Origin of the sequence: Lysobacter ciconiae, assembly GCF_015209725.1 — a bacterium.
Taxonomy (GTDB): Bacteria; Pseudomonadota; Gammaproteobacteria; order Xanthomonadales; family Xanthomonadaceae; genus Novilysobacter; species Novilysobacter ciconiae.
The window spans coordinates 889,465-945,498 of the sequence record NZ_CP063656.1; the positions used below are offsets into that span (position 1 = coordinate 889,465).

Here is a 56,034-nt window from a genome sequence, read left to right on the forward strand (position 1 = left end):
ACGAGTGCGAGCCGGTGTACCTGGAGCTGCCGGGCTGGCAGGAAAGCACCCACGGCGTCACCGAGTGGGACAAGCTGCCGCCGGCCGCACGCGCCTACCTGCGTTCGCTGGAGGAACTGGCCGGCTGCCCGCTGGCGATTGTCTCCACCGGCCCGGACCGCGACCACACGATGATCCTGCAGGATCCGTGGGCGTAGTCGCCGGGTTGTATTGAGTGAAAAAAAGCCCCGCGGATGCGGGGCTTTTTTGTGAGGTTACCGGTTGGCCGGCCTGTCAATCAGTGGGGACGTTACACAGTTGCCACTGTGTCACGCCCTTGAACGCCGGAACCAGAAGAACTTCCTGCGATCCGTCGGAGTTCTCGCGCAGACAGAAGTATTGGCCATACATACGGCCCAGAGTGCGATCGCCCCGGCGCGATGGATTCGGTATTCCGGCATTGATTGATAGGCCATATCGCTCGCCTGGCCGAAGTTGCTCAGAAATTTGCTGCTGTGAGTCATTGGCTGGCCGGTATCCGTATGGGATGCAATCATCCGGATGTAGCCTCGTTTCCGGTTCCAGTGGAGTGATCCAACTCCATATCCGTTCCCATTTAGAATCCACGAACTTGCTAACGGAAATTGCAGCGATCGTTGGAGGTGTTTTCCGTGCTTCCTTGCTATCGGCGACGGAGAAGCACAGGCGGGAGTCTACAATACGGATCGTTGCGTCCTGATACATGCCGGCTGGCTGAGTGCAACCGCCAACGCCGGGAGCAAGCAGTAGCGGTAGGAAGACAGCTCCGATTCTCATTTGGTTACCTGCGGTAGGTTGTTCGAATCATCCGGTGTTATAAGGAAGTCACGCAATGTGCCTTCATAGAGTGCAAGAAGGTTGGCTCTATGGCGATACTTGGACTCATACAGGTCGTCATTGTTTTGCCGAAATCTGAGGAGGTAATAATCCGCAATTATATTTCCCTGTGCTTCCATGTTGTAGTCGTAAAGGCGCTTAGTGCTGTCGAGCGTATACTCATACGTCATGTTGGGACGAGGACCTCGAACGCGCTTGATCGGGTAGCCAAGCTGATACTGCCAAACGTGTGTCATTTCATGTACGAGAAGTCGCTGTTCCCGATCCAATTCGAGCGAAAAGTCTATTGAGAACAGCTTGCCCGGTAGGTAAATATCACCGTTCGGTGCAGTCGCCGTATTATCTGGTTGAAAGCCGAAGAGCAGCCAGTATCCATGGTTGTGAAGCTTGACCGACTTGTAGTCCACGGAATTTCCAAATACTTGCCGCAGCATCGCAACCTCGCCGCTGGTCAGACCACGGTCTTCCGCTTTGGCTGCGGCCTCATGCACGGATGATCCAACGGCGGTCGCGTTGGTGCGCGCGCCGGCCATTGCCACTTCAACGGTTTGCGACGGAAGGCCCAGAGCGCCGCAGCAGCCAGAGGCCTGTGTTGGGGCGACCAGCTCCGCTTTCGTGATGCCGAGCGGGGCCGACGTCGTCACGCGGCGGGTTCGGCCGTCCTCATCGGTGACGCCGTCGACCTTGCTCCCGTCTTCCAGCTGCAGCACATAACCGATATTGGAAAGCGCCGAACCGGTTGGGCCGACGAACCGGATCTGCTCATCGAATGCACTGTCGCTAATCGTGAGGGCTGCAGGAGTCGGTCCGCCATTATGGTTCGCCTTCGCAGAATTCGCGTGGGCTGCTGCGTCCGGCGCGACGGCTGTGGTCGCTGATCCAGCCCCATCGTCCAGGAACACCCGCATCTGCTTCACCGCCAGCACCTTGCAGCCACACGCAATCGAGCTTCCGTGCAGGGCCACCGCCTGGCCGTCGATGATGGTTGTCGGGTCCCCATCGACGATTGGGAACGTGCCCTTGTGGGTGGGGCAAGTCGCCATGTCGTTGATTCGCGCGACAGGCTTGCCGTCGATGTCGGTGAAGGGTGATCCGCTGATCACGGTGCCGCCGCTCGAAGTGGCGTCACCAAGCACAATCCACATCCTTGTCATGTTTTCTCCTTGTCCTTGATGGGACATCGCGGATTCTACGTCCCCTAGTGATTCGGCGCTGCTTCGCTTGCTTCGGCGTGCGCGAGTTTCATGCATCTCGAACCGGCAGGTTGGGATTCCGTTTGCCTGCTGCCGGCGCGTGAGCGGGCTCGGCGGTAACGGCGTTGTTCAGTTACAGCGCCCATCAAGAGCCTGCATTCACGCCCGACGCTTTAGGTTGCTGCACAGCACCCCTAACGAGTCCGGCATTCCATGACCCAGTCCCTGCAATCCAAGACCCTCGCCCGCGCCCTGATGGTCGCGCTGCTGCCCGTCGCGATGTCAGCGGCCTGCAGCCAGACCCCGACGCCCACGGCCGAGTCCACTGCCGCCGCGAGCTCCGATGCCGCGCCCGCCCAGGATCCGGCCAGCACCGGCGTTGCCGGCGATGTCGACATGACCGGCGTCCAGGACGCGGATCGGGCCAACCCCGATCCGGTCGCACCGATCGCACCGGACGATCGGGTGCCACCGCCGGATGACGAGAAATCCTCCGAGAAACTGCCCGCTGAGAAGAACGCCGAGCCCGAGCCGCTTCCCCCGGTGACGGCCGCGCCCGCCGACGCGGAGCTGGCCAAGGACAGCCCGCTGCGCGCCCAGGTGTTGCTGGAGCGCGCGTTCTTCTCCCCCGGCGAGATCGATGGCGCCGTGGGCAGCAACATGGGCCGCGCGGTGGATGCCTTCCAGCGCGCGCATGACATCAAGCCGACCGGCACGATGGATGCCGCCACCTGGGAGGCGCTGGACAAGGACGACGCGCCCGTCCTGATCGAATACACGCTCACCGCCGAGGACGTCGCCGGCCCGTTTGCCCCGACCCCGACCGGCCACGCCGCCATGGCCAAGGTGGACGCACTTCCGTACGAGTCGGTGGAGGAGAAGGTCGCCGAGCAGTTCCACTCCAGCCCGGCCCTGCTGGCCAAGCTCAACCCCGGCGTGAAGCTGGCCTCCGGCAAGACCATTACCGTGCCCAACATCCAGGCCGCGACACGACTGCCGACGCCGGCCAAGGTGGTGATCGACAAGTCCGACTCCGCCCTGCTGCTGATGGACGAGTCGGGCAAGGTGATCGGGCATTACCCGGTGACCACCGGCAGCGCGCAGTTCCCGTTGCCGATCGGCGACTGGAAGATCAATGGCGTCGCCCGCGACCCGGTGTGGTACTTCGACCCGGAGCTGATCGCCGGTACCAAGGCGTCCGACAAGAAAGCCGAGATCCCGCCGGGCCCCAACAACCCGGTCGGCACCACCTGGATTGACCTGAGCAAAGAGCACTACGGCATCCACGGCACGCCCAAGCCGGCCAAGATCGGCAAGACCGAATCCAATGGCTGCATCCGCATGACCAACTGGAGCGTCGCCGCCCTGGCCGATGTGGTGAAGCCCGGCGTGCCGGTGACGATGCGCGAGTAGTCGGCGGGGTCAATGCGACCCGCTTTGATGGGTCTCGACAGGGCCGCCTTCTGGCGGCCTTGTTGTGTGTGGTCGGCGGGGAACAGGGGAAAGCAGGGCGGGACCGACGGCAGGCGGATGAGCGCCAGGCAGCGGGTCGGGAGCGGCAGTTGCGGCGGATGAAGCGGCGCCGTCGCGGGTTTGACCGGCGTGTGCGGCGGAACACGCCGTAGCGCTGCCGCAAAAAGTCGCGTCGTTGCCGTGGGATGCGTGGGCGGTCCCGCGCAAAATGGCGCGATTGCCCCTTCAAGCGTCGCGTCTGCCGCCGAGAGTGGCGTTGATGCCCTTGCCCGGGCCTCGACTGCCGCGCCAACCGGCACGAGCGCCACCGGGAGTGACAACGATGGCGAAATTTTCGGCATCCATGCCGTTTTTTCCGGCGCACAAAAAAGGCCGCCCGCAGGCGGCCTTCCTTCGCAGCGTCGCGTTACGCCATTTCGGGCTTCTCCTCGCTTGAGCGGCTGCTCTTGGCGAAGCGCGCACCGAGCTCCTTGCGCAGCCCTTCCAGCCCCTGATTGCGGCCGGCGACCTTGAGCAGGGCGTAACCGTCCAGCGCGCAGCGCATGATGTCGCTGCCCAGCGCGATCTCGCTGTCGGCACCGCGCTCGGCCAGACGCTGCAGGCGCTGCATGCGCGGACGCAGCCGGTCCAGCGCGGCCAGATCCTCCAACGCCTCCGCCAGCTTCACGCTCGGCGGCACGACCTGCGGGTTCTGGCTGAGCACGTTCAAGGTCTGCCGGCAGAATTTCTCGGACTTGTCGCCCATGCGCGCCAGCTTGCGGCGCTGGCCGGAGTTCATCGCCACTAAGGCGACCAACTGCGTCTCCAGCTCGGTCAAGGCCTGGTCCACGGCGTCCAGCTGGGCGTCGGACAGGGTGAGGTTGATCAGGTTCTGGCTCATTGCAACTCCTTTGCATTCGAGATGAGGCGCCGGGGCCGGCACGCCATGCGCGCCTGCAAGCCCACCAACACCGCCCCGCCGCATTCCCTGTGGCGTGAGTCGTGCGTGCCGGCGAGGCCGGCGGCTGGGGTGTGGGAAGTGTGCCGGATGCGGCGGCGGCTGCGGGTATGCGCGTCTTAGGACTTGTCCGCTTCCAAAGCCCCGGCTTTCTCTACGCGTCGTGTAGGAGATGGATCCCGCTCGGCATCCCGGGCGTCTTAGTGCGTGAGACACCGAAGCGGCATACTCGCGTTTGTATCGTTTATTGGTCTCGGGGGGGATCCATGGTCGACTTTGCGGTGCAAGACCCATTTTGCGTAGAGAGCGTAGAGGGTTTCGGGCCCGGCAGCGCGCCGCGCGATTATGACCACGATCGGGTTACTAACGACGATCTCCTGTTGCTCGGGATCGGCGCGGGCGAATCGGCTTCAGATCATCGTTGGGTGAGTGACTCCGGATTCCCCAACCTGGTGACTGAGCTGGATGCTCCGCCGACGGCGACCGGACGCTTGTCAAGAGAGAGTCACGAACCGGCCGCGGAAGAGCCAAGTGCGGTCCCAGAACCTATCGCGCACCCGACGTTGGATTTTTTTGTTGACGTGCCGAACACCGAACTCGAGCTTCCGCTCGACGAGGATGTAGACGAATTCGCGGGGGGCTGGTCGACCAGGGAAGAGTCGGAGGTTCCGTGGCACCTTGAAGTGCCCGAGCCTGATGACGTACACAGCTCTGGCGGAGCTGTTGAGTTCCCCGGTGGCGTGCTGGGTTCTGAGCGCGCAATCCAGCTCGCGATGGCTTTCTTGCAGACCGAAGATCTCGTGAGCGTTCGGAATCTCGATCTGCTCACCGACATCATCCTTGAGCGCGGCTGGTCGGGTGTCCAGACCCAAGTCAGAGCCCTGGTGCGTGCCGGCTACTCGGTGGAGCAGATCCACCTGATGTTTCAGATCACCGTTGTTTGGCTGCATTGTGTCCAAAGCGACATCCTCGCTCCCGACGGCTGGCATGGCGGTCACCGCCTGACGTGGCTGCAGGCTGCTCGCTTGCTGGACGTCATGGGGTATGACGCGACGATCGAGGAGATCGCAGACTTTCTGAGCGCGGAGCAGGATGTCTGGAGTCAGCTGCGCCGACGCTCCGGTGAGCTGGCAACGTTCCGCGATTACCTTTTCCGGTATCGCCTCTCGACGCACACCGAAGTCGACGATGGCATCTGGCAGTCCAACCTTGATCCTACCGACGAGCGATCCTTCGACGGCACACGCCACTGTCTTTACTCGTCCGACTGGTGGGATGAGCCGACCGGAAATATCGAGCCCGAACTCCCAGCACTTTTGCGCTCCGGCTACGACCTGAGCCACATCACCGAGAAGCTGGGGCTGGATTTCGGAGTCCAAATTTGATGGGCGAGTACCTGATCCCGGCCAACGGGGCGTGGGTTGTTGCCAAAGCAACGTCGGAGAAAACTCCGGGTGTCGTGATGGCGAGTCACAGTTCGGAACGCGGCGTTTCGCTCACTGTGAACTGGTTGGGGAAGAGTCAGCGCGATGTGGTTCCCCTGCGGGACTTGGAGTGCGGTTTTAAACCCGGCTATGAAGTGCTTCACGTGCCCGCGTCATCGTTTGAAACGTCGCTCGGCTACGGGGTAGTGCACTCGATCAGGCAGCTTGGGGGGCGTACCCAGGTGCTCGTCGATTTCCACGAGGATGGCGCGCGGATCTGGGTCCCCTGGGAGCGCCTGCGCTTCATCAAGGGCGCCCGCTTTCGTTTCCGCACCGGCGACCAAGGTGGTCCCGACGCCGCCGAGCGGCTTCGCCTGCGAAATCTTGCGCACGCGCTGGTGCTCTGGAATGAGAACACCGGATCGCTGTCGCACTTCGATATTGATCCGCTACCGCATCAGATCCATCTGGTTCATCACATCCTCAGTTCGGGCAACCTCAACTGGCTGATCGCCGATGATGTGGGATTGGGAAAGACGATCGAAGCCGGGCTGTTGATTGCGGCGCTGCGTCAACGCAACGTGGCACGACGTGTGCTGCTGGTGGTCCCGGCTGGGTTGACTCGCCAGTGGCAGGAGGATCTGAAGTACAAGTTCGGCCTGGATGATTTCCTTATCTACGGCAGCGATTTCAACATCAGCGACACCACCCATTGGAAGCTCTACGACCGGGTAATCGCGTCGTTGGACAAGGTCAAAGTTGACGATCATCTCGCGCGCCTCAAGGAGGCAGAGCCTTGGGACCTGATCATCTTTGACGAAGCGCACCGACTCACTCGCCGCCAGTACGGCATGAAGTACCAGAAGAGCGACCGGTTTGAGTTGGCGGAAGCGCTGCGTCAACGCACGCGCAACGTGCTGATGCTTACCGCGACACCTCACCAAGGCAATCAAAGCCAGTTCCAGGCGTTGTTGGAGCTGTTGCGACCGGAGCTGAAAGCGCAGTTCTCATTGCTGGGAATCGACTCAAGCGTGTTGTCGAAAATGGTGTTCCGCAATCGCAAGTCCGACGTCACCGACATCGACGGAAATTTCGTGTTCCATGGCCAGACCTCCCGTATGGTGCAGGTGGACTCCAGCCCTGAGCTGGTAGAACTAGAAGCCCAGTTACGGTCGTATCTGAAGCTGGGATACAGCGCGGCGGAGCACTTGGGGAAAGGGCGCGGCGGGGCGATCGGTTTTGTCATGACCGTCTACCGGAAGCTCGCTGCCTCATCGATCCGGACATTGCAGCTTGCCTTGATGCGCCGTCTGGTCAGACTGACATCCCAAGCCGCGCTGGCAGCCACCCTTGATGACGGCTTCATGGAGGAGCGCTATTCCGGTGAGTACGAGGAAACCAAAGTGGCAGCGCAGGAGACGCGCGAAGAGTTCTTCGTGGGCGAAACCGAGCGCCTCAAAACCTTGATCGAGGTATGTCGCGCTGCTGGCGAGGACGATCAGAAGATGCAGGCCTTCCTCGAACGCGTGATTGCGCCGATCACCCGCGAGAACCCTGACGAGCGCGTGCTGATCTTCACCGAGTACCGGGGCACCCAGGACTACATCGTCGAGCAGCTCCAGCAGCAATACGGCGCCAGCAAGGTCGATGTCATCAATGGTGGGATGAACGTCGAGGAGCGTCGCGCCGCGATTGCCCGCTTTGAGGGTGATGGGCAGTTCCTCGTGTCCACCGAGGCCGGTGGCGAGGGACTCAACCTGCATCGCCGCTGCCATTTGCTGGTCAACTACGACCTGCCGTGGAACCCCATGCGTCTCGCCCAGCGCATCGGCCGGCTGTACCGCTATGGGCAGGAGCACCACGTGGTGGCGTTCAACCTGCAGGGCGTGAACTCGGCCGATGACCTGGTGGTCAGCAATATGTACGCGCGTCTGGATCAGGTCGCCGCGGACATGGCCGGGGTGGATCAAACCTCGTCGGAAAATCTGGTCAGCGATATCGTCGGTGAGTTGGCGAGCCTGCTGGACGTCGAGGAAATTCTCGAACAGGCGAGCAGGGCCGGTGTGCAACGCACCCAGGAGAACATCGAAGACGCCATGCGCCGCGCACGCGAGACCTCCGAGTTGCAGCGCAAGCTGTTCCAGCACGCGGTGAGCTACGACGCCGATGAGATGCGCTCGGGCTTCCGGGTAGGCGCGTTGCACCTGCAGGCGTTTGTGCTCGGGATGGTCCGCCTGCTGGGCGGCAACGTGGGCGAGAGTCGGCGCTTCCCCGGTGCCGCATGGCTGTTGGACGTACCAGCGGCTGCCGGACTTCCCCGACTGGGCCGGGACGGCCGCATCACCTTTGACCGCGAATTGCGTGCCGAAAGCACGCCGGTCGAGTTGCTCGACCTGGACCATCCCTTCGTCGCTGCACTTATGGAGCGTGCGCGCAGCTATGATTTCCAGGGCTTGACCGCTGCGGCGGAATTGCCCGGCTTCAGCCATGTGGTAACCGCGATGCTGCGCTGGCAGGACGAGCGCGGCCTACGCCTCCGCCAGGAGTTCCATGCCATCGCGGTAGACCGCCAAGGCGCGCTGCACGCCAATCCCCAACAGGTCGCCGATTGGCTTCTGACACCCATACACACTGTCCCGTGCGAGATCGATCGCGCGGTCACCAACGGGATACACACCGGCGTTGAGTCCTTTATCGACGCCCAATTGGCCCGCAGGTCCAACGCCAACCTGCATCCCGAAAACAGAGAGTGGCTCAGCGCCGCCTGGTGCAGCGAACCCACGCTGCCAACCGTCTAAACCCGAGGAACGACATGATTACCGGTAGCATCAAATCCCAGGTCGACAGCATCTGGAACGCCTTCTGGAGCGGCGGCATCTCCAATCCGATGGAGGTCATCGAGCAGATGACCTACCTGCTTTTCATCAAGCGTCTGGATGAGCTGCACACCGTCAAAGAGAAGAAGGCCAACCGCCTCAACCGCCCGATCGAGAACCCGATCTTCGGTGCGGACCAGCAACACCTGCGCTGGTCGGTATTCCGCCAGTTGGGCGACCCCGAGGCGCTGTATCGCACGGTCGCTGAAGAGGTTTTCCCCTTCATCAAGACGCTCGGTGGCGGCGCGGAGGATTCCACCTACGCCACCCACATGAAGGATGCGCGCTTCACCATTCCCACGCCGGCGCTGCTGGCCAAAGTGGTGGACATGCTGGACGCGATCCCCATGGACGACCGCGACACCAAGGGCGACCTGTACGAGTACATGCTTGGCAAGATTGCCAGCGCCGGGCAGAACGGGCAGTTCCGCACCCCGCGCCACATCATCAAGCTGATGGTCGAGATGATGGCGCCCAAGCCGTCCGACACCATCTGCGACCCGGCCTGCGGCACGGCGGGCTTCCTGGTGGCGGCCAGCGAGTATCTCAACGCGCACCATGGGCACGAGATCTACGCCAGTCCCGAGGCCGCACGACGCTTCAACCGCGACACCTTCCACGGCTTCGACTTCGACAGCACCATGCTGCGGGTCGGCTCGATGAACATGCTGCTGCACGGCGTTGAGAACCCAGCCATCGAGAACCGGGACAGTCTCAGCGAGGGGCATTCCGGCGTGGCCGGGCAGTTCAGCCTGATCCTGGCCAACCCACCGTTTGCGGGATCGCTGGACTACGAGAGCACTGCAAAGGACCTGCAGGCGATCGTCAAAACCAAAAAGACCGAGCTGCTGTTCCTCGCCCTGTTCCTGCGCCTGCTCAAGCCCGGCGGCCGCGCGGCGGTGATCGTGCCAGACGGTGTGCTGTTCGGCTCCAGTAAGGCCCACAAGACCCTGCGCCGGATGCTGGTGGAAGAGCAGAAGCTCGACGGCATCGTGTCCATGCCGTCGGGCGTGTTCCGCCCGTATGCCGGTGTGTCCACCGCGATCCTGCTGTTCACCAAGACCGACTCCGGCGGTACGGACGACGTCTGGTTCTACGACATGCAGGCGGACGGCTTCTCGCTGGATGACAAGCGCAACGCACTGGATGCGGAGAAGCACGAGGCCAACAACCTACCGGACATTCTTGAGCGATGGTGCAACCGTGCGGGGGAGTCGGGCAGGGCGCGGACTGAACAGAGCTTTTTGGTGCCGAAGGCGGAGATCGCCGGCAACGACTACGACCTGTCGATCAACCGCTACAAGGAGGTCGTGCACGAGCACGTGGAGTACGACCCGCCGCTGAAGATTCTGGCCGAGCTGAAGGAGCTGGAGGCGGAGATCATGCGGGGGATGGAGGAGCTGGAGGGGATGCTGTCGTGAGTTGGCGGTCAGTAGCTCTTGGCGAGCTTTGTGATCTTGAGATTGGCAAAACTCCATCTCGCGCCGAACCAGAATTTTGGCGTGGTGGAACACTGCCTTGGCTGTCGATTGCCGACATGAATCAAGGTCGCAACCTGCAATTTACCAAAGAATGCGTGACAGATGCAGGCGCGCGGGCCGCTAGAATGAAGATCGTTAAGCCGGGAACCCTCCTTCTTAGTTACAAGCTCAGTATCGGGAAGGTGGGGGTGGCACGGATTCCAATGTACACGAACGAGGCAATTGCAGCCTTGTCAAACCTTAGCAGCGAGGTTGACCCCGACTTTATGTATTGGGCGCTTCAACACGTGGACCTTCTGCAAGGTGCGGATCGTGCCGCGATGGGTGCAACCCTAAATAAGGCAAAGCTGACCGCGATCAAGTTCCCAGTCCCACCGCTCACCGAGCAGCGCCGCATCGCGGCGATCCTGGACAAGGCCGACGCGCTGCGCGCCAAGCGCCGCGAAGCCATCGCCAAGCTCGACCAGCTGCTGCAGTCCGTGTTTATCGACATGTTCGGCGAGCCCACATCGAATCCCAAGCGTTGGCCCATGGTTGCCTTAGCAGACTTGGGGGATATTCACACAGGAAAGACGCCGCCAACAGCAGTGACCGGAGTATTCGATGGAGATGTTCCATTTGTAACGCCTGGCGATCTTTCACGTCCGATGTTTCGTGCTGAGCGAACAATAACCGAACTAGGCGCTACCTACACTAAGGTTGTGCGGGCTGGATCGGCATTGGTAGGGTGTATTGGAAGCATCGGAAAGATTGCCAAAGCCCCGGTTCCATGTAGTTTTAATCAACAAATAAACGCGGTTGATTGGAATTACGATTTGGTCGACGATGACTTCGGAGTGGCCGCGCTAGTCTGTCGCACGCCGCAAATGCTGGCGTTGTCGTCCGCGACCACCGTTCCTATTCTTAACAAGTCCGCATTTAGTAGAGTCACTATTCCCATCCCCCCTATCGCTCTCCAGAAGCGATTCTCCAGAAAAGTTGCTGCGGTTGAGTCTAGCAGCGCATGCCATAGAGAACAGTTGAGGCGCATTGATTATCTCTTCGCCTCTTTGGAGAATGAGCTGTTCGAAAATAGGGTGCAATGATGCGCGGTGAGTTTATCGGGGTATGGTCCGAAATATGGCACGACATCTGGGGGCCGCTCATTAATCGGGAGGGCGTCCCGGAAGACATCTTTTGCGAACTCTATCGTGAGCTGTGTAACGCCCTCCGCGAGCGGCCTAGAATTGAGTTGCTGGCGGACATTATTGATGATCCCGTCCAGGCTAGCGACGCTTTTCGGGCTGTTACAGTTGGCGAGTTGCTTGGCGAACGATCGCTCGTTGGGTTTCTGGAAGAGGCTCACGCGATTATCGATGATCTAGGCGGAGCCGAGCTTTCTTTTGAGTATTTCAGACTGCTGTCCTCATTCGTAGAGAAGTACAGTATTAGGTACGACTTGCGCGCCCCATGTAGGCTCTGCCCGTCCTTGTCAGGAGTGTTTGCAAGTATGATGCGTGATCTCCGAGCGGTGGCAAAACAAGATGATCATTTAGGAGGGCTTTATTCTGATTTCGAAGAGTCCGTATGGGACCTTAGGGGGGCATGTCTGACCGCAAAATAAAAACGGTAATACAGAAGCAAGTAAATGTTCTTGAGGCGCTCGGTGCGCTATGCCCTGGTGTGAAGGCGGGCGAGCTCGGAAGAATGTGCTCTGAAATAGGTTCTTGGCCGCATGGAGCGGTTCAGGCAGCGCTAAGAAATATTTACGGGTTTGCGTCGGACTACCCGGGAATCCGCCATGGGGGTAATCCAGCTGGTGCAATTCGCCAGATTGACATGCGGGATATGATTGCAATGTCCATCGTGTTGGTGGGATTCACACCGTACCTTCGAGACGCGTTTGATCCTGATTCCATCTTTATGGGGTCTTGAGTTTCTTCATTTATGGGTTGATCAATGACCAACTTCCAGTTCCTCCTCCCCGAGTTCAAACCGCTCTACGAGCCGGCAACAGGCGCGGAGCAACTGGTCCATTCCGATCCTCGTGCCTGCTGCATGCGCACTCGCCATGCACTGGAGCAGGCGGTGCATTGGCTGTACGCGCACGATGTCACCTTGCGTATGCCGTACGACAACAGCCTGGGCGTGCTGCTGACCCAGCCCGCGTTCGAGCAACTGTTGCCACCGCATATCCACGACAAGGCGCGGGTGATCCAGAAGCTCGGCAACCAGGCCGTGCATGCCAGCGGTCGCATCGGCAGCGGCGATGCAGTGCGGCTGGTCCGCGAGCTGTTCCACGTGCTGTATTGGCTGGCGCGTACCTACACGCGTGCCAGCGACCCCAAGAGCATCGAGGCCAGCTTCGACGACAAGCGGGTGCCGCATCTGGTGCGCGCCGACGAGGCGGTCAGCTTTACCCGCGACGAGCTGGCGAAGCAGGAAGCGCAGTTCCGCAAGGAGATCGAAGCCCAGCACGCCCAGATCGAGGCGCGCGAGGCGAGCATTGCGGAGACTGCGGCCAGCCTCGCCGAGCGGGAGGCCGCGCTGGCCGAGGTCAATGCCAAACTGGCGCAAACTCGGGCGGAACTCGCCCAAGCCAAGGCCGCCAACCTCGCCGTACCGGATACGCACAACTACCACGAGGCCGACACCCGTCGCTTCTTTATCGACGTGCTGCTGCGCGAGGCCGGCTGGGAGATCGGCAGCAACGCGGCGGTGGAGGTGCCGGTCACCGGCATGCCGAATGCGCACGGCGAGGGCTTCGTCGATTACGTTCTGTGGGGCCGGGACGGCAAGCCACTGGCGGTGGTGGAGGCCAAGCGCACCTTCAGCGACCCGGACGTGGGCCGGCAGCAGGCCAAGCTGTATGCCGATTGTCTGGAGCAGATGAAGGGCCAGCGTCCGCTGATCTTCTACACCAACGGCCACAAGACCTGGCTGTGGGACGACCGGCGCGCGCCGCCGCGTGAAGTGCAGGGTTTTTATACCCGCGAGGAGCTGGAGCTGGCGATTCAGCGCCGCAGCCTGCAGCAGGACCTGCGCGAGCTGAAGGTCAACCGGCAGATCACCGATCGCGGGTACCAGATCCGCGCGATCCGATCGATGACCGAGGCACTGGCGTCCGGCCGCCGCGCGGGACTCCTCACCATGGCCACCGGCACCGGCAAGACCCGCATGTCGATTGCACTGGTTGAACTGCTGATGCGGGGCAACTGGGTCAAGCGGGTGTTGTTCCTGGCCGACCGCGTGGCATTGGTGAACCAGGCGGCCAAGGCGTTCAAGGAGCACCTGCCGCATTCCAGCCCGGTGAATCTGGTCACCGAAAAGGACGGGCAGGGGAGGGTCTACCTGTCCACCTACCCGACCATGATGGGGCTGATCGAGCAGATGCAGGGCGACCGCCGCAAGTACGGCGTCGGCCATTTCGACCTGATCATCATCGACGAGGCCCATCGCAGCGTTTACCAGAAGTACGGCGCGATCTTCCGGTACTTCGACAGCTATCTGGTCGGCCTGACCGCAACCCCACGCGATGAGGTGGATCGCGACACCTATCACCTGTTCGGGCTGGAAACGGGGGTACCAACGGATGCCTACGGGCTGGATGAGGCGGTCGGTGACGGGTATCTGGTCCCACCCAAGGCGCACTCGGTCCCGATCAGGTTCGTGCGCGAGGGCATCCGCTACGACGAGCTGAGCGACGAGGAGAAGGAGCACTGGGAGTCGCTGGACTGGGGCGAGCACGACGAGCTGCCGGATGAGGTGCATGCCTCGCAGGTCAACAAGCAGCTGTTCAACGAAAGCACCGTCGACCTGATGCTCAAGCACCTGATGGAGCACGGGCTGAAGGTCGATGGCGGGGACACCCTGGGCAAGACCATCATCTTTGCGGTCAACCAGCGGCACGCCCAGTTCATTGCGCAGCGCTTTGACCACCATTACCCGCATTACAAGGGTGAGTTCGCGCGCGTGGTGACCCATGCGGTCACCTACGCGCAAAGCCTGATCGACGACTTCAGCATGGTCAACCGGTTGCCGCAGATCGCGATCTCGGTGGACATGCTGGACACCGGCATCGACGTGCCCGAAATCGTCAACCTGGTGTTCTTCAAAGCGGTGCGCTCGAAGGTGAAGTTCCTGCAGATGATCGGCCGCGGGACCCGGTTGCGGCCGGAGCTGTTCGGACCGGGGCAGGACAAGGCCGAGTTCTACATCTTCGACTTCTGCCAGAACTTCGAGTACTTCAACGAGCGCCCGGCTGGCGCAGTAACGAAGATGGCCGAGCCGCTCGGCAAACGGTTGTTCAAGCGCCGGCTGGAGTTGATGACAATGCTGCCGGCCGAAGCAAAGGAGAAATCCAGCGGCGCCGCTGATATTCCCGGCGGCTACGAGAGTGCCTCCGGATTGAGGCAGTCGCTCATTGATCAGCTTCATGGCGAGGTGGCGGCGATGAATCTGACCAACTTCATCGTCCGTACCGAGCTGGAGCACGTCACGCGTTTCACCGAGCGCGCGGCGTGGGACGCGATCGATGAAACGGCGGTGGTGGAGTTGCGCGAACATGTTGCGGGTCTGCCCAGCGAGCAGGAGCCGGAGCACATCACGGCGAAACTGTTCGACCTGGTCTGCGTGAACCTGCAGGTGGCGTTGATCAAGGCCACCGGGGATTTCATCACGTGGCGCGACAAGATCGTTGGCATCGCGAGCGACCTGGAAACCAAGGACACCATTCCGGCAGTGAAGGCGCAGCTTGCGTTGATTCAGGAGTTGCAGACCGAGGCGTTCTGGCAGGACATCACGCTGGCAATGATCGAGACGGTGCGCCGAAAGCTGCGGGATCTGGTGAAGTTCGTGGACCAGAAGAGCAGTACCCCCGTCTACACGGTTCTGACCGATGAGATCGGCGAGGCCAGTGAAGTCGGCTTGGACAGCTTCAGCACCGGCATCAACCTCGCCCAGTACAAGCGCAAGGTCGAGGCCTACATCCGCGCCAACGACAGCCATATCGCCATCGCCAAGCTGCGGCACAACAAGCCGTTGACGCCGACCGACCTGGAGGAGCTGGAGCGATTTGTGTACGGGGCCGAGGTTGTCGGTGGCCGCGAGGCATTCGAAAAGTATTACGGCAGCGAGCGACCGCTTACGGTGTTCATCCGCTCACTAGTGGGACTGGATCGCAACGCCGCCAAGGAGGCGTTCGCCCACTTCCTCGACGAGAACCGCTACACCGTCCAGCAGATCCGCTTCGTGGAAATGGTCATTGACCGCCTCACCCACAGCGGGGTCATGGACCCTGGGCAGCTGTACGAAGCACCGTTCACCGCGATCCACTACGAAGGTGTGGAAGGCGCATTCGGTGATGCAGACGCCAACCGGCTTTTTCAGATCGTGAATTCAATCAATCAGCGGGCAGCAGCCTGACGCGACATCTAAGGGGAGCGCATGCAAAAGCAGAAGTATTCGGTCAACCAGTACCTGGTTGAGTCGCTCCTCAATTGGGTCAAGAGTGGCGAAATCGCGATTCCGGAGATCCAGCGGCCGTTCGTGTGGACCGCGGCCCGGGTGCGGGACTTCATGGATTCGCTCTACAAGGGGTATCCGGTCGGTTACGTCATTGCGTGGCGCAACCCGGATGTCCGCACGAAGGACGGCAAAACCGCGAGCGGCAAGAAAATCCTGATTGACGGCCAGCAGCGCATAACCGCGCTGCGTGCGGCCATCCTCGGCGAGCGCGTGCTGAACAAGCACTATGAGAAGGGACGGATCACGATTGCGTTTCACCCGCTGGAGGACAAGTTCGAAGTGTCCAATCCGGCCATCGCTCGGGACGCCCAGTGGATTCCTGATATTGCGCCGCTGGTCAGTGGACACGAAGGGCTGCTGCAGGCGCACCCACGATATATGGGTGCCAACCCATCGGCCGACCCTGACAAGGTCGCGCAGGCGATGACGAACCTGACGAACATCTCCAAGCGTCAGGTGGGGATGATCGAGTTGGAGCACGACCTCGACATCGAGGAGGTGACCGAAATATTCATCCGGATCAACTCCAAGGGCGTGGTCTTGAGCCAGGCTGACTTCGCGATGTCGAAGATCGCGGCAGAGACGCGGTATGAAGGCCCCAACCTGCGCAAGGCCATCGATTACTTTTGCCACATGGCGGTCTCGCCCGAGATCCATGAGGCGGTGGTTCGGAATGACGACGAGTTCACCGACACCCATTACTACAAAAACATCCGTTGGATGAAGGATGAGACGGACGATCTGTACGACCCAAGCTACGTCGACGTCATGCGCGTTGCCTTCACGTCGGAATTCAACCGAGGCCGTCTGGCGGACCTAGTGAGCTTGCTGTCAGGACGGAATTTTGAAGCGCGTACCTATGAGGAAGAAATTGCTGCGGACTCCTTCGACCGGCTCGGTAAGAGCTTCACGAGGTTGTCGAACGAGACCAATTTCAAGCGGTTTCTCATGATTATCCGCTCTGCGGGGTTCATCCGCCCGCAGATGATCCGTTCTCGAAATGCGATCAACTTTGCTTACATCGTTTTTCTGAAGCTGCGCGCGATGGGGCATCGTCCTGAAGACATCGAGCGCTTCGTACGCCGTTGGTTCGTAATGACGGTGCTGACGGAACGATCTTCCGGTGCGTTTGAGACTCGCTTTGAGGCAGACATCAAGGCAATCGCCAGTAGAGACTTCTCAGAGGTGTTGGCCACTGTCGAGGCAGGCAGTCTCTCGGATGCTTTCTGGGACGTCTCGCTCGTTCAGAGTTTGAGCAAGAGCTCGAGTAACAGTCCGATATTTTGGGCGTTTATTGCGTCGCAGGTAAAAGCGGGTGATACGGGCTTTCTCTCCAGAGACATCCGGGTGTCGGATCTGGTCCAGCTGCGGGGCGACATTCACCACATATTTCCCAAGGATTACCTTAAGAAGAGCGGTTTCAAGCGCGGCGACTACAACCAGATTGCCAACTTTGTATACATGCAGACGGAAATTAACATTGGTGTCGGAAATAAATCGCCCGTGCAGTACTTTGGCGAGATCATGGATCAGTCCAACGGCGGGAAGCGGCGCTATGGGAATATTGCGTCCAACGAGGAGCTTTCCGACAACTTGGCGATGCATGCGATTCCCGCGTCCGTCATAGAGATGGACGCCGGTAGCTATTCATCATTCTTGGACGAACGACGTCGATTGATGGCTTCGAAGATGAGGGCCTATTACGAGAGCCTGTGATGGATTTCGTATCGCGTAGCCATCGATCGTTGAAGCCACCCGATCACCCTTCCAACGAGTGTCGAGATAGCTCCGGTTACTCGCGGCTCAATCGTGCGTTTTGCTTAGACGTCTTTTAATCTCGTCTAGACGTGGTCCAAAGAACTCGACGTCAGGAGGGCTTAAGCTCGATAGGAGTTGCTCGTAGCGACGAGCCAAAACGTCGCCCTGTCCGTCGTGTCCACCCAATGATTGTTCAAATGTCTCGATGGCCGCGCGAGCGTCATCGAAAGTTGGGAGCCACTCGTCGCTTTTAATCGACGAATTCATCCATATTTCCCGTAAGGACGTTGCCACGATTTCCTTGGATTCTTCTGGGGATGATTGGATAAGTTCGCTGAAGTGGTCATGGAGCCACACGTGCTCACTAACATCTATGAATCGGTCATCGACGTCTGTCGCATACTGGTGGCGTGCGCTCCGTCTGTACTCGTTAGAAAGTTTCCTGACTTCATTTAACAGTGCGCTCGTAAGCTTGCCGCCGTCGATTTCCCGCCGATGCGAGGCGGCATGATTTTCACATGCTTTTATCGCCGATTCCTCGTTTGTGTCGGTCAAAAGAACCTCAACGGATTCATATTCCGGTCCCGATTTCGCTTCCGCGTTGAATGAAGAATCCGCCTCCGTAGTGACGTAATAGCGGACGCCGTTCGAGTACGCCACCCACTCATCCCACGAGCTGCGAAACAAGAGGGGCCTGCGTTTGAGATATCTCCAGCGAAGCATCGCTTCCTCCGGGTTGAGATCGTCCTGCCGTTTTGGATCGACTATAGCGCAGCGGACTTACGCCCGGTTTGGGTATTGGAGGTGCGGGTGTGAGCTGATCTTTGGGCGAGTGCTGCTAATAACCGGTGCGCCCCGGGAGAGGACGCACCGAGTGACCAGAAGAATTTAGATCAGGCCCGGTCGTAGCAGGCGATCAGCTCGGCAAGTTGGTCGGTGTCACTTACGCGCCACAAAAGTGCGTCGCGCCCGTTACCGACCCGCGGCGCTTGCGCGTCGAGGTTGGAGTGACGTCGCCGCTGCGCAGGATAGCGTTCGCACGGGGCAACCGCGTTGAGGAATGGCACATCCTCGGTCCAGATGTTGATGCACTGGACGTCGCGCTGGATCGCCAGGTGGCGGCCGAGCGATGTTTGAAACCCCGCAACTTTCTTGCTGCCGTCTTTGATGCGCCCGAGCTTGGATGCGAGCAGGGCTTCGGCCTGGGCGACTGTTTTGGATGAAGGCGCGGTTGACCGTGGACTGGTCGAAGCGCTGGGTGCAAGGGTCGTTGCCGGTGGCGGGGGCACGGGTGGCTGCGCCGGCTCGGTGGGGGTGGGCGGCTGGTCCGGGGACGACTCGTTTGTTGCAAAGGCTGTCACCGAGCGTGTCAGCTGCAGGAGCGCGGCATCAATCAGTTCCGGGTTGGTCTTGGTCGAAAGCGCCTCACGCTGTTTGGTGCCCAGAAAATACGAGATGCGTTCGGCATTGGCGCCGGACGGGTGGGGTAGGCCAGCCAATACCCTTTGTGCATCCAGTTGTCCGCGTGCGACGCAATCGTCCAACACGGCGGATGGCTCTTTTCCGAGCGGCACCCAAAACGCGTCCTTCAGCAAGGCGACTTCTTCATCCAGCCAACGACGCGACATTTCCCGCAGCGCCGGAGTGGTACGGATCGACGGCGACCCTGAATAGTCCTTGCCATTCACAAACACCGGATAGCGCAACGCGGAGGTGAAGTGCACCAGGTCGGTCCGGGTGTCGAACAACCGGGCACAGCTCTCGATGCCAAGCACCGCATGCAGCCCGATGCGATCCAGCATGGCAATCAGGTTGTTGCGCATGGGCCCGGAAAAGCTGGCGGTTTTCTTCGACAGCTCGAGAGCGTCGGCATCGCTTTTATTGGCGCGCAACGCCGTTGCCAGTTCAGTGAGTGCGTTGCGAGCCTTCTGCGCGCCGGGGGTGATTCCCAATAGAACGATCTTTGCGTCGGGGTTGATGTGATCGAAAGGCGCGTAGTGGCAGGCGAGCGGACCGTGGCGTTCGATCAGCAGCCGATCGGCCTGTGGATCGATGTTTGCAGCGTCAACAATGGTGTCGCGAAAGCGATGAATGAGTGCGTTCATATGGCCTCCTTGGAAAATATGGGGTCAGGCGGGGTGGTTGATTTGCGTAGCACTAAGCGCGGCCGCATGCGCCAGTGCCAATACGGCATAGGCCTCGCGCGCGAATGCCGCCGGATCGGGAAGATCCAAATGCAAGGCCAGTTGCTGTAGCGCCTGCGGCGGAAACTCGGCGATCACATTGCCGGGCGCTTGCGATTCGATGCCGCTATAGGCGAGCGCTTGTTCCGGACCCCACTGGAGCGCATGAGCCAATTGGTCGAGCGAGAGATCCGCGGTCTCACGCCAGTTCTGGCAGGTGGTCCCCAGTACGGCAGCGTCGGTGATCTGCGGTTGCTGGGGGCCTTGGGCGCCGAGGTGGGTGGGGGTGAAATCCTTTCGGCGGCCGAGCCACGCCAACGCGTCCTCCGCTTCGATAAAGGTCCAATAGCCGCTTTTGGTGACGGGGAGCGGATTGGCACTCTTCGGATTGGTGGCCGTGCGGACGGTTTTTTCCGATACCCCGGCGAGGGCAGCCAGTTGTTCAACCCGAATGGGTTCACCGCGATCCAGCTCCCAGCGCGCGGTCGCTGCGTTCGACAGTCGCTGAATCGCCTCTTTTTCATCGGGCGACAAGCAGTCACTTCCATCGGGCAGGGTGAAGTTTGCGGAGAGCAGTTCAACGGCGACCGCCAGCTCAGTCAAACCTTCTTCAAGCTCGTTCTGGGCGCGCGCCTTACCGTTCCACGCGAAGTCGGCCATGGTGCTGGCGACGCGCTCCAAAAAGCTGCTATCGCACTCGGACAGGGTTTGAGTGCTGCCCGTGGTGAGGAACTGGCCGACTTCTGCCACCGCCCGCACCAGGCTGGCGGCGGCTTGGGTGGCGGTATCGATCCGATCTTGGTTTGTCATAGCGGGATATCCATCTTGTCTCGGGTGGAGGTATTGTTGCGATGCCTCACCGGGATGTCAAGCGGGATATCTATCTATGCCATGGTTATCTTGCGAGCGTGTCGGAGCGCGCCCAATGTCGGGTCGTCTGCCCCCCATGGGGTTGGGGAAGCCATGCAGGACCGCGACATGTTGGTGGGAGCGAGGTTTCATCGCGCCATCCGCGCTAGGCTCCGACTCTCCCCCACAGGAGCGGCCCCATGCGCATCCCCTTCACCCTCCAGCGCCTCGACCACGTCGTCCTGCGCGTGCGCAACATCGCCGCGATGCAGGCGTTCTATTGCGACGTGCTCGGCTGCACGGTGGAGCGGCGGCAGGACGACATCGGACTGTTGCAGCTGCGCGCGGGTGATTCGCTGATCGACCTGGTCGATGTCGCCGGTGAGCTGGGTCGCCAGGGCGGTGCGACACCGGGCGCGGAGGGCCACAACATGGACCACCTGTGCGTGCAGGCGCTGCCGTTTGACCGCGCCGCCATCGAGGCGCATCTGCGCGCGCATGGCGTGGAGCTGGGCGAGTTCGGGTCGCGCTACGGCGCGTTGGGGCAGGGGCCGTCCCAGTACCTGTTTGATCCGGAAGGCAATCGGGTCGAGCTCAAGGGGCCCCCGGCGGGGTAATGCCGACCGCCTGCGGCTATGCTGCGGGCACTGCAAGTCAGCAGCGGCGTCGATCGCGACGACCGGAACCACACACGGAGAGCCGAAATGCACGGATCGATGAAGAATGTCCTGAGGAAGTTGGGAATCTTGCTCTGCTTCGGGCTGTTGTCTGCCTGCGCGGAGTCCGGTGCGCCCTCTGCGGAGGGGAGCGCGAGCGACCGCGCACCGGCGGCCGCCAAGTCGGCGGACGGGCTCAGCTTCACCATCAGTGGACCGGCGTTTGCCGAACCGGCGACGTTCGAGGTCCCCGCCGATAGCCGGGAGCTGCGCACCTATCTGTCCGACAGCATGTTCAGCCTCACCGTGTCCCCCAACGAGCGGCTGCGCTCGACGGATGGCAAGCACGTGTTGACCGGGGCGATCCTCGGCACGCAGCCGGCAGGCGTGGGCGAGTCCACCGAGGCGAGTGGCGTGACGGAGGCCACCTTCAACTTTGATACCGATGCCGGCACCGAGCGCCAGCAGGGTCCGTCGATGGCGTTCTCCTCCAACGGCGAGAAGCAGCCGATGCGCATCGTGATGGAGACCTTCGAGGATGGGAAACGCGCTGCGGGACACTTCAGCGGGAAGTTGCAGCGGCTCAACATCGACCACACGCAAGAAATCTACGATGTGGACGGCAAGTTCGACGTCGTGAATTGATACCGCTCAGCTGACGGCCGACACGCCGCCTGCCGCCTGCGCAACCCGCGCGGCGGCGGCGCGCACGCGCTGGATGTCGTCAGGCAGGCTGAGCGCGTTTTCGCAGCGTGCCAGGGCGCTGCGTGACTGTTGCAACGCCGCTTGCCGGTAGCGCGGCTGGTCCACCGTGGCCAGCATGTGCAGCACCTTCTGCAACTGGATCGCCACCTCCACGGTGGCGGCGCCGTCGCGGGCGATGGCCACGAAGAAGTCATCGAACAGTTCGTCCAGCTTCACTCCTGGCACGCGGATCCGGGGAAACCGGACTTCTTCGTCCTCGTCCAGTTCGTCGGAGTACGGCGAGGACCATTGGGCGAGGACGCGCGCGCCGCGGCTGAGGATCTCGATGGCGGTGCCGGGGTCATTGACGGCGGCGGACAGCGCGCGCGAGGCGATTTCCGCCATGACGCACAGCCCCAGCCGCGGATCCTGGTCGAAAGATCGCTCCGAGGAGATGTTGAACGCCCTGGCCAGCTTGCGCATTGTCTCTTCATCGTGGGTGCCGGTGACCGATGCGACGGGCCTGCCCGGTCCGGCGAGTTCACCGGGCAGCAGGTGGACCACCACGTGCAGGTCCGATTCTTCCGCCAGCTCCTGCAGGGCGCCCATGTCGATGTACTGGACGTAGCCGATCTTGCGCGCGGTCAGCGGCATTCCCGGCTTGTCGGTTGCATCGCTGTGCTCGTGCAGCGGCGCGCCGCCCAGGTAGGGGAGCTTGTAGCGGGCACGTATGGACTTGGTGGCTTCCTTTTCCACCCGCTCGCTGGTGGGGCCCACCCGGCCGAGCTCGAGCACGTAGTCGATCCAGCGCAGCAGGGTGATCACGATGATCACCAGCACGCCGAGCGTCACCGCGTACAGGATCACCCGTCCGCTGTCGCCGTACAGGCCGGTGTGCAGCCCAATGATGCCGACCACGCTGAAAAGAAATGAGCCCACGAAGGTCGCCAGCGCGTTCTGCGCTGTTGCATCCGCGCTCAGCAACCGCGTGGCGCGTGGGGTGACGTTGTTGGTCGAGGACGCGAACGCCGCGACCATCGTGCTCAATGAGAAAATCGTCACCGCCAGCATGCTGCTGGCGATGATGTTGAGCAGGCTGCCGACCGCCGTCGCGCCGATTTGGGTCGTCACCTCCGGCGGGATGAAACGCTTGAGCACGATCGCCGCCAGCGCGGTTACGACCCCCAGCAGGGAGAACGCCGTGGCCCGCAGCCACATCTGGCGCGAGAGCTGCAGGACCAGCCATTGCAGGCGCGAGAACATGTTCAGTCGCCTCCGCCGGACACGGGTGCCGGCTCAGCATTGGCGCGGGCGATGGCGGCGCTCAACGCAGCAACACCAGCGTCGCCAGGCCCAGGAAGCTCAGGAAACCCATTACGTCGGTGATGGTGGTCAGCACGACGCCACCGGCCAGGGCGGGGTCAAAGCCCATGCGCTTGAGTGTCACCGGCACCATCACGCCGCCGGCGGCGGCGGTGAGCAGGTTGATGGTCAGCGCGGTACCGATCACCGCCGACAGCAGCGGGTCGTGGAACCACAGCAGCACGATCAGGCCCAGGCCAATGCCCAGGCAGACGCCGTTGATCAGCGCCACGCGCAGCTCCTTGCGCAGCAGTGCGCCGATGTTGGACGAGCCGATCTGGTCCAGCGCCAGCGCCCGGATCATCAGCGCGAGTACCTGGGTGCCGGCATTGCCTCCCATGCCCGCGACGATCGGCATCAGGATCGCCAGCGCCACGATCTTGTCGATGGAGCCCTCGAACTGGCCGATGACACCGGCGGCCAGGAACGCGGTGCACAGGTTGACCCCCAGCCACACCAACCGGCGCCGGAACGCACGCCGGGCGGGGCTGAACATGTCCTCGTCCTCGGCCAGGCCGGCGGCGCTGAGCGCCTGGTGTTCGGCGCGGTCGCGGATGATGTCGACCACGTCGTCGATCGTGATCCGTCCCAGCAGGGTGTGGTTGTTGTCGACCACCGGCGCGCTGAGCCAGTCGTGGTCGGAGAACTGGCGCGCGACCTCGTCGTTGGAGTCCTCCACGTCGAACGCGGGTTGCTCCGAGTCCAGCAGCCGGTTGATCGGCGTGGCGGGGTCGTGGGTCAGCAGGGTGGCCAGGCCCAGGCGGCCGCGGTACTGGTGGCGCCGGCTGACCACGTACAGGTAATCGGTGTGCTCGGGCAGCTCGCCGCGCAGGCGCAGGAAGCGCAGCACCACGTCCACGGTGGCGTCGGCGCGCACGGTGACCACGTCGGGGTTCATCAGTCGCCCCGCGGTGCCCTCCGGGTAGGACAGCGCCTGCTCGAGGCGCTCGCGGTGCTCGCGGTCCATCGACTTGAGCACCTCGTCCAGCACGGTGCCGGGCAGGTCGCCGACCAGATCGGCCAGGTCGTCGATGTCCAGGTCCTCGACCGCGGCGAGGATCTCGTCGGCGTCCATGTCGGCCAGCAGGCTTTCGCGGACATCATCGCCGACATGCAGCAGCACCTCGCCGTCGTCTTCCGGATCGACCAGGCCCCACACCACGACGCGCTCGTCCAATGGCAGGGATTCGAGCAGGTTGCCGATTTCCGCCGGAGACAATGTGTTGACCAGGCGCCGGATCGGGCCCAGTCGACCGCTGTCGAGCGCGTCCGCCAGCAGGCGCAACTGGTGCGACGTCTTGTCCAGGCGGACGGTCTCGGCCATGCGTGCTCCTTGTGCGGAAGCCGCATCCGAGGTGGATGCGATCAGTGTTCTGGGTCGTGTCCGATTATCCGCGCTGCGGCCGGCGCTGCACAGCCGCGGGTGCTTCATGGTATTGGTATGCCGCTTTCACCACCGGACATCCACCATGACCCCACGCTCCATCTTCGTTGCGACATCCCTGGCACTGGTTGTTGGTCTGGCCGCCTGCAGCGCGCCAGCCACGCCCGAGCAGCTGCCGTTTTTCGAGCCGGGCGTGGAGTTCACCGTCAACCAGGTGGGCACCGGATGCACGGCCGACGGCGCGTACCGGGCGAAGGTCAGCTGGGACGTCCCACCGTCGATGTCGTCCAAGATCGAGGTCCAGGTCGGCGATGACCGCTCGGGCGTCTTTGCCCGCAGCAACGATGCCACCGGCAGCGAAGAGACCGGCGACTGGGTCCGCGACGGCACGCTGTTCGTGATGGTCGACCGCGATTCGAAGATGGTGCTGGCGGCATTGAAGGCCGGTGCGGGCAACTGCACGGCGCCGGCGGTGGAGACGGCCGGCGACTGACGCGTGACCGGCCCGCGACAGCCCGCGCCTGTCGGGGTGCGTGACCGGAACCTAGCTGGCGAGCTGGCGCTGCATCCACTGCTCGATCTGGGCGCGGTCGCGGGCGCGCATCAATGACGGCGCGCTGGCCCGCAGCGCGTGCACGTCGCAGGAGCGGATCGTCCGGCGCACTTCCAGCAGGCTGCTGGGGTGCACGCTGAATTCCTCCAGCCCGAGCGCCAGCAACAGCGGACTGAAGCGCGCGTCGCCGGCGATCTCGCCGCACACCGATGCCGGGATCGCGTGCTTCTTCGCCAGCAGCAGCACGTCACGCATCACCCGCAGCACGGCCGGATGGAGCAGGGTGTGCAGCTCGCCGAGCGCATCGTTGTTGCGGTCGGCGGCCAGCAAATACTGGATCAGGTCGTTGGTGCCGATGGCGACGAAATCGATGTCGCTGATGAAGCCCGACAGGGCGATCGCCGCGGCGGGCACCTCGATCATCGTGCCCAGCGCAACGTGCGGCGCGATCTCATGGCCCTCGCGGCGCAGCTCGGCGGCGATGCGGTCCAGCTCCGCGCGCACGGCGCGGACTTCCTCGCGCATGGTCACCATCGGCAGCAGGATGCGCACGGGTCCGTAGCCGGAGGCGCGCAGGATCGCGCGCAGCTGCGTTTCCAGCAGGCCGGTGCGCGCCAGTGACAGGCGGATGCCGCGCATGCCCATCGCCGGGTTGGGTTCATCACGCAGGGCCAGGCCGGTGCGGTCGGCCTTGTCCGCGCCCAGGTCCAGGGTGCGGATGGTGACCGGGCGACCGCTCATGCCCAGCACGAGATCGCGGTAGGCTTGGAACTGCTCCTGTTCCTCGGGCAGGTCGTTGCTGCGCAGGAACAGGAATTCGGTGCGGTACAGGCCGATGCCGGTCGCGCCCAATGCGTGGGCCTCGGCCACGCCCTCGCGCGATTCGGCGTTGGCGTGCACCTGGATGCTGACGTCGTCGCGGCTGCGGTTGGGCTGGCGGCGCAGGCGGTTGAGTTCGCGCTGGTCGCGCGATTGCGCGCGCAGCTGCGCCCGGTGGGTGCGCAGGTCCGGCGCGCGCGGCTCGATCACAACGGTGCCGGCGCCGCCGTCCACGATCAGCGCATCGCCGTCGTTGACCCGCTGCAGCAGCCCGGGCACGCCCACCACCATCGGCAGGTGCAGGCTGCGCGCAAGGATCGCGCTGTGCGAGAGCGCACTGCCGGAGGACGTCACGATGGCGACCACCCCCTGCTGCTGCAGCTGGGCCAGCTCGGCCGGGGCGACGTTGTCGGTGACCAGGACTTCGCCGGCCACGCCGGTGGTGTCATCCAGGCGCCGATGCAGGCTGGCGTGGACGCGTGCGATGACCTGGTCGATGTCATCCATGCGGCTGCGGAAGTAGTCATCGTCCATGCGCGCGAACACCGCCGCGATGCGGTCGCGTTGCTGGCGCAGGGCGTAGTCGGCGCTGCTGTGGTCGGTGCGGATCAACTCGTCCAGGCCGTGCAGCAGCTCGGGGTCATCGAGCAACAGGGCGTGCAGGTCAAGGAACTCGCCGACCTCATGGGCCAGCGCGCCCTGGAGGCGGTCGCGCATGGCGTGCATCTCGGTGCGGACGCGGTCGATGGCGTCATGCAGGCGCGCCAGCTCGGCATCCACGTCCGCCGGATCGATGTACTCGGCGACCACGTCGACCACATGCGGCAGGCGCACCCGCGCGCGCCCCAGGGCGCTGCCACGCGATGCCGCCAGTCCGGACAGTTCCTGCCGCATGCCGGGTCACTGGTCCTCGTCGAAGCTGCGCTCGAACAGCGCTGCCACCGCGTCGGCGACCCTGGCTTCGTCCTCGCCTTCCACCCGGAGGCGGATCTGGGTGCCCTGACCGGCAGCCAGCAGCATGACGCCCATGATGCTCTTGGCGTTCACTTCGCGACCCTTGGCGATCAGGGTCGCGCTGGATCGGTAGCCCGACAGCAGCTGGACCAGCTTGGCGGTCGCGCGCGCGTGCAGGCCGAGGCGGTTGGAGACGGTCAAATCGCGTTCGATCATGGCAGTGGTCCGGTAACCGTCTTCAAGAAAAGCTTGCAGGGAGGGGAACTCATGTGTCGTCCAGACGAACCCCGTTGCGGGCACCGGCGGCGGCGACCGCCGGCAGTTCGTCCAGCCCCAGCTCGGCGTAGTTCAGCACCCGTAGCAGCATCGGCAGGCTGAGTCCTGACACCCGGTGGACGCGGGTGCCCAGGCCGGCCAGCGCAGCGCCCAGGTTGCTGGGCGTCGCGCCGTACATGTCGGTCAGCACCAGCACGCCGTCACCGTCGTCCGCCCGGCGCAGGGCCGCGCTGGCCTGCGGCAACACCGCATCGGGATGGCCGTCGAAGCCGACCTCCAGCACCTCCACCCGCAACGGCATGGGTTTGAGCAGGCCCGACGCCACCGCAAGGATGGCGCTGCCGATACCTTCGTGGGTGAGCAGGAGAATACCGACAGACATGCGACAAAGTTAACAGACGCCGGTCAGGTGCCGGTAACCGGCGTGCCGGTCCGGGCAGCTAGTCGATTTCGCGGTGGTGCACGGCGACCTCGTCCCAGCCCTGTTCGCGCGCGGCCCGGGCCATGCGCTCGGCCAGGTACACCGAGCGGTGGCGCCCGCCGGTGCAGCCGAAGGCGACGGTGATGTAGCTGCGGCTGGTGTCGGTGTGCAGGCGCGGCAGCCAGGTTTCCAGCAGCGCGCCGACCTGGTCGGCGAACTCGTTCACCAGCGGCTGGTTGGCGAAGAACTCCGCGACCGGCGCATCGCGTCCGGACAACGGTCGCAGGCCCGGATCCCAGTGCGGATTGGGCAGGCAGCGCGCGTCGAACACGAAATCCGCATCCGCCGGCACGCCGTGGCGGTAGGCGAAGGACTCGAACAGCAGCGATACCGTGCTGGTATCGCCCAGCGCGAAGCGGGTGATGATGTACCGGCGCATCTGGTGGACGTTGAGCTCGCTGGTGTCGAGCTGGGAGTCGGCCAGCTGGCGCAGCGGCCGCAGTACCTGACGCTCCAGCGCGATCGCGTCGGCCAGCGCCAGACCCAGGTGGCTGAGCGGGTGGCGACGGCGGGTGTCGGCGTAGCGCTTGATCAGGATGTCGTCGCGGGTGTCCAGGAAGATCACCCGCGGATCCATGCCCAGCTTGCCGACCTCGGCCAGCCAGCCCGGGATGCTCGCCAGGTCGCGGTGGCTGGTGCGTACGTCGATCCCCACCGCCAGCTTGGCCGTCTCGGTCTCGGCGAGGTTGGCAGTGGCGGCGCGGACGAAGGCCGGCAGCAGCTCGGCGGGCAGGTTGTCGACGCAGTAGTAGCCCAGGTCCTCGAAGGTCTTCAGGGCGACGGATTTGCCTGAACCTGACATGCCGCTGACGATGATGAGCGCGGCGTCGGAGAGCGGCTTCTCATGGGTGGTCGGGGAGGAATGGGTGTCTTCGGTGTTGTGCATGGGATCAGGGGCTACCGCGTTCCAGGAAATTGCTGTGGCGGGCGATGAAGGCGGCCGCCGGGTCCATGCCCTTCATGCGCAGGGTGTGCAGGCGGGCGGCGGCCTCGGCCAGTACCGCCAGGTTGCGCCCAGGCATCACCGGCAGGGTGGTCATCGGCACGTCCAGGTCCAGCACCCGGCGCGCGGAGTTGTCGCCGGTCAGGCGTCCCAGCCCGTCCGTGTCGGCCGGGTCATCGCCGGGGCGGGTCAGATGGGTGATCAGGCGCAGGTACTTGTTGCCCTTTACCGCGGTGTCGCCAAACATCTGGCGGATGTTCAACACGCCCAGGCCGCGCACCTCCAGCAGGTCCTGCAGCAACTCCGGGCAGGTGCCATCCAGCACGTCCGGCGCGATCTGGGTGAACTCGGGCGCGTCATCGGCGACCAGCCGGTGGCCGCGGCTGATCAGCTCCAGCGCAAGCTCGCTCTTGCCGGCGCCGGAATCGCCGGTGATCAGCACCCCGATCGAATAGATCTCCATGAACACGCCATGCAGCGTGACCCGCGGCGCGAGGGTGCGCGCGAGCTGGTACTGCAGGTGGTTGAGCAGCTCATGGCCGCGCAGGGGCGAGCCCCACAGCGGCGTCATCGACTCCTCGGCAGCCTCCAGCAGGTCGGCCGGGCAGTCCTGCGCCTTGCTCAGGACCATCGCCAGGGGCCGGAACTGGATGATCCGCTCGATCGTTTCCCAGCGGTGGCGCGAGTCCAGCGAGTCCAGCCACGCCAGCTCCTCCGCGCCGAGTATCTGCACCTTGTTGGGGTAGATGGCGTTGAGGTAGCCGGCCAGCGAGGGGCGCCGGTCCAGGGTATCGACCGCCTCGAGCACGCGTCCCCGCCCGGCCTGGCCGGCGAACCAGCGCAGCTGCAGGCGTTCGCGCTGCCGCTTGAAAAGCTCCTCGGCGCTGATGCGGGCGCTGGACATCGGCATCTCAGGCCACTCTGGGGCAGGTCGGGGCGGCCAGCAGGCACCGGGCCAGCGCGGCGGAATCGACGGCCTCACGCAGGCGCTGGCGGAATGCCGGGTCGGAGAAATGCTCGGCGAGCTCGGCCAGCTGCTCCAGGTGTTTCATGTTGGAGTGCAGCGGCACCACCATGGCCATGATGAGGTCGACGGGGATACCGTCGGCGGCGCCGAAGTCGATCGGCTCGGCCAGGCGCAGGAAGGCCCCGCGGCTGCCGGTGATCGACTCCAGGCGACCGTGCGGGATGGCGACGCCGTGGCCGATCGCGGTGCTGGCCAGGCGTTCGCGCGCGTGCAGGCTGTCACCGATCAGGTCGGCATCGGGCCCGGGCCCGTCAGTGATGGGCGCATCGCCTGCGCGCAGTGCCAGCAGGCGTGCCGCGGTATCGATCACCGCGGCACCGTCCTGCGGGCCGGACAGGATCGCCACGCGTCCGGCGCTCAACAAATCAATCAGGGGCATTTTTCGCTAACCGGTTTCACCGACTCGGGAGAGGCTTTCGGCGCGGCGCGACTGGTCCACCTGCTTGCCCTTGTGCTTGAGCAGCAGGCGGTCGAGCTTGTCGACCAGCAGGTCGATCGCCGAGTACATGTCGGGTGCTGCCGCGTCGGCATGGAGCGTGCGCCCGGCACAGATGATGTTGGCCTCGGCGCGATGGTCGGGCTTGTCCAGGCCCAGCTGCGCGCGCACTTCGAAAGGCTGCTCGAAATGGCGCTGCAGGCGGGTGAATTTGGTTTCCACGTATTCGCGCAGAGCGGGGGTGACGTCAAGCTGCTGGCCATAGATTTCGATCCGCATGGAAAGACTCCTCTACCTGGCGACGGGAGACCAGCATAGCCCAGCCCGGGCACGTGCAATCTGCCGTGTTCAGGCCATCCGTACGCGATCCTGCGAGGACACGATCCCCATCGCTTCGCGGTACTTGGCGACGGTGCGGCGGGCGACCGGGACGCCGGCGGCCTTGAGGGTTTCGGCCAGGCGCGCATCCGACAGGGGCTTGCGCGGGTTCTCGGCCTGGATCAGCTCGCGGATCATCGACTGTATGGCGACGCTCGACGCCTCGCCGCCGCTGCCGGTGTCGATCCCGGAGGCGAAAAACGCCCGCAGGGGAATCGTGCCGCGCGGCGTGCGTGCGTACTTGCGGGCGATCGCGCGCGAGACCGTGGATTCGTGCATGCCGATCTCGGCGGCGACTTCGCGCAGGGTCAGCGGGCGGAGGGCGGCGTTGCCGAACTCCAGGAAACCGGCCTGCTGGCTGATCAGGCATCGGGCGACCTTCAGCATCGTCACCCCACGCGCCTCCAGGCTCTTGAGCAGCCAGCGCGCCTCCTGCAGGTGGCCCTTGAGGTAATTGGCGTCGGCGCCGTCGGCGTGGCGGATCATGCTTTCGTAGCCGCGGTGGATGCCGATGCGCGGGCGCATGCTGTCCGACAACGCGACCCGCCACATGCCGTGCTGGCGCCAGATGACGATGTCAGGGGCGACGTAGCTGTCTTCGGCAATCGCGCCGATGCCGGCACCGGGTCGCGGCTCCAGCGAGCGCAGCAGGCTGATGGCGGTTTCGACCTCCGCGAGGGGAAGTTTCAGCTCGGCGGCCAGGCCGGCCGCGCCCACCTTCGGCAGGCGTTCCAGGTGGTCGCGCGCGAGGCTGAGCGCGAGCGCGCGCCCGGGCGTGCATTCCTCCAGATACTGCAGTTGCAGGCTCAGGCATTCAGTCAGATCGCGCGCGCCGACGCCGATCGGGTCGAAGCGCTGGATCTGGTGCAGGACGGTGACGACCTCCGCCTCGTCCACGATGAGCTCGGGGGCGAGGGTTTCGGCGACCGACGCGGGCGAATCGCGGAAATAGCCCGCGTCGTCGATCGCCTCGATCAGCACCACCGCGATCTGGCGGTCACGCGGCGACAGGTGGCTCAGGTGCAGCTGCCACAGCAGGTAGTCCTGCAGGCTCTCCGACTCGGCGACCTGCTCGGCGGGGTCGCGGTCGTTGTCGGGATCGAGCGGCCCGACGCGCTGGTACCAGACCTCGCCGTCGTCGGGACCCCAGTCCGCCTCGGGTGGAGCAGGGGTGTCGCCCTCGTGCGCCAGCGCGCCGCCAGACCCATCGATCGCGCCGGCGGCTTCCGCCATCGCCGGCTCGCTGGGTTGATCGGTCCAGTCCAGCAGGGGATTGCTCTCCACCGCCGCCGCCAGTTCCGCCTCCAGCTCGACCGACGACATCTGCAGCAGGCGGATGGCCTGCTGCAACTGCGGGGTCATCACAAGGCTCTGGCCGAGCGAGGTCTGGAGTTGGGGCTTCATGGTCACCTGTGGCTGCGGAACGGGCTTACATCATGCCCGCAATGGACCGCTTCACCGTGTGACGCAACGCTACAGGCGGAACGTGTCGCCCAGGTAGACGCGGCGGACGTCGGGGTCGGCCAGCAGCGTGTCCGGAGCCCCCTGCGCGAGCACACTGCCGGCGTTGAGGATATACGCCCGGTCGCAGATGCCCAAGGTCTCGCGCACGTTGTGGTCGGTGATCAGCACGCCGATGCCGCGGTTCTTGAGGTGGCGCACGATGCGCTGGATATCGGCGACCGAAATCGGGTCGACGCCGGCAAACGGCTCATCCAGCAGCATCAGCCGCGGATTGCCGGCCAGCGCGCGCGCAATCTCCACCCGCCGTCGCTCGCCGCCCGACAGGCTGGCACCCAGCTGGGTGGCGACGTGGTTGACCTGCAGCTCTTCCATCAGCGAGGCCAGTTCGCGCTCGCGGCCGGCCTTGTCCAGGTCGTCGCGCAACTCCAATGCCACGCGCAGGTTGTCGGCGACGGTGAGCTTGCGGAAGACCGACGGCTCCTGCGGCAGGTAACCCATGCCGAACTTGGCCCGCGCATGCATCGGCTCGCCGGTGATGTCCTTGCCGTCGAGCGTGATCCGGCCCGCGTCGGCGGGCACCAGGCCCACGATCATGTAGAAGCAGGTGGTCTTGCCCGCGCCATTGGGCCCGAGCAGGCCGACCACCTCGCCGGCGTCCAGGGTCAGGCCGAAATCGCTGACGACCTCGCGCGAGCCATAGGACTTGCGCAGGCCCTTGGCGACCAGCATCACTCGGTCTCCGCTTCGCCGGCGGCTTTCTTCTTCTCTGCGGGAGCGGCGTTGCGCGGCATGATGCGCATGTTGACCCGGCCGTTGCCTTCGCCGCCGCTGGTCACCTGGCCGGTGGTCATGTTGTAGACCACGCGCTCGCCGCTCAAGGTGCCGCGCGGCTGCTGGATATTGACCTTGCCGGTGAACACGACGGTGTCGGTGGTGACGTTGTAGTCGATCTTGTTGGCGACCGCGTTCATGCGGCTGCCGTCGTCCATCTGCTGGGACATCTTCGCCGGGGAGCCGGTCAGCACGACCTGCGAGATGTCGCCGCCGCGGGAGCGGATGTCGGCGCGGGAGGCCTCGGCGTGCAGCGTGCCCTGGTCGATCACCACACCCCCGGACAGGACCGTTGGAGTGCTGTCGTCCAGGCTGCCTTCCTGTTTGCCGGCGCTGATGTCCATCGCCTGCTGACGGTCGGATTTCTTCGCCATGGCCATCGGGCTGGCGGCGGCGACGAGAATGATGAGCAGGCCGACGAGCGCCTTGGTGTGGTTAGCGGGCATAACTGGATTTGACCTCCGATTGGAGCGTGTACTGCTTGGTGGCCAGATTCACGTCCAGCCCGTTGCCGCGGAGTATAGAGCCCGGCCGGTTGATGGTGACCTGCACCGGCGAATCGACGCGGTCCGCCTCGGGGAATACGTTCAGTTCCTGCGTCTCGATAGTGACCTGGTCGGAACGGCGACCGTCGCTGACCGCATTGACATCACCGCGCAGGCGCAGCTCATCGCCATCGGCACTGATCCAGCCCGTTTTGGAGGTGACTTCCCACGCATCGCCACCGTCCTGCCTGGGCGGAATGAGGAACCGCGGCGTGGTCACATCCATGGTTTCCAGCACCGGATCACGCGCGAGCCGCGGGGCGCGCAGTGTGAAGGATTCCTTGCCGGTCGCGTCCAGAACGACCAGCTGGAAATCGTTGAGCAGGTAGTCCGGGCGCCCGCCGATTTCCGGCTGCAGCTCCGGTCCGGTGGTCATGCGGGTCAGCAGTGACCAGCCACTGGCAACCGCCCCCAGCAACAACAGAATTCCCACCGGAATGCGCCAGTTCATGCGTTGTGTCCGGTTATGCGTGCGGTCGGGTCGCCCTTCTCCATCGCGGCGGCGTTGATCAAGGCGTCCACCTTGCCGTGGGCGTGCAACAACAGGTCGCACAGCTCGCGGCCGGCGCCCTCGCCGGCACGTGCGTTGGTGACCCAGTGCGCGCGTTCGCGGATCCAGGCATGCGCGCTGGCTGGTGCCACGGCAAATCCCACCTGCTGCATCGCGCCCAGATCGGGCAGGTCGTCGCCCATGAAGGACACCGCGTCCAGGCCGATGCCCAGGCGCGCGGCGATCGCGCGCACCGTGGCGAGTTTGTCGCTGACCGCGGTGTGGACTTCGGTCAACCCCAGCTCGGCGCCGCGGCGCTCCACGATCGTGCTGGCGCGGGCGGTGATGAAGGCGACCTCGATGCCGACCTTGCGCAGCATCACCAGTCCCAGGCCGTCGTGGACGTGGAAGGCCTTGGTCTCGCGGCCCTCGCTGTCAAACCGGAGCCGGCCGTCTGTCAGCGTGCCGTCGATGTCGAAACAGGCCAGCTGCACGCGTCGCGCGCGTTCCACCACGGCGGTGCCGCTGGCGATGGGTGTCAAGGCAGTGGCGATGCTCATACCACCCGCGCCCGCAGCAGGTCATGGATGTTGAGTGCGCCGACCAGGCGGCCTTCCGCGTCCACGACCAGCAATCCGCTGATCTTGTGCGTCTCCATCAGACGGGCCGCTTCGACCGCCAGCGCACCCTGCTCGATGGTGCGCGGATTGCGCGTCATGACCTCGTCGATGCGCGTGGTGCGCAGGTCGACCTGCTCGTCGTCCAGGCTGCGGCGCAGGTCGCCGTCGGTATAGAGGCCGAGCAGGCGGTCATCGACCAGGTCGACGATCGCGGTCATGCCCAGGCGCTTGTGGGTCATCTCCACCAGCGCCTCGCTGACGCTGGCCTGTGCGCCCACGCGCGGGACGTCCGCGCCCACATGCATGATGTCGGCGATGTGCAGCAGCAGCCGACGCCCGAGCGCGCCGGCGGGGTGGGAGCGGGCGAAGTCGTCGGCGGTGAAGCCGCGCGCCTCCAACAGTGCGACGGCGAGCGCATCGCCCATCGCCAGCGAGGCGGTGGTGCTGGAGGTCGGCGCCAGGTGCAGCGGGCAGGCCTCGATCGGCACGCTGACATCCAGGTGCACGTCGGCGGCGCGGGCCAGCGTGGAACCGGCGCGACCGGTCATCGAGATCAGCTTGTTGCCCTGGCGCTTGAGGCCGGGCAGCAGCATCGCCACTTCGTCGCTTTCCCCCGAATAGGACAGCGCGAGCACGACATCGGCGTCGGTGATCATGCCCAGGTCGCCATGGCCGGCCTCGCCGGGGTGCACGTAGAACGCCGGCGTGCCGGTGGAGGCCAGGGTGGCGGCGATCTTGCGCGCGACATGGCCCGACTTGCCCATGCCGGTGCACACCACGCGGCCGCTCGCGGCCAGCATCAAGCGGCAGGCGGCGCTGAAGGCACCGTCCAGGCGGGCGGCGACGGCGACCAGTGCCTCGGCTTCGATGTCGAAAACGCGGCGGCCGCTGGCGGCATAGTCGAAAGCGTCGGGATTGTGGGGCGGCTCGGGAGATGTGGCCATTTCGGAGCAGTGGGCTTTCCGCTAGGCTAGGCCGGCTGATTTTACGCAGATTGCGCGCTGGCGTATCCGGTCCGCTGAACCATTGCCGACCACGACCCGGGCATGGGTCCGGTCGGGCGACTCCCCCCGAGCCCACCTTCGGCGAGCCTGCATCGCCGCTTCGATTGCGAGATCCCCACGTGAACCCCCAGACCATCAAGACCCTGATCGAACAAGGCCTGCCCGGCGCCAGCGCGGACGTGCGCGGCGACGACGGCGTGCACTTCGAGGCGACCATCATCAGCGAGGCGTTTGCCGGCAAGCTGCCGCTGGCGCGCCACCGCCTGGTCTACGCCACGCTGGGCGAGTTGATGGGCCGGGAAATCCACGCGCTGAGCATCGACGCCAAGACGCCTGCCGAAGCCGGGCAGGGATGAGCATGCAGAAAATCGTGGTCCAGGGCGGGGTGCCGCTGCAGGGCGAGGTGCGCATTTCCGGGGCCAAGAATGCGGTGCTGCCGATCCTCTTCGCCACCCTGCTGGCCGACGAGCCGGTGGTGATCAGCAACGTGCCGCACCTGCACGACGTGGTGACCAGCGTGAAGCTGCTGGCGGAAATCGGTGCGGGCATCAGCATCGATGAGCGCTACGGGATCACCGTCGACCCGACCACCGTGCACAGCCAGGTCGCGCCCTATGAACTGGTGCGCACCATGCGCGCCTCGGTGCTGGTGCTGGGGCCGCTGCTGGCCAAGTACGGCCACGCCGAGGTGTCGCTGCCAGGCGGTTGCGCGATCGGCTCGCGACCGGTGGACCTGCACATCAAGGGTCTGCAGGCGCTGGGCGCGCAGATCACGGTCGAGAATGGTTTTATCAAGGCACGCGCAGCGCGGCTGAAAGGCGCGCGCCACGTGTTCGAGATGATCAGCGTCGGCGCGACCGAGAACGTGATGATGGCCGCGACGCTGGCCGAAGGCACCACGGTCCTGGAAAACGCGGCCATGGAACCGGAGATCGTCGACCTGGCCGAGTGCCTGCGCGCCATGGGCGCGCAGATCGAAGGCGAGGCGACCGGCAGGATCACTATCCACGGCGTGGAGCGCCTGCACGGGGGCAGCCACTCGGTGGTGCCCGACCGGATCGAGACCGGCACGTTTCTGGTGGCGGCGGCGATGACCGGCGGCCGTGTCACGGCGCACCATGCGCGCCCCGACACGATGGACGCGGTGCTCGACAAGCTGGTCGAGGCCGGCGCGACGGTGGAGTGCTCCGGTGACCGCATCACCCTGGACATGCAGGGCAGGCGGCCGCGGGCGGTCGACATCACCACCGCGCCGCATCCGGCATTCCCCACCGATATGCAGGCGCAGTTCATGGCAATGAATTGCGTGGCCGACGGCGTGGGCGTGATCAACGAGACGATCTTTGAAAACCGCTTCATGCACGTCAACGAGCTGGTCCGCCTGGGTGCGGACATCCGCGTGGACGGGCATATGGCCGTCGTGCGCGGGGTGGAACGCCTCAGCGGTGCGCCGGTCATGGCCACCGACCTGCGCGCCTCCGCGTCACTGATCCTGGCCGGGCTGGTGGCGCAGGGGGTGACGGTCATCGACCGCATCTACCATCTGGACCGCGGCTACGAGAACATCGAGGAAAAGCTGTCCGGCCTGGGCGCGCAGATCCGCCGCATCAGCGATTGACCACAAAAAACCCCGCTTGAGGCGGGGTTCTTTGCCCGGCAATGCAGGGGCCTTCGGTCAGCGGCAGGATCAGTTGACCGACTTCACCCGCAGGTCGATGTCGTCCTTGCCGCCCTTGCGCTGAAGGATGCGCGCCGGAATCGGCATGCCTTCCACTAGCCAGGCGATGGTCTGCTTGTCGCCATCGGTGTTGACGACCTTGGTCGCTTCGACCTGCTTGCCGTCGACGGTGATGGTTTCGGTGCCGCTGACCTTGTAGCTGAGCTGCTTGACCCGGCCGTCGTCGACCATCCGGTACTTCAGCGGCTTGCCCGCGGCCAGGTCCCGGACCAGCGCGAGGTTGATCAGCAGCGCGTCCATGTCGCCGGCCTGCAGCTTGATCGGCTTGGACCGCTCGGGCTTCACATCCCCGGACCAGGTGGCGATGCCCTGGCCCCAGTCGTAGCTGGCGGTCTTGGAGGAGCGCTTGACCAGCACCTGGGTGCTGTCCTCGCTGGTCAGCGGGCGCCAAGCCCCCTTGTTGTCTTCGAAGACGGTGCTCTGGTTGAGGTTGGCCAGCGGCGTGCTGATCGCCAGCGTGTAGCGCCATTGGTCGCCCGACACGGGCGCCAAGGTCATCTTGCCGGTCGCCTGCATGCCCTTGTAGCTGGCCAGGTAGTCGGCGGTGAAGGCCTGGATCGCCCAAGCCGGGGAGGTCGCCAACAACAACGCGGCGGCCGCGCCGAGCACGCGCCAACGTGGCGCCCGGGCGGGTGCAGTGGATTTCATGCGGGTCTGGAAAAGCATCTATTCAACTCCTTTGTATTCGACCAGACGCAGGTCGTACACGTCTTTGCCGTTCTCGCGTTTGAGCATGCGGATGGGGCTGGGCACGTTGCGGACCACCCAGATCACGGTGTCTTCGTTGTCCTTGCTGCGGGTGGCTTTCATGGCGTTGTAGGGCATGCCGGCGACGGTGATGCTCTCGCGTTCGTCGGCGACGACATAGCGGTGGTCACGTACCCGGCCATCGTCGACAAACCGGTAGTCAAGCGTCTTGCCGGGGGCGGCGTCGCGTATCACTGCCAGGTTGATGAGCAGACCGGTCATGTCGCCGTCCTGCAGCGGCACCGGACGGCGACGGCTTTCCTTGATATCGCCCTGCCAGTTGGCCGCGCGGGAGTTCCAATCGTAGATGCCGACCGTCTGCTTGCGCGTGAATACGCTCTTGTTGACCGTCGCCTGGGTGACAGGCCGGTACACGTCGCCCAGGTCGTCAAAGACGCTGCTCTGCTCGGCGTTGAGGCCGACAAAACCCATCAGGCCACGCGTGCCATGCATGACCAGGTCGGTGCGCCAGCGCGGCGCCTGCTGGCGGACCAGCTGCATGGTTGCCTCGCCCAGCAGCTTGCCGTCCTTGTACACCGCGTAGGTGGCCAGGAAGGGTTCGAGCACGTGCGGGCTCGTGTCGGTTTCTGCTCCGGTCAGCGGCGCCGGTGGCGTCGTGGAGGGCGCGGCAGCTTGCTGGGCGAGCGCTGCGACCGGCAGCAACAGAGCAATCAGCAGGGAACGGCGGAGGAGGGACGGGATGGATCGCATGTCGATGAATGGCTCAGATGGTCGTCAGGCGCCGAGGATGCAGGTTGTTGTCTGAATCCAGCTTCATCGGTGCATGGAGTGGGCGCGCGTCGATGAAGACCGTCGCCTCCTGCAGCTCGACCCGCCGCGCGGCAAACAGCCGCAGAGTGGCGACCAGCAAGGGATGCTCGCGCAGCAGGACGCGCGCCGCCAGCGATTCCGCATCGTCGCCGGGCTCGATGGGCACGCACGCCTGCGAGATCACCGGTCCGCCATCCAGCTCGGCGGTGACGTAATGCACGCTGGCGCCGTGTTCGCAGGCGCCCGCGTCCAGCGCCTGCTGATGGGTATGCAGACCCTTGTGGGCGGGCAGCAGGGACGGATGGATGTTGACGATGTGCCCGGCGTGCGCGTTCACAGTCGCAGCACCCAGCAGGCGCATGTAGCCGGCGCAGACGATCAGATCCGGCTCGGTCGCGTCGATGCGCGCAAACAGTTCGGCCTCGTAGCTCTGGCGATCCGGAAATCGCCTGGGTTGCACCGCGACGGCGCGAATCCCCGCGCGTTCTGCCCGCTCCAGGACCGGAGCGCGGCGGCGGTCGGAGAACACGCCGACCACCTGCGCATCCAGCGTCCCGGCGGCAATCGCGTCCATGATCGCCTGCAGGTTGCTGCCGCGCCCGGAGGCGAGCACCGCGATGCGCAGCGGGGACGTCATTGGCGGATCATCCAGCGGTCGGATCAGCCGATCCGGACGCGCTCGTCAGCGCCGGCCACCGCCACTTCGCCGATCCGCCGGTGCGACAGCGCGAGGCCGTCGAGGGTGGATTCAACGGCTGCCGCCGCGTCCTGCGGCACCACCAGCACGAAGCCGATACCGCAGTTGAAGGTGCGCCACATCTCGGCGTCGGCCACGGCGCCTTCGCGCTGCAGCCAATCGAACACGGGCGGCAGGACAATGGCCGACGCTTCGATCCGGACGCCCAGGTCTTCCGGCACGACGCGCACGATGTTCTCGGTCAGGCCACCGCCGGTGATGTGGGCCATGGCATGCACCGCCTCGCCGTGCTCGCCGCGCAGCAGCGCGAGCACCGGTTTGACGTACAGCGCGGTGGGCGCCATCAGTGCATCGATCAGTGACGTGCCGTCAAAATCGACATCGTCCGGACGCCCGGCGCGATCGAAGATGCGGCGGATCAGCGAATAGCCGTTGGAATGAGGGCCCGAAGACGCGATGCCGATCAATACGTCGCCCGCGGCAACGCGGCTGCCGTCGCGCAACTCGGTCTTCTCGACCGCGCCGACGGTGAAACCGGCCAGGTCGTATTCGCCCGGCGCATACATGTCCGGCATCTCGGCGGTCTCGCCGCCGATCAGGGCGCAGCCGGCCAATTCGCAGCCGCGTGCGATGCCGCCGACCACGGCAACCGTGGTCTCAATGTCGAGCTTGCCGGTGGCGAAATAGTCCAGGAAGAAGAGGGGTTCGGCGCCCTGCACCAGCACGTCGTTGACGCACATGCCGACCAGGTCGATGCCGATCGTGTCGTGGCGGCCGAGCTGCTGGGCGAGCTTCAGCTTCGTGCCCACGCCGTCGGTGCCCGACACCAGCACCGGCTCGCGGTACTTGCCGGAAAGATCGAACAGCGCGCCAAAGCCGCCCAGGCCGCCCATCACCTCCGGGCGGAAAGTGCGCTTCACCAAGGGTTTGATGCGCTCGACCAGCTCGTTGCCCGCGTCGATGTCGACACCGGCCTCGCGGTAGGTCATGGGGACGGGAGAGGGTGTGGACGGTGCGGTCACGGCAGACTCGAGGGCGCGGGTAGCCGCCGATTTTAGCAGCCAAGCGCGCCCGTGGCCCGCGCGAATGGACGCCGCGGCGGCGGTGCGGCACCATTTCGGACTGGCATCGAGTTGACGGGAACCACCATGGTGTATGCGACGGGCAGGAAAAACGACGGCGAATGCCGCGGTGCGATCTCGCAGGCACGGTCCCGGGCGGTCGCCGGATGGATGAGCTGGGCGTGCGTGGCGGTCTTCGCGCTGGCCAGTTTCGGCGCGTCCGCGCAGCGCGTGGAGGGCGACCGTGCCACGGCGGAAGGCGCCTACAACGCCGAGGTGGCGGTCAAGGGCCAGGGCGCCGACGAGCGGCGCCGGGCCTTCTCGCGCGCGCTGGCGCAGGTGCTGGGCAAGCTGTCCGGCGACCGCAGCGCCGCCTCGCGCCCGGGCGTCGGCGCCGAGCTGCGCCAGGCCGAGAAATACGTGCGCAGTTTCGACTACCGCCAGGACGAGGGCCGCTCCGCCAGCGGTGCGCCGAGTTTCAAGACGATGCTGGTGGTCCGCTTCGACGAAGCCGCCGTCGATGACCTGGCGCTGACGCTGGCGTTGCCGGTCTGGCCGCAGCCGCGCCCCAAGCCGGTGCTCTGGTTGGCCATCGATGATGGCAGCGGACCTCGCCTGGTGGACCTGAAGAGCGCCGATGCCGTCCGCTCCACCCTGGATCGGGCTGTCGAGCGCGGCTACCGGCTGGGGCTGCCCAACGGCAGCGCCGCCGAGAAAGCCGTTGTGGGCGCCATCTGGCGCGGCGATACGGCAGCCGTGGCGCGGGCGTCGCAGCGCTACAGCCCGCCGATGCAGCTGATCGGCAAGCTCTACCGCAGCGGCGGTGGATGGGCGGCCGACTGGATTTTCGTGGACAACGGCAAGGTCCTGTCGCGCTGGTCGGAAAGCGGCCCCAGTGCCACCCAGCTGATGGCCACCGGTGCCGACGGCAGCGCCGATGCGTTGATGAAGCGCTATGCCAAGCGCCCCGAAACCGGTCCGGCGGGCACCTACCGGGTCGCCTTCACCGGCCTGCGCAGCGCGGATGACTACGTGCGCCTGTCGGGCTACCTGCAGGGTCTGACCGTGGTGCGTGGCATGCGCCCGGCACTGGCGACGCCGCAACGCATGGAGTTCGACCTGGACCTGCTGTCGGGCGTGCGGGGGTTCAACCTGATGGTCCAGCGCGACGGCGTGCTGGCGGCGGTCGACCGCGGGCGTGACACGTCCATCGGGCCGGTGGGGATGCCGGGCGCCGAGCCCGGTGACGCTCAGATCGATACGTCCGGTTCCGTGCCCGTGTACACGCTGCACTGATGACCGGTCCGGATCCCCTGGTCGAGATCGCCCACTTCCTGCGCCGTCTGCAATGGGCGGCGCTGGCGGTGGCGCTGTGCTGGATCGTTTGGCTGCTCTCGCCGGTGCTCTCGCCCTTCGTGCTGGGCGCGTTGCTGGGTTGGTTGGGTGATCCGGTGGTGGACCGGCTCGAGCGCGCCGGTCGCTCGCGCAACTCCGCGGTGCTTTTGGTCTTCACCGCGATGTCGCTGCTCGTGGTGCTCGGGCTGGTGCTGCTGGTGCCGCTGATCCAGGAGCAGATCATGACCCTGATCGACTCCATCCCCGGCTACCAGCAATGGATCGTCAGCACCGCGATGCCCTGGGTGGAGATGCGCACCGGCATGGAAATCACCGGCTGGCTGGACCTCAACCATCTGGTTGAACTGGTCCGCGCCAACTGGGAAAGCGCGGGCGGGTTTGCCAGCAACCTGCTGGGCTACATGTCGCGCTCGGGCTTTGCCCTGATCGCGCTGGCAGCCAACATCGCCCTGCTGCCGGTGGTGACCTTTTTCGCCCTGCGCGACTGGGACCTGCTGGTCGCGCGGGTGGCATCGCTCATTCCCCGTGACCACCTGCAGACGGTCACCCGGCTGGCAACCCAGTCCAGCGAGGTGCTCAGCGGATTCCTGCGGGGCCAGTTCCTGGTCATGCTGGCGCTGGGGGTGATCTACGCGGTCGGCCTGTGGGGCGTGGGTCTGGACCTGGGCATCCTGATCGGCATCATCGGCGGCATCCTGACCTTCGTGCCCTACGTCGGGCCGGCCACAGTGCTGGTGCTGGGTTGTATCGCCGCGGTGGTGCAGTACGGCGACTGGCAGCACTTCCTGGCGGTGCTGGTGGTGTTCGGCGTCGGCCAGTTGGTGGAAAGCTACTGGCTGACTCCGAAGCTGGTCGGCGATCGCATCGGCCTGCATCCGGTGGCGGTGATCTTTGCCGTGCTGGCGGGCGGCCAGTTGTTCGGCTTCCTGGGCATGCTGATCGCGCTGCCGTGCGCGGCGGTGGTGAATGTACTGCTGCGCTACGCCGAGGAGCGCTACACCCACAGCCGCCTGTATGCCGGAGCGCCCTCGCGGATGATCGTGGTTGGTGAAGAGCCGCCATCACCGCCGCTCCCGTCGGAGCCAAAAGCCGAGTGAATGCCCGTGATCCCGCCGCGCCCGCGTCAGCTGTCTCCGCGGCAGCGCTGCCGGATTCGGGGGTGCCGCAATTGCCCTTGGCATTGCGCTACCCGGCCGACCAGCGCCTGGACACGTTTGTCCGGCCGCCGGCGGGCACGCTCGAGCAGCTGATCGCCCTGGCGACGGGCGAGGGCAGCGACTGGTTGTATCTGGCCGGTCCCGCCGGCACCGGCAAGACCCACCTGCTGCTGGGAACCTGCGCCGCGGCAGAAGCGGCTGGCCGCCGTGCAGCCTACCTGCCGATGGCGGCTGCGGTGGGTCGCCTGCGCGATGCGCTGGAGGCGCTGGAAGGCAACGACCTGCTCGCGCTAGATGGACTCGACGTGGTCGCCGGCCGACGCGAGGATGAGATCGCCCTGTTCGACGTCCACAACCGCGCCCGCGCGGCCGGTACCCGCATCGTCTATGCGGCGCGTGGCAATCCCGATGAGCTGGCACTCGTGCTGCCGGACCTGCGCTCGCGCCTGTCGCAGTGCAGCCGGATCAACCTGCACCCGCTGGACGACGAGGGTCGCCGCGAGGTGTTGCGCCAGCGCGCGCGGCGGCGGGGCTGGGTGCTCGAGGACGCGGCGCTGGACTGGCTGCTCAAGCGGGTCGAGCGTGACCTGGCCGGCCTGACCGTCTTGCTGGACCGGCTCGACCGGGCCTCACTGGCCGCGCAGCGACGGATTACGGTGCCGTTCCTGCGTCAGATGCTCAACGGCTGAGCGACGCGTCCAGTTCGGCCAGCCGCTGCGGCGTGCCGACGTCGGTCCATTGGCCGCGGTGGTGTTCTCCGGTGACTGCGCCCGTGCGCATCGCATGGCGCAGGATCGGCGCCAGCGGGAACCGCGGCCGTGCCTCGACGGCGCTGTCCGGCGCTCCGATCACGGTGTTCCAGTCCGCCAGCAGCGAAGGCCGGTAGACGCCGATGCCGGCGAACGTCATCCGGTTCGGGCCGTCGATCGACAGCACCCCCGTGCCATCCAGTGAAAAGTCGCCCTCCGGGTTATGCGCCGGGTTGTCGACCAGCACCAGATGCGCCTCGCCCGTCGGCTGTCTTGGCAACAATGCGGGGTCGAAATCGCTCCACACATCGCCGTTCACGGCGATAAACGGAGCCTCGTGACCCAGCAGGTCGAGCGCACGCAACATGCCCCCGCCGGTTTCCAGCGGTTCCGGCCCTTCGTAGGAGTAGCTCAGTGTCAGCCTCCACTGGCGTCCGTCACCCAACGCGGGCTCGAACTGGTCAGCCAGCCAACTCGTGTTGATCACCACCTCGCGCACGCCGATGCCGGCAAGTCGCTCCAGGTGCCACACGATCAACGGCTTGCCACCGACGCTTAGCAATGGTTTTGGCACGCGGTCGGTCAGCGGCCGCATGCGCTCGCCGCGACCGGCGGCCAGGATCAGCGCCTTCATGCCGGCGGCTGGAACGGGCGGGCTGCGATCGCCGGTTTGACATGCCGAACGATGATCCCGGCCAGCCCGGCGAGCTGCGGATATTGCGGCAGCACGGCATCCAGGTAACCAATGAAGCGCGGTCCGTCGGCGAGGTAACGCTGCTTGCCGTCGCGATGCCAGAGGCGGGCGAAGATGCCCAGTATTTTCAGGTGACGCTGGACGCCGATCAGGTCCGCATCGCGACGGAAGCGGTCCAGTGCCGGCACCGGCAGGCCGGCGGCGACCGCGCGCGCGTGGTAACGGCCAAGCCACGCATCGACCTTCGCTTCCGGCCAGCTCAGGAACGCATCCTTGAACAGGCTGATCGGGTCGTAGGCAATCGGACCGCGCACCGCGTCCTGGAAGTCGAGCACGGCCGGTCCCGCGTCCACGGGCATCAGGTTGCGCGGCATGAAATCGCGGTGGACGAATACCTGCGGCTGGGCCAGCGCGGCATCGACCAGGAAGCGGTTGGCCTCAGCCAGCGCCACCTGCTCGGCTGCGGACAATTCGATGCCGAGGTGGCGATCAAGGAACCAGTCAGGGAACAAGGCCAGTTCGCGCGCCAGCAGGGCGTCATCGTAGGCGGGCAGGTCGGCGGCGCACGGCAGCGCCTGCAGCTTCAGCAACTCGCCGATCGCCGCATCGAACAGGGCATCGGCATTGTCGGCGGTGATCACCTGCAGATAGGTCGGCCCACCCAGGTCTTCCATCAGCACGAAGCCCGTGCGTTCGTCCTGGGCGAGAACACGCGGCACCCGCACGTCGTGGCTTTCCAGCAGATCACGAACGCGCAGCCACGGCGCGACATCCTCCTTGTCGGGCGGCGAGTCCATCACGATCCAGGGCTTGCCGTCGTGTCCTGCGCTGCGCCAGTAACTGCGGAAACCCGCGTCCATCGATGCGCGCTGAAGCGTCAGCGTGGGCTGGCCGGACGCGCGGCGGGCCCAGTCGAGACGCGCATCCGCGCGCTCGCTGGACTCGGCAACAACCTGGTTCATGCAGTCTCCGATGGCCGCCGGGAATGGCGGCAGGCGATGAGGTTAATGGGGTCGAGGTGGATCAGCGACGCGTCGAGCGGCGGCGTTCGCGGACCATGTCCTGCACCACCAGCAGGACCATCGCGGCGATGATGGCCAACGCCCACACCAGCAGTCGGCTGGTGACGCCCATCTCGGTGGCAAGCCAGCTGCCGGACAATGCGCCGACGATGCCCAGGACGATGGTCATGATCCAGCCCATCGGGTCCGGGCCGGGTTTGAGAAGCCGGGCGAGGATTCCGATGACCGCGCCGCCGGCGACGTAACCCAGTACTCCGTTGAACATGGCGTTCTCCGTTACAGCGCAGATGGGCGCAGCGCCCTCGTTGGAGCGCTGCCCGTCACTCAGCAGCAGCCATGATCGCCGCGTTCCTGCACGCTGCCGGCCGCGGCCACACCGGTGGTCTCCCCGCGCTGTCCGGCTTCGTGGTGACGCGTGATCACGTGGGCGACGCTGGCGGTGACCCGCTTGCCCATCGGAATGTGCAGGAATTCATTGGGCCCGTGTGCGTTGGAGTGCGGGCCGAGCACGCCGGTGATCATGAACTGCGCGCCTGGGAACTTCTCGCCCAGCATGCCCATGAACGGGATCGAGCCGCCTTCGCCCATGTACATCGCCGGCTTGCCGAAACAGGCCTGGCTGGCGCCTTCGATCGCCTGGGTCAGCCAGGGCGACTGCGCCGGCGCGTTCCAGCCGGTGGATGACTTCTCCAGTTCCAGCTCGACATGCGCGCCGTTGGGCGGATTGTCGAGCAGCGTCTGCTTGAGGATCTCGCCGGCGCGCTTGCCATCCAGGGTCGGCGGGAGGCGCAGCGACAACTTCACCGCCGTGTGCGGGCGCAGCACATTCCCCGCCGAGTCCAGCGAGGGCATGCCATCGATCCCGGTGAGCGACAGTGCCGGGCGCCAGGTCCGGTTGAGCACCAGCTCGGCCAGGTCCTCGTCCATCGGCTGCATGCCCTCCAGCAGGGGAAACTTGTCGTACACCGCGGTACCCAGCACGCCGGCCGCCTGCCGCGCCTGTTCAAGACGCTCGGCGGGGACCTCGGCATGCAGGCCTTCGACGATGATGCGACCGCTGTCCTCGTCTTCCAGTCGCGAGAGCAACTGGCGCAGGATGCGGAAGCTGGACGGGACGACGCCGGACGCATCGCCGGAATGGACGCCTTCGCTGAGGACCTTGACGATGAAGTTGCCACCGGCCAAGCCGCGCAGCGAAGTCGTGCACCACAACTGCTCGTAGTTGCCACAGCCCGAATCCAGGCAGACGACCAGCGACGGCTTGCCGATCCGCTCGGCCAAGTGGTCCACGTAGGCCGGCAGGTCGTAGCTGCCGGACTCCTCGCAGGCCTCGATCAGGACCACGCAGCGGGCATGCGGCAGCTTCTGCTCGTGCAGCGCCATCACCGCGGTCAACGAGCCGTAGATCGCATAGCCGTCGTCGGCGCCGCCACGCCCGTACAGGCGGTCGCCCTTGATGACAGGTTTCCACGGGCCGAGGTCGTCATCCCATCCGGTCATCTCCGGCTGCTTGTCCAGATGCCCGTAGAGCAGCACGCAATCCTCGTCGCTGCCGCCGTTGGCGGCCGGAATCTCGATGAAGATCAATGGCGTACGACCTTCCAGCCGCACCACCTCGACCTGCATCCCGGGGATCGACTGCGCACGTGCCCACGTCTCCATCAGCGTGACGGCCTGCTCCATGTAGCCGTGCTCCACCCAGTCGGCATCGAACATCGGCGACTTGTTCGGAATGCGGATGTATTCCACCAGCTGGGGGACGATCTGGTCGTCCCACTTGTCGGCCACGAAGCGGTCGATGGCGGCGGAATCGATCTGGTTGGCATCCATGTGGAGCACCCGAAAAGGAGGGAGGGTCATTGTAACGCCGCCGTCGGGGTCGGAATTCCCCTACCCCGCGTCGGGGAACTGCCTTACCCGCGCGCGATGGCTTGGGTGATTTCGGCGCGCCCGGGATTGGGCGAAAGTTCATCCACCAACACGGCGACAGCCTTGGGGATGGAACCCCGCACTCACCAACCACAGGAGTCAGGACATGAAATCACTGCTGATGATTGCAAAAACACTGATGCTGTCGCTGCTGCTCACCGGCATCGCCTGGGCGCAGGAAACGGTCAACATCAACACCGCCGAGGCTGCGGAAATCGCCCAGGCGCTGACCAACATCGGCCCGGCCAAGGCGCAGGCGATCGTCGAATACCGCGAAGCCAACGGCGCGTTCCGCAGCGTGGAGCAGCTGGCGATGGTCAAGGGCATCGGCCTGGTGACCATTGAGAAAAACCGCGACCGCATCGTGCTGGCGGCATCGGGCAAGGCAGCCGGAAAGGTCGCCCAACGCTGACGGAAAACCATCTGCATAGGCACCGGGATGCCGATGCAGGTGGGTTCGTGGGCAGGGAGTGCCAACGCTCAGGGGAAGCCCTGGACAGGGATGTACGCCACCCGCTGCAGAGGGATCTGCCGCGGGTGGCACTTATTTTGAGCATGCGAAAAATCGCGCCGATGGCAGACTGTACCGCCGTCATGGCCCTAACCGAGATGAAGTCGCATGTCATCCATTGCGCTGATTACCGCCGCGAGCGCTGGCGCAACGGCTTCGGCTGGACGCATGAGGTCAGCCGATCTGGCGATGAGTCGGACTTCACCTGGCGCATCTCGATCGCGGAGATCGATGCCGACGCGGCGTTCTCCCGCTTTCCCGGCATCGACCGAGAAATATGCTTGCTCTCGGGCAATGGTGTGAAACTGTGCTTCGAAGACGGATCGCGCGAAGCGCTGGAGCCGCCGCATGGGCGGTATCGATTCGAAGGTGAGCGGACGCTGCATGCCGAGCTTCGCGATGGACCGGTGCAGGTGTGCAACCTGATGTGGAGCCGTGATCGGGCTTGCGTCCAATCGTGGTGCCGCCCGCTGGTGGGGTCGATGGTGCTGTTTGCCGAGGCGGGAGAAACCTGGTTGCTGCACCTGATCGCCGGACAGGCCAGCTTCGGCGAGGGCAGCGGACTTCCCGCGCTGTCAGCGGGCGATACGGCGGTCCTTCATGCGAGCGCAAGTGGCCTGCGTCACTCCGGTGACGCCTGCGAGGTCCCGGCCATCCCTGCAAGCGCGAGCGGCGAACGTTTCATCCTCGACGGCGACGGCGATGTCCTGGTGGCACGCATCACTGCGGCTAACTCCGCCAGCCGGGACGATCAGTAGACGTCGCGGCGGTATCGGCCTTCGGCGTTGATGGCGTGCCATAACGGCCCACCTGAGATCGACGCCAGGGTGTCCTCCACTGCGGGGGCCATGCCTTTCAGGCTGCCGCATACGTACACCGATGCGCCCTGTTGCAGCCAGTTCCGGAGGAGTTCGGCGCGTTCGGCGAGCAGGTGCTGCACGTAGCGTGGGGACGCCGCGTCGCGCGAGAACGCGACGTCCAGCCGCTCGATCTGCCCCGCTCGGTGCCACGCCTTGATGTCGTCGCGGTAGTGGAGGTCGTGCGCGCTGCTGCGTTCGCCGAACAGCAGCCAGTTGTTGTGTCGACCGGCTTTGATGCGCTCCTGCAGCAGCGCACGCAGACCGGCCAGGCCAGTGCCGTTGCCGATCAGGATCAGCGGGCACGCGTCGTTCGGCGCGTGGAAATTGGCGTTGCGGCGGATGCGCAGATGGATCGCGCCCGGAGCTTCGGCGTATGTCGTCAGCCAGCCGCTTCCGAGGCCGAGCGCGCCCCGCTCATCACGGGTCTGGCGGACGAGCAGGCGCAGGCAACCTTCGGCCGGGATGGACGCAATGGAGTAGGCGCGGTGGGGCAGGGGAAGGAGTTCATCGGCGACCTGCTGCGCGCCCTTGCCATGTACGTCTGCGGTCGAAGGCAAGCGGCTGGACGCGAGCAGTTCGGCCAGAGGCAGGCGGCGCTGCACGTTCCTCGGGCCGGCGGTGACCGGGACACTGCCGTCGAGGCCGGAGGCGGAAAGCCAGTCGCGGACGTGGTCGGCGGGGTTCTGCGGGCCTATTTCGGCCACGTCACCGGCCTGCCACCGCAGGTCGCCGGGGCTTTCGGGGGACAGGCGCAGATCGAATACCGGCGCGCCCGGGCTGCCGGCATTGAGGTGCCGACGCTCATCCAGTAACCAGCGCGCATAGGCGGGCGGCTCCCAGTCGACCTGGTCGGCGGCACCGCAAAACCGGCCCAACAGGTACTGCCAGTGGCGCAGGGCGCCGGGATCGCCGTCGTCCACTTCCACCACGTCAAACAGCGGCTGGGCGCCAGCGCCACGGAGCCACTGATCGATCTGGTGGCCAAACGCGCAGAAGTGCTGGTAGTCGCTGTCCCCCAGAGCGAGAACGCCGTAGCGCAACTGATCCAGGCGCGCAGTGCCGGGCTCCATCGCAGTACGAATGAAGTTGAAGGCCGGGTCGGGCGCATCCCCTTCGCCTGTGGTGCTGGCGACGAACAGGACCTGTCCGGCTGCACGCAGCGTCGCCAGGTCGAGATCCGCGATGCTGATCAGCTGCGCCGCCTGTCCGGCTTGTCGCAGAGATAGCGCGGTTCGCGCGGCAAGGGACTCGGCCTGCCCGAACTGGCTGGCATGAACCACCAGCCAGTGCGCCTCGCTGGCGTCGCCTGTGGAAGCTGTGGCCGAGGCCGCGGACACGGCCGGCCGGCGGTGCGGGCCGCGCAGCAGGCGCACGAAGCCCGCATAGCCTGCAATGACTGCTGCGGAGCCCAGCAGTGTCGACGTCCGCCATGCGGGGAAGGTCCAGGTGTCGACCTGCCACATCGCCAAGCCAGCGGCGAGTGCGGCGAGGGCGAGGATCAGCAGGCCGTTGCCGAGCGCTCCGAGCGTCACTGGCGGGCGTTGCGGGAACCCGGGAGCCGATGCGGTTGGTGTCGGAATGCTGTTCACAGCGGTGAGAGTGCGGCGCGGAATTGCGGAGTCATGCGCGTCTTGAAGCCGTCCCCGTCGTGCCATACGAAGAACGCGGCAAGCTTGCGGCGGCGGGCGTAGTCCCAGCCCTGCGCGGGACCGAGCACGGTAAGCGCGGTCGCCAGCGCGTCGGCATGCATGCACTCGGCGTGCAGTACCGATACCGACGCCAGGCCATGCGAGACCGGCTGGCCATTGCGGGGGTCGATGGTGTGCGAGTAACGCCGCCCGTCCTCAGCGAGAAAATGCCGGTAGTCCCCCGAGGTCGCCATGGCCACGCCGTCCAGCGCGACCACTGCTTGCGCGGCCGCTGCGTGCTCGTTGAAGTCGGCCGGCGTGGGCTGCTCCACGGCAATCCGCCACGGCGTGCCATCGGGCTTGTGGCCGTGGCTGCGCAGTTCGCCGCCCACCTCCACCAGGAAAGCCGGCACTTCCTGCGCCAGCAGATAGCGCGTGACCTGGTCGACCGCGTAGCCCTTGGCGATTCCGGACAGATCCACATACGCGTCGCCCGGCTGGGTCATGACGCCAGAGGCGTCAAGCTTCAGGCGTTGCCAGCCCACGCGTGTCATGGTCCGATCAAGCAACGCGGCATCAGGCGCCCTGCGTTCCCCATCCGGCCCGAAACCCCACAGGTTGACCAGCGCGCCGACAGTCGGATCAAACGCGCCGCCGGTGTCCCGGGCCAGTGCCAATGCGGCGTCCATGACCTGGCGCATTTCCGGCGGCAGCGGCTGTCGGGTGCCGGCGGCAGCGCGATTGAAACGACTCAGGTCGGAACCGGGCTCCCAGGTGCTCATCTGCGCGACCACGAGGTCGAGTTGCGCCTGCACATCGCGCTGAAGGTCGGGGACCGCCGCCGCATCGGCCTGCAGCCTCACCGACCACGTCGTGCCCATCGTCAGCCCGTTCATGCTTTGCATCGACTGGGCCGCGGACGGCGCGACCGTCGCCGTCTCCGCTGCCGTCGCTGGAGCCGTCGACGCCAGCCCCGCGTTTGCACACGCGGCCACAGGCACCACGCAGGCGAGCACCAACGCTGACAGGGCAGTCGCGAGACGCATGCCTACTGCGGCAGCACTTCAAGGGTGGCGACGTAGCTCAGGCGCCGCTTGCTGGCCTCGGGGAGCGAGGTCAGCTCGTCGGTGCTGGTGGTCTCCAGCCAGTACATGCCCGCGTGCGGCCACTTCACCTGGAAGTTGCCGTCTGCACCGGTCACCGCCTTGATCTCCTCGGGCTGGTCGCGGTAACGGCTCGCGCCGGGGATGATCTCGACCTCCAGCCCGGCCGCGGGCTTGCCGTCGAGCAGCAGCTGGAAGGTCGCCGTCTCGCCTGCATACAGGTCATTCGGATGCGTCACCGGGACCATCTCGATGCCCTTGCCAGACGGCTTGAACACGCTCCTGGTCGGCGAGCCCACCGTGGCGAACGTCTCGACGCTGCCGAGTGACTCGGACACTTCAACGTCGGTCGCGGCGGCCGGAATCCCGGTCTTGAACTCGGCAGGCGCGCCGCGCCAGCGCTTGTTCTCACCGTCCAGCTGGTACTGCGCGAACATGCCGTGGTTGACCACCGCCAGCTTGTAGGTGCCTTGCTGGGTCAGCTCGAGATCGAACACGCTGCGGTACTTGCCCGTCGCGCTGTTCTGCGGCGCCACGCGACTGCCGTCGGGCGCGGTGACCTGCAGGCCGTCCAGGCGCAGCGGCACGTGGTTGAAATAGAACAGGTCGTTGGAAACCGCCGCGTCGACGGTCATCCACGCGCCGGTGTCGGAAAACACGGTGCCGGAGGGGTGCAGCCAGGTCTTGTGCGCGGAGGCGGCCAATGGCGCCAGGCACAGCGTGAGGGCGGTGGCGATGCCGATGAGCTTGAGGTTCATTGCGGATTCCTTTGGGGATCGGTGTGGATGTGGCGAGCGCAGGCTCAAGGCGTGATCGAGACGCGCACCTGACCCAGCTCGGAAGTGCCTTTGGCCTTCAACTGCTGCGGGGACGAGCCGGGCCAGGTGATGGGCACGCTGACGACTTCGCGGCCGCCGACTTCCCGCGCGGCCTCGATGACCAGTTCGTACTTGCCGGGCGGCAGGCCCTTCAGCGGCCCTTTTGCGTCGTTGAAGCGCAGCTGGTGCTGTCCGGCCGGGCGCGTCGCGCCGCTTACCCCATCGACGGGCATCGGCGTGGAGCGTCCGCTGCGGCGCCACCACTGGCGCATGTCCTTCAGCCACTTGCTGCCCTCACCCGCCTTCATCTCGACGTCGTACCAGACCGCCAGGTTGGCGGCGACGCTGTGGTCAGGCCGCTCCAGCCACATGGCCACGTACGGGCGGTGGTACTCGGACACGTTCAGGCGGGGAATCTCGACGCTGATGTCCAGCTCGGCGGCTGGCAGCGCGGCGGGCAGGACCAGCATCGCCAACAGCGCGGCTGTGGCGATTGCACGCAAGCGGGCAGGTGGCTTGCTGAAGAGACGGTGCGGCATCGGGCAGGACCTCTGGGTGTCAATGCATGAAAAGGATGATCAGCATCGCCGGCAGCGCCACGCCGAGGCCGACCATCGGCCAGGTTTTTCCGCGCTGGCGGGAATGCATGTGCAGCAGCCACAGGCCGGTGAGGGCGAACAGCAGGCACGCCACCGCGAACAGGTCGATGAACCAGCGCCAGGCCGCGCCGGTGTTGCGGCCCTTGTGCAGGTCGTTGAGCCAAGCGATGACGCCGCGGCTGGTCTGTTCGTACTCCAGCTCGCCGGTGGCGCGGTCGATCGCCAGCCAGGCGTCGCCGCCCGGGCGGGGCAGGGAGACATAGACTTCGTCGGCGGACCACTCGGCGCTGCGGCCCTTGGCAAGGACGTTCATCTCCGTCGCCAGCCAGTCGACGACGCTGGCCGGCAGGGGCGCCCCCTCGGTGTAATCGCCCGAAAGGCTGCGCAGGACACTCGCCGGCAGCGTGTCGGTGCGGGTGTCCACGCGCGGGGTCGCCTCGATCTGGGCAGCATGGTTGAGGGTGATGCCGGTGGCCGAAAACACCAGCAAGGCCGCCAGGCTGACGGCCGCGCTCATCCAGTGCCATCGGTGCAGCGTCTTCAGCCACCAGCCCCGGGTGGAGCTGGCGCTGCTGGTGGTTGTGGCAGTGGCGGTCATGGAGTCGCGGTCACCGGGATTGGCACGATCGGCAATCATATTGCAGATGAGAATCAGTCGCAATTGATCATTCGGCCGGCGTCATGCGCAGGCTCAGAAGTCCACGTTCACCGACAGCCACAGGCGCCTGCCGGCCTCGCTGGTGCTGCGGGTGTTGGCGTAGGCCACGGTGCCGTTGTCGTCATACGGCAGGTAGTCGACGAAGTCCTTGTCGAACAGGTTGTACACCGCCGCGTTGAGGCTGATCGCGTCGGTCACCCGGTAGCGCCCGCCCAGGTGGAACTGGGAGTAGGGCTTGTAGTCGCCCAGCTGGTCCTGCGCGGCGCCCGCACCCCGGTAGCGCGCGCTGCGGTACTCGCCGCGCAGGTACAGGGCCAGCGCGTCGGTCGCCTGCCAGTTCACGCTGCCGTTGAGCAGGTTCCTGGGCGTGTTGGTCAAGGGCGTGCCGTTGCCGCTGCCGCTTTTCTGCTCGCTGTCGGTGCGGGTGTAGTTGAGTTGCAGCTTCCATGCCTCGGCCAGCGGAACCTGCAGGGCGAATTCCGCGCCGCGGGTCACGGCCTTGTCGATGTTGACGGTCTGGCCCAGCGTCGCCGAGCGCGGAAACCAGCCCACGTCGACGCAGCTTGAGCCGGAGAAGTCCGCGGCGTTGTACGCGGCCTGGCTGAGCCCGAATGCGCAGTTGGCTACCGGCGTGCCGCTGGCGATCTTGTCGCTGAAATCGTTGTTGAACACGGTCAGGCTGGAGCTGAAGCCGTTGTCGGCCGCGTAATACACGCCCAGCTCGGTGGTGGCGCTGGTTTCCGGCTTCAGCGTCGGGGTGCCGATTAGCGGGATGGTGCCTTGGCCGCCGAAGCCCTTGATGCCCGCGGTCAGGTCCTCGATGTTGGGCGAACGGTAGCCTTCGCTGTAGCCGCCCTTCACCACCCAGTTCGCGTTGGCGTTCCAGACCAGGTACGCACGCGGACTGAGGTGGCTGCCAAAGGTGCTGTGGTCGTCGTGGCGCGCGCCGACGGTGAGGTTCAGCGCGTCGTTGATGCTCCACTCGTTTTCGGCGAACAGCGCCCACTGGTGGAACTGGAAGGCGTCGCTGGCCACGCCGTCGACCAGTCTAGCGTCCAGGTACTGGCCACCGACGGTCAGCTTGTTGCTGCCGATGTCGGTCACCAGTTTGGTGTCGAAGACGCGATTGCGGTTTTCCAGCTCGCGCGGGCTGCCGGCGCCCGCCGTGCCGGCCGGCAGCAGCCGCCCGATCGTCTCGGTGGTGGTTTGCTGCAGGCTGCTCTCAAGTGCGCCCAAGTCGTAGCGCGCATCCCACGCCAGGGTGGCCTGGTCGCGGTTGAAGCGCAGGCTCGGGGCGTATCCGCCGGCGCCCAGGGTGCCCATCTGGCCGGTGCTGTTGTCGTACTCCTGGCGTCCGCTGGTGACGTCCAGCCACAGGTCGTGGTCGTCCGATGGCGTCAGCGCCAGCCGCGCGCCCACGTTGTGGCTGTCGTAGCTGACCGGGTTGGCGCCCATCCAGGGGACGATCTCCTCGCCGTCCAGGTCGGTATACGCAATGTCGGAGGCGTCGCGCTTGAACCAGCCCCCGCGCAGCGACAGGCCGAGCAGGTCGTGAACCAGTGGACCGTCAATGAAAAAGTTCGCGCCATACAGGTTGCCGAAGGACGAATCCTCCTGACGGGTGGTCTCCAACCCGACCGAGCCTGCCCATGCCGCGCCGACCTTGCGGGTGATGATGTTGATCACCCCGCCCATCGCATCCGATCCGTACAGGGTCGACATCGGGCCGCGGATCACCTCGATGCGGTCGATCGCCGACATCGGCGGGATGAAGTTGTTCGCGGTGTTGCCAAAATTGTTCGGCGCGACGTTGCCGGAGGTGTTCTGGCGGCGGCCATCGATCAGCACCAGGGTGTAGCTGGACGGCATGCCGCGCAGGCTGATCTGGGGCGCGCCGGTCTTGTCCACGCCGACCCCGATGTCCACGCCTTCCACGTTCACCAGCGCGTCTGCCAGGCTGTGGATGGGCTGCTGGACCAGTTCCTCGCGGGTGAGCACGGTGATGCTGGCCGGCGCCTCGCGCACCATCTGCTCGAAGCCGGCGGCGGTGACGACGACCGCATCCAGATCGATGGGACCGGCCGTGGCCGCGTCGCCGGCAACTCCGGCCGCTGCACTGGCGATGAGCGGAGACGACAGGGCAAGCAGCAGCGCCAGTCCAAGGCCGGCACGACGGTGATGGGCAAGGGGTGAGATGGAACGGTTCGGACGGGGCGCGGTCATGATCTGGAAGGGATTCCCATAGGACGTGCAAGGCGAAGCCGCCGGCTTTTGTCGGCGAGAGCGCTAGCGGAAAGGTGGTGAAATTTGCAGCGCGTGGGGCGGTAACGAAGGCGCCGCTGTTTCATGAACAGGGCCATCGTAGATGATAATGGTTCTCAGTTGCAAGCGTTGCAGGCGTGGCGAGCGCCATCCCTTCGCCTCACGGCCGCGCAGCCGTCGGCTCGGCTCAGGTTTCCGCCCAGCGCCGGAGCAGGTTGTGATAGACGCCGGTG

At 65.3% G+C, this 56,034-nt stretch carries 53 protein-coding genes (2 of these 53 cut by a window edge); 18 read left to right on the forward strand and 35 right to left on the reverse strand.

Features of this window, described 5'->3' with window-relative positions:
- Positions 1–197, forward strand: the final stretch of a protein-coding gene (locus INQ41_RS04070) for an adenylosuccinate synthase (protein WP_193986450.1). 1,096 nt of this gene lie to the left of the window's left edge; 197 of the gene's 1,293 nt are visible here — the last part of the coding sequence; its start codon lies off the left edge, out of view; the stop codon is at positions 195–197.
- 594 nt (positions 198–791) lie between these two features.
- On the opposite strand, the gene INQ41_RS04075 is transcribed toward INQ41_RS04070, so the two are convergent.
- Complete coding sequence (locus INQ41_RS04075) at positions 792–2,036, reverse strand: PAAR domain-containing protein (RefSeq protein WP_228076698.1); 1,245 nt, start codon at positions 2,034–2,036, stop codon at positions 792–794.
- Between the two features lie 513 nt (positions 2,037–2,549).
- On the opposite strand from INQ41_RS04075, the gene INQ41_RS04080 reads away from it, so the two are divergent.
- Entirely contained in the window at positions 2,550–3,461 is a 912-nt protein-coding gene (locus INQ41_RS04080) for a L,D-transpeptidase family protein (protein WP_407074263.1), read from the forward strand.
- A 466-nt stretch (positions 3,462–3,927) separates the two neighbouring features.
- Here the strand turns inward: INQ41_RS04080 and INQ41_RS04085 are convergent, their stop codons facing one another.
- Positions 3,928–4,401, reverse strand: a complete 474-nt coding sequence (locus INQ41_RS04085; RefSeq protein WP_193986452.1) for a hypothetical protein — start codon at positions 4,399–4,401, stop codon at positions 3,928–3,930.
- Between the two features lie 323 nt (positions 4,402–4,724).
- On the opposite strand from INQ41_RS04085, the gene INQ41_RS04090 reads away from it, so the two are divergent.
- The 6 genes from INQ41_RS04090 (at position 4,725) to INQ41_RS04120 (ending at position 17,460) form a co-directional block, all read left to right on the forward strand.
- Positions 4,725–5,843 carry a hypothetical protein gene (locus INQ41_RS04090; protein WP_193986453.1) on the forward strand — a complete coding sequence of 373 codons (1,119 nt, stop codon included), beginning with the start codon at positions 4,725–4,727 and terminating at the stop codon, positions 5,841–5,843.
- Positions 5,843–8,680 carry a helicase-related protein gene (locus INQ41_RS04095; protein ID WP_193986454.1) on the forward strand — a complete coding sequence of 946 codons (2,838 nt, stop codon included), beginning with the start codon at positions 5,843–5,845 and terminating at the stop codon, positions 8,678–8,680. The genes INQ41_RS04090 and INQ41_RS04095 overlap by 1 nt, the downstream gene beginning before the upstream one ends.
- Before the next feature lie 14 nt (positions 8,681–8,694).
- Positions 8,695–10,179 carry a type I restriction-modification system subunit M gene (locus INQ41_RS04100; protein ID WP_193986456.1) on the forward strand — a complete coding sequence of 495 codons (1,485 nt, stop codon included), beginning with the start codon at positions 8,695–8,697 and terminating at the stop codon, positions 10,177–10,179.
- Positions 10,176–11,324 (forward strand): restriction endonuclease subunit S, encoded by a 1,149-nt coding sequence (locus INQ41_RS04105; RefSeq protein WP_193986458.1) that lies wholly within the window; start codon positions 10,176–10,178, stop codon positions 11,322–11,324. Before INQ41_RS04100 ends, INQ41_RS04105 begins: the two co-directional genes overlap by 4 nt.
- Positions 11,325–12,177: 853 nt before the next feature.
- Positions 12,178–15,642 (forward strand): DEAD/DEAH box helicase family protein, encoded by a 3,465-nt coding sequence (locus INQ41_RS04115; RefSeq protein ID WP_193986461.1) that lies wholly within the window; start codon positions 12,178–12,180, stop codon positions 15,640–15,642.
- Between the two features lie 21 nt (positions 15,643–15,663).
- Entirely contained in the window at positions 15,664–17,460 is a 1,797-nt protein-coding gene (locus tag INQ41_RS04120) for a GmrSD restriction endonuclease domain-containing protein (protein WP_193986463.1), read from the forward strand.
- A gap of 87 nt (positions 17,461–17,547) precedes the next feature.
- Here the strand turns inward: INQ41_RS04120 and INQ41_RS04125 are convergent, their stop codons facing one another.
- The 3 genes from INQ41_RS04125 to INQ41_RS04135 form a co-directional block, all read right to left on the reverse strand.
- The gene (locus INQ41_RS04125) at positions 17,548–18,162 is read right to left on the reverse strand and encodes a hypothetical protein (protein ID WP_193986465.1); all 615 of its coding nucleotides are present in this window, start codon (positions 18,160–18,162) and stop codon (positions 17,548–17,550) included.
- A 233-nt stretch (positions 18,163–18,395) separates the two neighbouring features.
- On the reverse strand, positions 18,396–19,607 hold the full coding sequence (locus INQ41_RS04130) for a uracil-DNA glycosylase family protein (protein ID WP_193986467.1): 1,212 nt from the start codon (positions 19,605–19,607) through the stop codon (positions 18,396–18,398).
- 24 nt (positions 19,608–19,631) lie between these two features.
- A complete protein-coding gene (locus INQ41_RS04135) occupies positions 19,632–20,495 on the reverse strand; it encodes a hypothetical protein (protein WP_193986469.1) in 864 nt (287 codons plus the stop codon).
- A gap of 239 nt (positions 20,496–20,734) precedes the next feature.
- Here INQ41_RS04135 and INQ41_RS04140 point away from each other — a divergent pair, with 239 nt between their 5' ends.
- Both INQ41_RS04140 and INQ41_RS04145 read left to right on the forward strand, forming a co-directional pair.
- The gene (locus INQ41_RS04140) at positions 20,735–21,151 is read left to right on the forward strand and encodes a VOC family protein (protein ID WP_193986470.1); all 417 of its coding nucleotides are present in this window, start codon (positions 20,735–20,737) and stop codon (positions 21,149–21,151) included.
- Positions 21,152–21,169: 18 nt separating this feature from the next.
- A complete protein-coding gene (locus INQ41_RS04145) occupies positions 21,170–21,835 on the forward strand; it encodes a hypothetical protein (protein ID WP_193986472.1) in 666 nt (221 codons plus the stop codon).
- Between the two features lie 6 nt (positions 21,836–21,841).
- Here INQ41_RS04145 and INQ41_RS04150 read toward each other — a convergent pair whose 3' ends face one another.
- Positions 21,842–23,137: a DUF2254 domain-containing protein gene (locus INQ41_RS04150; RefSeq protein ID WP_193986474.1), complete on the reverse strand. Its 1,296-nt coding sequence runs from the start codon at positions 23,135–23,137 to the stop codon at positions 21,842–21,844.
- Between the two features lie 61 nt (positions 23,138–23,198).
- Positions 23,199–24,560, reverse strand: a complete 1,362-nt coding sequence (gene mgtE / locus INQ41_RS04155) for a magnesium transporter (RefSeq protein ID WP_193986476.1) — start codon at positions 24,558–24,560, stop codon at positions 23,199–23,201.
- Between the two features lie 145 nt (positions 24,561–24,705).
- Between mgtE and INQ41_RS04160 the strand changes: the two genes are divergently transcribed.
- The gene (locus INQ41_RS04160; RefSeq protein ID WP_193986477.1) at positions 24,706–25,113 is read left to right on the forward strand and encodes a hypothetical protein; all 408 of its coding nucleotides are present in this window, start codon (positions 24,706–24,708) and stop codon (positions 25,111–25,113) included.
- 51 nt (positions 25,114–25,164) lie between these two features.
- On the opposite strand, the gene ptsP is transcribed toward INQ41_RS04160, so the two are convergent.
- From ptsP to INQ41_RS04225, 13 genes are all read right to left on the reverse strand, one after another.
- Positions 25,165–26,886 (reverse strand): phosphoenolpyruvate--protein phosphotransferase, encoded by a 1,722-nt coding sequence (gene ptsP / locus INQ41_RS04165; RefSeq protein ID WP_193986479.1) that lies wholly within the window; start codon positions 26,884–26,886, stop codon positions 25,165–25,167.
- A 6-nt stretch (positions 26,887–26,892) separates the two neighbouring features.
- Positions 26,893–27,162, reverse strand: a complete 270-nt coding sequence (locus tag INQ41_RS04170; protein WP_193986481.1) for an HPr family phosphocarrier protein — start codon at positions 27,160–27,162, stop codon at positions 26,893–26,895.
- 49 nt (positions 27,163–27,211) lie between these two features.
- A complete protein-coding gene (locus tag INQ41_RS04175) occupies positions 27,212–27,604 on the reverse strand; it encodes a PTS sugar transporter subunit IIA (protein ID WP_193986483.1) in 393 nt (130 codons plus the stop codon).
- Between the two features lie 58 nt (positions 27,605–27,662).
- A complete protein-coding gene (gene rapZ, locus INQ41_RS04180; protein WP_248285365.1) occupies positions 27,663–28,505 on the reverse strand; it encodes an RNase adapter RapZ in 843 nt (280 codons plus the stop codon).
- Between the two features lie 88 nt (positions 28,506–28,593).
- Positions 28,594–29,550: an HPr(Ser) kinase/phosphatase gene (gene hprK / locus INQ41_RS04185; RefSeq protein WP_193986485.1), complete on the reverse strand. Its 957-nt coding sequence runs from the start codon at positions 29,548–29,550 to the stop codon at positions 28,594–28,596.
- 7 nt (positions 29,551–29,557) lie between these two features.
- The gene (locus INQ41_RS04190; protein WP_193986486.1) at positions 29,558–30,052 is read right to left on the reverse strand and encodes a PTS sugar transporter subunit IIA; all 495 of its coding nucleotides are present in this window, start codon (positions 30,050–30,052) and stop codon (positions 29,558–29,560) included.
- 6 nt (positions 30,053–30,058) lie between these two features.
- Positions 30,059–30,388, reverse strand: a complete 330-nt coding sequence (gene hpf / locus INQ41_RS04195; protein ID WP_193986487.1) for a ribosome hibernation-promoting factor, HPF/YfiA family — start codon at positions 30,386–30,388, stop codon at positions 30,059–30,061.
- A gap of 69 nt (positions 30,389–30,457) precedes the next feature.
- Positions 30,458–31,891: an RNA polymerase factor sigma-54 gene (locus INQ41_RS04200; RefSeq protein ID WP_193986488.1), complete on the reverse strand. Its 1,434-nt coding sequence runs from the start codon at positions 31,889–31,891 to the stop codon at positions 30,458–30,460.
- A gap of 69 nt (positions 31,892–31,960) precedes the next feature.
- Entirely contained in the window at positions 31,961–32,680 is a 720-nt protein-coding gene (gene lptB / locus INQ41_RS04205) for an LPS export ABC transporter ATP-binding protein (protein WP_193986489.1), read from the reverse strand.
- Positions 32,680–33,228 (reverse strand): lipopolysaccharide transport periplasmic protein LptA, encoded by a 549-nt coding sequence (gene lptA, locus INQ41_RS04210; RefSeq protein ID WP_193986490.1) that lies wholly within the window; start codon positions 33,226–33,228, stop codon positions 32,680–32,682. Before lptA ends, lptB begins: the two co-directional genes overlap by 1 nt.
- On the reverse strand, positions 33,218–33,778 hold the full coding sequence (gene lptC / locus INQ41_RS04215) for an LPS export ABC transporter periplasmic protein LptC (protein WP_193986491.1): 561 nt from the start codon (positions 33,776–33,778) through the stop codon (positions 33,218–33,220). Before lptC ends, lptA begins: the two co-directional genes overlap by 11 nt.
- The gene (locus tag INQ41_RS04220) at positions 33,775–34,377 is read right to left on the reverse strand and encodes a KdsC family phosphatase (RefSeq protein ID WP_193986492.1); all 603 of its coding nucleotides are present in this window, start codon (positions 34,375–34,377) and stop codon (positions 33,775–33,777) included. The genes lptC and INQ41_RS04220 overlap by 4 nt, the downstream gene beginning before the upstream one ends.
- Complete coding sequence (locus INQ41_RS04225) at positions 34,374–35,381, reverse strand: KpsF/GutQ family sugar-phosphate isomerase (protein WP_193986493.1); 1,008 nt, start codon at positions 35,379–35,381, stop codon at positions 34,374–34,376. Before INQ41_RS04225 ends, INQ41_RS04220 begins: the two co-directional genes overlap by 4 nt.
- A gap of 179 nt (positions 35,382–35,560) precedes the next feature.
- Between INQ41_RS04225 and INQ41_RS04230 the strand changes: the two genes are divergently transcribed.
- Entirely contained in the window at positions 35,561–35,797 is a 237-nt protein-coding gene (locus INQ41_RS04230) for a BolA family protein (protein ID WP_193986494.1), read from the forward strand.
- A gap of 2 nt (positions 35,798–35,799) precedes the next feature.
- A complete protein-coding gene (gene murA / locus INQ41_RS04235) occupies positions 35,800–37,059 on the forward strand; it encodes a UDP-N-acetylglucosamine 1-carboxyvinyltransferase (protein ID WP_193987208.1) in 1,260 nt (419 codons plus the stop codon).
- A 69-nt stretch (positions 37,060–37,128) separates the two neighbouring features.
- Here murA and INQ41_RS04240 read toward each other — a convergent pair whose 3' ends face one another.
- The 4 genes from INQ41_RS04240 to purM form a co-directional block, all read right to left on the reverse strand.
- Entirely contained in the window at positions 37,129–37,827 is a 699-nt protein-coding gene (locus tag INQ41_RS04240; RefSeq protein WP_193987209.1) for a DUF3108 domain-containing protein, read from the reverse strand.
- A gap of 18 nt (positions 37,828–37,845) precedes the next feature.
- Entirely contained in the window at positions 37,846–38,589 is a 744-nt protein-coding gene (locus INQ41_RS04245) for a DUF3108 domain-containing protein (RefSeq protein ID WP_193986496.1), read from the reverse strand.
- Positions 38,590–38,650: 61 nt separating this feature from the next.
- Positions 38,651–39,334 (reverse strand): phosphoribosylglycinamide formyltransferase, encoded by a 684-nt coding sequence (gene purN / locus INQ41_RS04250; RefSeq protein WP_193986498.1) that lies wholly within the window; start codon positions 39,332–39,334, stop codon positions 38,651–38,653.
- Positions 39,335–39,357: 23 nt separating this feature from the next.
- Entirely contained in the window at positions 39,358–40,383 is a 1,026-nt protein-coding gene (purM, locus tag INQ41_RS04255; RefSeq protein WP_193987210.1) for a phosphoribosylformylglycinamidine cyclo-ligase, read from the reverse strand.
- A gap of 243 nt (positions 40,384–40,626) precedes the next feature.
- On the opposite strand from purM, the gene INQ41_RS04260 reads away from it, so the two are divergent.
- The 3 genes from INQ41_RS04260 (at position 40,627) to hda (ending at position 43,657) form a co-directional block, all read left to right on the forward strand.
- Positions 40,627–41,751 (forward strand): DUF2066 domain-containing protein, encoded by a 1,125-nt coding sequence (locus INQ41_RS04260; protein WP_228076774.1) that lies wholly within the window; start codon positions 40,627–40,629, stop codon positions 41,749–41,751.
- The gene (locus INQ41_RS04265; RefSeq protein WP_193986502.1) at positions 41,751–42,908 is read left to right on the forward strand and encodes an AI-2E family transporter; all 1,158 of its coding nucleotides are present in this window, start codon (positions 41,751–41,753) and stop codon (positions 42,906–42,908) included. The genes INQ41_RS04260 and INQ41_RS04265 overlap by 1 nt, the downstream gene beginning before the upstream one ends.
- Positions 42,909–42,970: 62 nt before the next feature.
- A complete protein-coding gene (gene hda, locus INQ41_RS04270; protein ID WP_193986504.1) occupies positions 42,971–43,657 on the forward strand; it encodes a DnaA regulatory inactivator Hda in 687 nt (228 codons plus the stop codon).
- Here the strand turns inward: hda and murU are convergent.
- The 4 genes from murU to INQ41_RS04290 form a co-directional block, all read right to left on the reverse strand.
- The gene (gene murU / locus INQ41_RS04275) at positions 43,647–44,351 is read right to left on the reverse strand and encodes an N-acetylmuramate alpha-1-phosphate uridylyltransferase MurU (protein WP_193986505.1); all 705 of its coding nucleotides are present in this window, start codon (positions 44,349–44,351) and stop codon (positions 43,647–43,649) included. The genes hda and murU overlap by 11 nt on opposite strands.
- On the reverse strand, positions 44,348–45,373 hold the full coding sequence (locus tag INQ41_RS04280) for an aminoglycoside phosphotransferase family protein (protein ID WP_193986507.1): 1,026 nt from the start codon (positions 45,371–45,373) through the stop codon (positions 44,348–44,350). Before INQ41_RS04280 ends, murU begins: the two co-directional genes overlap by 4 nt.
- Before the next feature lie 61 nt (positions 45,374–45,434).
- Positions 45,435–45,698: a GlsB/YeaQ/YmgE family stress response membrane protein gene (locus tag INQ41_RS04285; protein ID WP_193986508.1), complete on the reverse strand. Its 264-nt coding sequence runs from the start codon at positions 45,696–45,698 to the stop codon at positions 45,435–45,437.
- 59 nt (positions 45,699–45,757) lie between these two features.
- Complete coding sequence (locus INQ41_RS04290) at positions 45,758–47,248, reverse strand: M20 family metallopeptidase (RefSeq protein ID WP_193987211.1); 1,491 nt, start codon at positions 47,246–47,248, stop codon at positions 45,758–45,760.
- 220 nt (positions 47,249–47,468) lie between these two features.
- Here INQ41_RS04290 and INQ41_RS04295 point away from each other — a divergent pair, with 220 nt between their 5' ends.
- Both INQ41_RS04295 and INQ41_RS04300 read left to right on the forward strand, forming a co-directional pair.
- The gene (locus tag INQ41_RS04295) at positions 47,469–47,774 is read left to right on the forward strand and encodes a ComEA family DNA-binding protein (protein ID WP_193986510.1); all 306 of its coding nucleotides are present in this window, start codon (positions 47,469–47,471) and stop codon (positions 47,772–47,774) included.
- 182 nt (positions 47,775–47,956) lie between these two features.
- A complete protein-coding gene (locus INQ41_RS04300) occupies positions 47,957–48,631 on the forward strand; it encodes a HutD/Ves family protein (protein WP_193987212.1) in 675 nt (224 codons plus the stop codon).
- Here the strand turns inward: INQ41_RS04300 and INQ41_RS04305 are convergent.
- The 7 genes from INQ41_RS04305 to INQ41_RS04335 all read right to left on the reverse strand — a co-directional run.
- Positions 48,625–50,196 carry a flavodoxin domain-containing protein gene (locus tag INQ41_RS04305; protein ID WP_228076700.1) on the reverse strand — a complete coding sequence of 524 codons (1,572 nt, stop codon included), beginning with the start codon at positions 50,194–50,196 and terminating at the stop codon, positions 48,625–48,627. The genes INQ41_RS04300 and INQ41_RS04305 overlap by 7 nt on opposite strands.
- Positions 50,197–50,318: 122 nt before the next feature.
- Positions 50,319–51,407: an FAD:protein FMN transferase gene (locus INQ41_RS04310; RefSeq protein ID WP_193986514.1), complete on the reverse strand. Its 1,089-nt coding sequence runs from the start codon at positions 51,405–51,407 to the stop codon at positions 50,319–50,321.
- A 2-nt stretch (positions 51,408–51,409) separates the two neighbouring features.
- Positions 51,410–52,222 (reverse strand): DUF4198 domain-containing protein, encoded by an 813-nt coding sequence (locus INQ41_RS04315; protein WP_193986515.1) that lies wholly within the window; start codon positions 52,220–52,222, stop codon positions 51,410–51,412.
- A gap of 44 nt (positions 52,223–52,266) precedes the next feature.
- A complete protein-coding gene (locus INQ41_RS04320) occupies positions 52,267–52,785 on the reverse strand; it encodes a DUF2271 domain-containing protein (protein WP_228076775.1) in 519 nt (172 codons plus the stop codon).
- A 55-nt stretch (positions 52,786–52,840) separates the two neighbouring features.
- Positions 52,841–53,479, reverse strand: a complete 639-nt coding sequence (locus INQ41_RS04325; RefSeq protein ID WP_193986519.1) for a PepSY-associated TM helix domain-containing protein — start codon at positions 53,477–53,479, stop codon at positions 52,841–52,843.
- Between the two features lie 93 nt (positions 53,480–53,572).
- Positions 53,573–55,762: a TonB-dependent receptor domain-containing protein gene (locus INQ41_RS04330; RefSeq protein WP_193986521.1), complete on the reverse strand. Its 2,190-nt coding sequence runs from the start codon at positions 55,760–55,762 to the stop codon at positions 53,573–53,575.
- 226 nt (positions 55,763–55,988) lie between these two features.
- Positions 55,989–56,034 carry the end of a Fe2+-dependent dioxygenase gene (locus INQ41_RS04335; protein ID WP_193986523.1) on the reverse strand. Its footprint extends 647 nt past the window's final position, so 46 of the gene's 693 nt are visible here — the last part of the coding sequence; its start codon lies off the right edge, out of view — the gene reads right to left on this strand; its stop codon occupies positions 55,989–55,991.

What these genes read in the sequence shown, in the direction of transcription:
- INQ41_RS04075 (WP_228076698.1), bottom strand. Translation starts at nt 2,036, where the DNA reads ATGTCCCATCAAGGACAAGGAGAAAACATGACAAGGATGTGGATTGTG.
- INQ41_RS04085 (WP_193986452.1), bottom strand. Translation starts at nt 4,401, where the DNA reads ATGAGCCAGAACCTGATCAACCTCACCCTGTCCGACGCCCAGCTGGAC.
- INQ41_RS04090 (WP_193986453.1), top strand. Translation starts at nt 4,725, where the DNA reads ATGGTCGACTTTGCGGTGCAAGACCCATTTTGCGTAGAGAGCGTAGAG.
- INQ41_RS04095 (WP_193986454.1), top strand. Translation starts at nt 5,843, where the DNA reads ATGGGCGAGTACCTGATCCCGGCCAACGGGGCGTGGGTTGTTGCCAAA.
- INQ41_RS04100 (WP_193986456.1), top strand. Translation starts at nt 8,695, where the DNA reads ATGATTACCGGTAGCATCAAATCCCAGGTCGACAGCATCTGGAACGCC.
- INQ41_RS04115 (WP_193986461.1), top strand. Translation starts at nt 12,178, where the DNA reads ATGACCAACTTCCAGTTCCTCCTCCCCGAGTTCAAACCGCTCTACGAG.
- INQ41_RS04120 (WP_193986463.1), top strand. Translation starts at nt 15,664, where the DNA reads ATGCAAAAGCAGAAGTATTCGGTCAACCAGTACCTGGTTGAGTCGCTC.
- INQ41_RS04130 (WP_193986467.1), bottom strand. Translation starts at nt 19,607, where the DNA reads ATGAACGCACTCATTCATCGCTTTCGCGACACCATTGTTGACGCTGCA.
- INQ41_RS04135 (WP_193986469.1), bottom strand. Translation starts at nt 20,495, where the DNA reads ATGACAAACCAAGATCGGATCGATACCGCCACCCAAGCCGCCGCCAGC.
- INQ41_RS04140 (WP_193986470.1), top strand. Translation starts at nt 20,735, where the DNA reads ATGCGCATCCCCTTCACCCTCCAGCGCCTCGACCACGTCGTCCTGCGC.
- INQ41_RS04145 (WP_193986472.1), top strand. Translation starts at nt 21,170, where the DNA reads ATGCTGCGGGCACTGCAAGTCAGCAGCGGCGTCGATCGCGACGACCGG.
- INQ41_RS04150 (WP_193986474.1), bottom strand. Translation starts at nt 23,137, where the DNA reads ATGTTCTCGCGCCTGCAATGGCTGGTCCTGCAGCTCTCGCGCCAGATG.
- mgtE (WP_193986476.1), bottom strand. Translation starts at nt 24,560, where the DNA reads ATGGCCGAGACCGTCCGCCTGGACAAGACGTCGCACCAGTTGCGCCTG.
- INQ41_RS04160 (WP_193986477.1), top strand. Translation starts at nt 24,706, where the DNA reads ATGACCCCACGCTCCATCTTCGTTGCGACATCCCTGGCACTGGTTGTT.
- ptsP (WP_193986479.1), bottom strand. Translation starts at nt 26,886, where the DNA reads ATGCGGCAGGAACTGTCCGGACTGGCGGCATCGCGTGGCAGCGCCCTG.
- INQ41_RS04170 (WP_193986481.1), bottom strand. Translation starts at nt 27,162, where the DNA reads ATGATCGAACGCGATTTGACCGTCTCCAACCGCCTCGGCCTGCACGCG.
- INQ41_RS04175 (WP_193986483.1), bottom strand. Translation starts at nt 27,604, where the DNA reads ATGTCTGTCGGTATTCTCCTGCTCACCCACGAAGGTATCGGCAGCGCC.
- rapZ (WP_248285365.1), bottom strand. Translation starts at nt 28,505, where the DNA reads ATGTCAGGTTCAGGCAAATCCGTCGCCCTGAAGACCTTCGAGGACCTG.
- hprK (WP_193986485.1), bottom strand. Translation starts at nt 29,550, where the DNA reads ATGTCCAGCGCCCGCATCAGCGCCGAGGAGCTTTTCAAGCGGCAGCGC.
- INQ41_RS04190 (WP_193986486.1), bottom strand. Translation starts at nt 30,052, where the DNA reads ATGCCCCTGATTGATTTGTTGAGCGCCGGACGCGTGGCGATCCTGTCC.
- hpf (WP_193986487.1), bottom strand. Translation starts at nt 30,388, where the DNA reads ATGCGGATCGAAATCTATGGCCAGCAGCTTGACGTCACCCCCGCTCTG.
- INQ41_RS04200 (WP_193986488.1), bottom strand. Translation starts at nt 31,891, where the DNA reads ATGAAGCCCCAACTCCAGACCTCGCTCGGCCAGAGCCTTGTGATGACC.
- lptB (WP_193986489.1), bottom strand. Translation starts at nt 32,680, where the DNA reads ATGCTGGTCGCCAAGGGCCTGCGCAAGTCCTATGGCTCGCGCGAGGTC.
- lptA (WP_193986490.1), bottom strand. Translation starts at nt 33,228, where the DNA reads ATGCCCGCTAACCACACCAAGGCGCTCGTCGGCCTGCTCATCATTCTC.
- lptC (WP_193986491.1), bottom strand. Translation starts at nt 33,778, where the DNA reads ATGAACTGGCGCATTCCGGTGGGAATTCTGTTGTTGCTGGGGGCGGTT.
- INQ41_RS04220 (WP_193986492.1), bottom strand. Translation starts at nt 34,377, where the DNA reads ATGAGCATCGCCACTGCCTTGACACCCATCGCCAGCGGCACCGCCGTG.
- INQ41_RS04225 (WP_193986493.1), bottom strand. Translation starts at nt 35,381, where the DNA reads ATGGCCACATCTCCCGAGCCGCCCCACAATCCCGACGCTTTCGACTAT.
- murA (WP_193987208.1), top strand. Translation starts at nt 35,800, where the DNA reads ATGCAGAAAATCGTGGTCCAGGGCGGGGTGCCGCTGCAGGGCGAGGTG.
- INQ41_RS04240 (WP_193987209.1), bottom strand. Translation starts at nt 37,827, where the DNA reads ATGAAATCCACTGCACCCGCCCGGGCGCCACGTTGGCGCGTGCTCGGC.
- purN (WP_193986498.1), bottom strand. Translation starts at nt 39,334, where the DNA reads ATGACGTCCCCGCTGCGCATCGCGGTGCTCGCCTCCGGGCGCGGCAGC.
- purM (WP_193987210.1), bottom strand. Translation starts at nt 40,383, where the DNA reads ATGACCTACCGCGAGGCCGGTGTCGACATCGACGCGGGCAACGAGCTG.
- INQ41_RS04260 (WP_228076774.1), top strand. Translation starts at nt 40,627, where the DNA reads ATGAGCTGGGCGTGCGTGGCGGTCTTCGCGCTGGCCAGTTTCGGCGCG.
- INQ41_RS04265 (WP_193986502.1), top strand. Translation starts at nt 41,751, where the DNA reads ATGACCGGTCCGGATCCCCTGGTCGAGATCGCCCACTTCCTGCGCCGT.
- murU (WP_193986505.1), bottom strand. Translation starts at nt 44,351, where the DNA reads ATGAAGGCGCTGATCCTGGCCGCCGGTCGCGGCGAGCGCATGCGGCCG.
- INQ41_RS04280 (WP_193986507.1), bottom strand. Translation starts at nt 45,373, where the DNA reads ATGAACCAGGTTGTTGCCGAGTCCAGCGAGCGCGCGGATGCGCGTCTC.
- INQ41_RS04285 (WP_193986508.1), bottom strand. Translation starts at nt 45,698, where the DNA reads ATGTTCAACGGAGTACTGGGTTACGTCGCCGGCGGCGCGGTCATCGGA.
- INQ41_RS04295 (WP_193986510.1), top strand. Translation starts at nt 47,469, where the DNA reads ATGAAATCACTGCTGATGATTGCAAAAACACTGATGCTGTCGCTGCTG.
- INQ41_RS04300 (WP_193987212.1), top strand. Translation starts at nt 47,957, where the DNA reads ATGGCCCTAACCGAGATGAAGTCGCATGTCATCCATTGCGCTGATTAC.
- INQ41_RS04305 (WP_228076700.1), bottom strand. Translation starts at nt 50,196, where the DNA reads ATGTGGCAGGTCGACACCTGGACCTTCCCCGCATGGCGGACGTCGACA.
- INQ41_RS04310 (WP_193986514.1), bottom strand. Translation starts at nt 51,407, where the DNA reads ATGCGTCTCGCGACTGCCCTGTCAGCGTTGGTGCTCGCCTGCGTGGTG.
- INQ41_RS04315 (WP_193986515.1), bottom strand. Translation starts at nt 52,222, where the DNA reads ATGAACCTCAAGCTCATCGGCATCGCCACCGCCCTCACGCTGTGCCTG.
- INQ41_RS04325 (WP_193986519.1), bottom strand. Translation starts at nt 53,479, where the DNA reads ATGACCGCCACTGCCACAACCACCAGCAGCGCCAGCTCCACCCGGGGC.
- INQ41_RS04330 (WP_193986521.1), bottom strand. Translation starts at nt 55,762, where the DNA reads ATGACCGCGCCCCGTCCGAACCGTTCCATCTCACCCCTTGCCCATCAC.